A 55683-nucleotide genomic window follows, 5' to 3' on the forward strand; every position below is an offset into this window, starting at 1 on the left:
ACCAGCGGGATCACGGCGCGGACGGGGCCAAGGAAGCGGCCGATGAAGACGCTGATGCCGCCCCAACGGTGGAAGAAGTCGCGGCCGGTGCGCAGCATCTGCGGATGCCGGGTGAACGGCCAGATCCCCGTCGCCTCGGCGCAGTCCGGGCCCTGGGTCGCGGCGCGCGCATCGATCGTGTCGACGCGCTGGCGCTGCTCGGCGATGTCGTCGGCGACGGCCAGGGCGCCGGTGCGGGCGTCCAGCGGATCGGCCCCGGCCAGGTCGCGCAGGCGCCGGCCGACGCGGTCGAGGACGGCGGTGGTGTCGGCCTGCACAGATTGGGCGTCGTCGACCAGCGCCGGGCAGGCCTGCGGACCGCCGGGCAGGGCGCCGGTCGGGGTCGAGGCGATGCGGTCGGCCAGGCGGTTGGCCCGCCGCGCCTCGGCGTCCAGCCGGCGGGCCAGGCTGCCCAGCCGCTCGCTCTGCAGATCGGGCCGGCCGCACTGGCCGATGATGGTGCGGTAGGCCGCCTGGGCGCGCCGCAGCTTCGCCGACAGGCCCTGGGCCTGGGTCGCGGTCTGGGTCGCCTGGTCGATCGGGTCGCGGGCGGTGCCGGCGCCGGCATCGCGCTCGATCCGGTCGATCCGCGTCTTGACCCGGCCCAGGTCGCTCTCCGCCGTGGTCGCCAGCACATGCGCTTCGGCCTCGGTCTGGGCGCAGCTCTGCGACCGGCTCGGCCGGGCCGGCTCCTCGAACTGGCGGCGGATGCTGCTGAAGAAGTCGTCCAGCCCGTCCGCCCGCGCCGGCCCGGGCGCGGCGGCGAGGACCAGCGCGACGACAGCGGCCAGGCTAGGGACGGTCCGGACGATCCTCATGCGAACTCTTGCTCTTGCGCGTCAGCAGGCGGAAGGCCGCCGCGGCGCCGGCCAGCGTCGCGACGACGAGAAATATGATCAGCAGCGGCGCCGCATCTTCAATCCCGAAGATGCGGCTCAGCGTCTCGCCGGCGAACCAGCCGAGGCCCACCCAGACCGGTGCCCAGACGACCGCCGAGGCGACATTGGCGATCTGGAACGGGATGTGGCGCATCCCCATCATGCCGGCGACCAGCGGGATCACGGCGCGGACGGGGCCAAGGAAGCGGCCGATGAAGACGCTGATGCCGCCCCAACGGTGGAAGAAGTCGCGGCCGGTGCGCAGCATCTGCGGATGCCGGGTGAACGGCCAGATCCGCTCCACCCGGTGCTCCAGCCACACCCCGATCCAGTAGGAGACGGCGTCGCCCAGGACGGCGCCGGCGATCGCCCAGGGGATGACGTCCCACGGGCTCAGCGTGCCGGACTGGACCAGGGTGCCGGCGGCGACCAGCACGGCGGTGGCCGGCAGCAGCAGGCTCAGCACGGCGAAGGATTCGCCGAAGGCGAAGACCAGGATGATCGGCCCGGCCCAGCCGCCATGGGCGCCGATGAAGGCGATCGTCTGGTCGATGAAGCCCTGCACGCGCCCAATCTCTCCCGAAGCTCGCGGCCGCGCCCCGTATCGGCGGCAAAAGCGGCGATCAGAGGGCGAGGATGCGGTCCGGCGCGTCGGAAAAGACGCCGGCGACGCCCATGTCGAACAGCGCCTTGGCCCGCTCCGCGTCGTTCACTGTGTAGGCCAGCACCGGCCGGCCGGTGGCGCGGTATTCGGCAATGGTCTCCGCCGTCTCCTTCTCATGGCTGACATTGATCGTGGCGGCGCCGATCGCGTCGGCATTGGCGGCCCAGACCGCCGGCCGCTCCCAGATCAGGTAGCCGCGCGGCCAGTCGGGCGCGACCTCGCGGGCCTTCATCAGGCTCTCGATGGCGAAGCTGGAGACCAGCGGCTTCGGCCGGTCGGCGGGCCACAGCCGCTGCGCCGCGGCCAGCGCCACCTCGGCGGTCTCGACCTCGCGGCCCGGGCAGGGCTTGATCTCGATGTTGACCGCCAGGCCCAGCTCCAGCGCCAGGGTCAGCACCTCGTCCAGGGTCGGGACCCGCTCGCCGCGGAACTCGGGCGCGAACTTGCGGCCGGCATCCAGCATCCGCACCGCGGCGAAATCGGAATTGGCGACGGCGCCGCTGCCGTCGGTGGTGCGGTCCAGCGAGTCGTCATGGATCACCACCGGCACCCGGTTGCGGGTCAGCTTGACGTCGAACTCGACCATCTCGACGCCCAGGGCGGCGGCCTTGCGGAACGACGCCAGGGTGTTCTCCGGCGCATGGGCCGCGGCGCCGCGATGGCCGATGACTCGGGGCAGGGTCAGGGTCATGGGGCGGTCTCCGGGGGCGTCGAGGGCACTGCGGGAGGCGGGTTTTCGGCGTGGTCGGAAACGGTCCGGCTCACTCGCCCGGACGGAAAGGCCGGCAGCTCGTCAGGACAATCTCCCCTCCAGGTGCCATCCTCGCCGAGCCGGCGTCAAGTGCGGGACGGCCCGGCCGCGACTCCCCTTGGCCCGGCATCCGTGCTAGACGGGCGCCGATTCGAGAGATCCGGACGAGACCCATGGGATTCAATTGCGGCATCGTCGGCCTGCCCAATGTCGGCAAGTCGACGCTGTTCAACGCGCTGACCTCCACCCAGGCGGCGGAAGCGGCGAACTATCCGTTCTGCACGATCGAGCCGAACACCGGCCGGGTCGGCGTGCCCGACCCGCGGCTGGACAGGCTGGCGGCGATCGCGGGCTCGGCCAAGATCATCCCGACCCAGCTGGAATTCGTCGATATCGCCGGGCTGGTCCGCGGCGCGTCGAAGGGCGAGGGGCTGGGCAACCAGTTCCTGGCCAATATCCGCGAGACCGACGCGGTGCTGCACGTGCTGCGCTGCTTCGAGGGCGACGTCACCCATGTCGAGGGCTCGGTCGACCCGGTGCGCGACGCCGAGACGGTCGAGACCGAGCTGATGCTGGCCGACATGGACAGCCTGGAGCGGCGGGTGCAGTCCGCGGCGAAGCGGGCCAAGGGCGGCGACAAGGACGCCAAGACCGAGATCGAGCTGATGGAGCGGGCGCTGGCGGTGCTGCGCGAGGGCAAGCCGGCCCGCACCGTCGAGCTGTCGCCGGATGAGCGCGAGCCGTTCCGGCGCCTGGCGCTGCTGACCTCCAAGCCCGTGCTCTATGTCTGCAACGTGTCCGAGGACGAGGCCGCGACCGGCAACGCCCATTCGGCCCGGGTCGAGGCCATGGCCAAGGCCCAGGGCGCCGAGGCGGTGGTGATCTCGGCCGCGATCGAGGCCGAGCTGGCGCAGCTCTCGCCCGAGGAGAAGCAGGAGTTCCTGGCCTCGATCGGGCTCGAGGAGCCGGGGCTGAACAAGGTGATCCGGGCCGGCTACAGGCTGCTCGGCCTGCTCACCTTCTTCACCGTCGGGCCGAAGGAGGCGCGGGCCTGGACCGTCAATGTCGGCGCCACCGCGCCGGAGGCGGCGGGGGTGATCCACACCGACTTCCAGCGCGGCTTCATCAAGGCCGAGACCATCGACTACGACAGCTATGTCGCGCTCGGCGGCGAGCAGAGGGCGAAGGACGCCGGCAAGATGCGGCAGGAAGGCAAGGAGTATGTCGTCCGCGACGGCGACATCTTCCACTTCCGCTTCAACGTCTGAGAGGCCGGTCGCGGGTTTCGCGACCGCCCCGATCCTATCCCGCCGTGCACGTGGTCGGGCTGGCACCGGCGATGCGGCTGTAGGTCGCCTGGCCGCCCTTGTCCCAGAACTCGGCGCCGTAGGGGTTGGTGTAGCGCGCGCCGCTGCCGGAGATCGCACGCTGCAGCGTGATCGTGTTGCCGCCGTCGGCCAGCACCAGCGCGTCGCCGGTGAAGCCGGCGGACAGGCTGGTGCCGTCGGCGCAGCGATAGCCGACGGTCTTGCTGGCAATGGCCTCGGTCTTCGCGGTCGGGTTCGGGGTGTCGTCGCCGCAGGCGGCCAGCGCCGCGAGGGCGAGCGCGCAGGGAATCAGGGTCAGGCGGCGGGTCATCGCAGTCTCCATTCATGGCCCGGCACCGTGCCGGGCGGACAATCGCCCCTCAGCAACGTCGCAGCCCGCCATTTGTTTCGCCGCGGTTCGCCTTGCCGCCGACGGTTGTCGGACAAGTTTCCCATCGAGGCCTTCCCCGGCGGCGTCCGGCGCCCCACATCATCAACAAGGAGTGTGGAGGAGACGCCGATGCGACGGCCGCTCGCAGCCCTGCTCGCCATCCCGCTGATCGCCCTGCCGGCCGCGGCCCGGGACGTGGCGCCGGGGACGGCGTTCGAGGTCCGGCCCGATGCGCTGCCCAGGCCCTACGCCACCGACGCCGTGGCCAACAGCTCCGAGACCGTCGCCCGCGCCGAGGGGATGCGGCCGCAGGTGCCGAAGGGGATGACGGCGACGCTGTTCGCCGCCGGCCTCTCCGGCCCGCGCGAGATGCTGGTGCTGCCGGACCGGTCGATCCTGGTGTCGGAGCCGGGGGCCGGCCGCATCAGCCGGCTGGTCGCGCCCAACCCGCCGGCGCGGGCCCGGGCGATGCCGTTCCTGACCGGGCTGGACGAGCCCTACGGCATGGCGCTGCGCCGCGACGCGCTCATCATCGCCGATCTCGACGGACTGTGGCGCGTGCCCTATGCCCCGGGCGACGCCAAGGCGCAGGCGAAGCCGCAGCGGATCACGCCGGACGGCGCCTTCGACGGCGGCGGCGGCCATCGCAGCCGCAACGTGATCTGGGACCCGGCGTCGGACCGCTTCTTCGTCGCCATCGGCAGCCGCAGCAACATCGCCGAGGAGCCGGCGCCGCGCGCCACCATCCAGGTCTTCGCCGCCGACGGCTCGGGCGGCCGCACCTATGCCTCCGGCCTGCGCAACCCGATCGGGCTGGCGCTGCAGCCGGGCACCGGCCGGCTCTACACCGTGGTCAACGAGCGCGACGGTCTCGGCGACGGGCTGGTGCCGGACTATCTGACGGCGGTGCGGGAGGGCGGCTTCTACGGCTGGCCCTACTCCTATCTCGGCCGGAACCCGCAGCCGGACCTGGCCGACAAGCAGCCGGAGCTGGTGAAGCAGGCGATCGTGCCGGACCTGCTGTTCGAGTCGCATTCGGCGCCGCTCGACCTCGTCTTCTACGACGGCCCGATGTTCCCCGACTGGCGCGGCGATGCGCTGGTGACGCTGCACGGCTCGTGGAACCGCGCCGACCCGGTCGGCTACATGGTGGTCCGCGTGCCGTTCCGGGACGGCAGGCCCCAGGGCGGCTACGAGGCGCTGGCGACCGGCTTCCGGGTCGATCGCGGCGACGGCGCCGCCCGGGTCTGGGGCCGCCCGGCCGGGCTGGCGGTGCTGCCGGACGGGTCGATCCTGGTCTCCGACGACGAGGGCGGCACGATCTGGCGCATCGCCAAGGCCAGCGACTGAGGCCGGCGGGGCCGGTGGTCAGACGATGGTCACGAGGTCGCTGTAGCGCGCCAGCATCCCGTCATGCGTCAGCAGTCGCAGCGGTTCGATGGTCGCCTGGGCGATCAGCATCCGGTCGAACGGGTCCCGGTGGTGATGCGGCAGATCATGCACGGCCCGGGCGTGATCCCAGGTCACCGCCAATGGTTCGAACCCGGCCTCCGCCAGCCGCGTCATGAACCTGGTCATGTCGAGGCGCAACTTGCCGAGTGCGGCCTTGATGCTGATTTCCCAGATCGAGACCGAGCTGACGAACACGACCGTCGCCTGCTCGATCGTCCGGCGCGCCGCGGGCGACAGCATCGGATCGTCGTCCATCACCCAGAGCAGGATGTTGGTGTCGAGCAGCAGCCTCACGTCGAAGACCCGCCCTCGAAGGCGTCGAGGACGGCATCGGGGAGCGACGCATCGAAATCGGGCTCGATGTGAATTTCGCCCTTCATCAGGCCGAACCGGATCTTGGCCGGTCGGCCGTCATCCAACGGCACCAGCTTGGCCAGCGGCGTGCCGGACTTGGCGATGACGAAGCTCTCGCCCTTGCTCGCCCGATCGACGATCTGCGAGAGCTGGGTTTTGGCCTCGTAGATATTGATCTGCTTCATCGTACTTGACCAGAGTTGGTCAAACTAAGATGACGCTCCGTCCAACCCTGGTCAAGCGGCACCTGCGGCCGGAATCTCGAACACGAGGCAGGTGGTGCTGGCATGGGCCAGGACGCGGTCGCGGCCGTCGACCAGCGTCGCCTCGGCCACCGCGGTCTGCCGGCCGGCATGGATCACCCGGCCGATAGCCCGCACCGGGCCGGCGCCGGCGACCACCGCCCGCACATAGTTCACCTTTATCTCGAGCGTGGTGTAGCCCCGGCCGGCCGGCAGGGTGGAATGCACCGCGCAGCCCAGCACCGTGTCGAGCACGGTGGCGATCACGCCGCCATGCACCGACCCGATCGGGTTGTAGTGCGACTCGTCCGGGATCAGGCTCAGCACCACCCGGCCCTCGCCGATCTCGGTCAGGGTGAAGTCCACGAGATTGGCGATCGGCGGCGGCGGCAGCCGGCCGTCGGCGATCGCCTGCAGAAAGGCCCGCCCGCTCATGCCGCGCGCGACGGCGGCCAGGATCGTCGGATCCTCCCAGCGGACCACGCGCTCGCGGACCACGGCTTCGGTCGAGTCCATCGGTCCCTCCACCCGCAAACCATATTGCACCGATACAGACAGGTCTGTAGCGTCGTCAAGCCGGAACGGAGGTGCAGGAATGACGGCGGAGGCTGCGGGCGGGATGGGCGGTGTGCGCGAGACCATCCTCGCGACGGCCATGGAGCTGTTCTATCGCGACGGCATCCGCGCCGTGGGTGTCGACACCGTCGTCGCGGCTTCGGGCGTCGCCAAGACCAGCCTGTATCGCTGGTTCCCCTCGAAGGACCATCTGATCGCCGCGGTGGTGGCGGAGCAGGACCGCCTGTTCTGGGAATGGTGGGACCGGGTCGAGGCGCGCCATCCGGGCGCCCCGCGCGACCAGCTGCGGGCCCTGCTGGCCGGGGTGGTGAAGCGGCTGCGCCATCCCGCCTTCCGCGGCTGTCCCTTCCTCAACTTGGCGGCCGAGTTCCCCGATGCGGACCATCCCGGGCGCCGGATCTGCCGTGACAACAAGCGCGAGCTGCGCCGCCGGCTGACGGCGCTGGTCGAGTCCTTCGGCGCGCGCGAACCGCAGCGTCTGGCCGACCAGCTCGGCCTTCTGATCAACGGCGCCAACGCCGGCTGGCAGGTGCTGGGCGAGGAGGGCGGCCAGGACGAGCTGATCATCGCCGCCGAAGTGCTGGTCGAGGCGCAACTGCGGCAGCCCGGCTGAGCCGGACGGCGCGAGGGGCATTGACAGCGCCTGTCGGATGCGGAGTAATGGTTGTGCTTTTTTCGAAAGCACAATTTTTACCTGAATATGCCGGCCTCTCCACACCCCTCAGGTTCCGCCTAGATGGTCGCTCGCATCGCCACGGTTGCGTTCCAGGGGATCGAGACGGCGCCGGTCGACGTCCAGGTGCAGGTCTCGGGCGGCTTTTCCGGCATCACCCTGGTCGGCCTGCCGGACAAGGCGGTGGCGGAAAGCCGGGAGCGGGTGAAGGCAGCGCTGCACGCTCTCGGCCTGGCCCTGCCGCCCAGGCGCATCACCATCAATCTGGCGCCCGCCGACATGCTGAAGGAGGGCAGCCATTACGACCTGCCGATCGCGCTCGGCCTCCTCACCGCGCTCGACGTGCTGCCGGTGCAGGAGGTCGGGCAGTACATGGCGCTGGGCGAGCTGGCGCTGGACGGGGCGCTGACCCCGGTCGCCGGAGTGCTGCCGGCGGCGCTGGGCGCCGCGGAGCGCGGGCTCGGGCTGATCTGTCCGGCCGCCTCGGGGCCGGAGGCGGCCTGGGCGGCCGATGCCGACGGCCGGATCGACGTGCTGGCGGCGCCGACGCTGCTGGCCCTGGTCAATCACTTCAAGGGCACCCAGGTGCTGGCCCAGCCGCAGCCGCTGCTGGCCGCGGCGGACGGACCCGGCCTCGACCTGCGCGACGTCAAGGGGCAGGAGACGGCGAAACGGGCGCTGGAGATCGCCGCCGCTGGAAACCACAATCTGCTCATGATCGGCCCGCCCGGCTCCGGCAAATCGATGCTGGCGGCGCGGCTGCCCGGCCTGCTGCCGCCCCTGTCGCCGGCCGAGGCGCTCGAGGTGTCGATGATCCATTCGGTCGCCGGGCTCCTGGAAGGCGGGCGGCTGATGCGCCGCCGGCCCTTCCGCGACCCGCATCACTCCGCCTCGCTGCCGGCCCTGGTCGGCGGCGGGCTGCGGGTCCGGCCGGGCGAGATCTCGCTGGCCCATCGCGGCGTGCTGTTTCTGGACGAGCTGCCGGAATTCGCCCGCGCCACGCTCGAATCGCTGCGCCAGCCGATGGAAAGCGGCCGGGCGGTGATCGCCCGGGCCAACTCGCATGTCACCTATCCGGCCCGGGTGCTGCTGGCGGCGGCGATGAACCCCTGCCGCTGCGGCCATCTCGGCGACCCGGCGCTGGGCTGCGGCCGGGCGCCGCGTTGCGGCCAGGACTACCAGTCGCGCCTGTCCGGCCCGCTGCTCGACCGCATCGACCTGCATGTCGACGTGCCGGCGGTCTCCGCCGCCGACCTGGCTCTGCCGCCGCCGGCCGAGGGCACGGCCGAGGTGGCGGCCCGCGTCGCGGCGGCGCGCGAGATCCAGGCGGCGCGCTATGCCGGGGACGGCATCACGACCAATGCCGAAGCCGATGGCGCGGTGCTGGAACGGGTCGCGCTGCCCGATTCGGCCGGCGCCGCGCTCCTGACCCAGGCGGCGGAGCGGCTGCGCCTGTCGGCCCGCGGCTATCACCGGGTGCTGCGCGTGGCCCGCACCCTCGCCGATCTGGCCGGCGCCGAGGCCATCGGCCGTGCCCAGATCGCCGAGGCTCTGTCCTACCGCCGGCTGTCCGTCGCTGCATAGGCCAGTAATCGAAACGCCCGGGGCCTGATCTCCGGCAGTCGAATGCGGCAACTGCGCGTAAAATGATGATCAAATCGCCCGAAACCCGTCGCGACGCAGCATTGCGCCCAGTCGAAGCGGCTTGGCCTTCAGCCGAATTTTTGTGATCCTGGTCAAGATCGTTTCGGATCGAACGGTCGCCTTCACCCGGAACGACGGGAATCACCAATGCGATCGATTCTTGCGATTATTGCCGCACTTCTGGCCGGTGCCTGCGTGCCCCAGCAAGCCTCGAAAGACTTTGTCGTGGTGAAAACCGCGAATGAGCGCGGCGCCGCGGGGGCGCAGGCCGCCGCCGACCGGTATTGCGCCCAGGCCGGCCGCACGGCGCTGGCCTCGGACCGGCAGTGGAACTACATCGGTTTCCAATGCGTGGAGCCGGCCAACACGCTGCTGGCGCAGACGCCGATCCCGCCGCGATAGGGGCGAATCGAGGGCCCAGACAGTAGAGGAGCCGCACATCGGCGGCTCCTCGTGGTGCTCTCTGTCCGCAGGCTCACCCGACGATGCCGGGTTGCCATTCCGACGGAGGTCGCCGCAAAGGCGTTGCGGCTGGCCAATACGCGTTACCGGCTATGCCGACCACGTGGGGGTACGATGCGCCCCCGGAACGATCGGATCAAGGGGGTAGTCGTGCGGCGCAGCAAAGGTCAGAGAGGCTGCCGCGTCGGGCCTGCGGATCACGCGTCCTGGGTGGTCTGGGCGATCTGGGTCATGAACTTCCCGGCCGCCTTCTCGGCCAGCAGCGGCGCCGCCTCGGCGATCGCGTCCAGCAGCGGGTCGAGCCAGGCTTCGTCGGCCTTGGCGAAGTCGCCCAGCACCCAGCCATGCACCCGGTCCTTGTGGCCGGGATGGCCGATGCCGATGCGGACGCGCCAGAACTCCGGCCCGATATGGGCGTCGAGCGAGCGCAGCCCGTTGTGGCCGGCGGTGCCGCCGCCCTTCTTGACCCGGACCTTGCCGGGCGCGAGGTCGAGCTCGTCATGGAACACCACGACGTCGTCGGGCGTGAGCTTGTAGAAGCGCATCGCTTCGCCGACCGACCGGCCGCTCTCGTTCATGTAGGTGGCGGGCTCCAGCGCCAGCACGCGCTCGGGGCCGAGCCGGCCTTCCGCCAGCCGTCCCTGGAACTTCAGCTTCCAGGGCGAAAAGGAATGGCGCTCGACGATGTCGTCGAGCGCCATGAACCCGACATTGTGCCGGTGATACGCGTATTGCGAGCCGGGATTGCCGAGGCCGACGAACAGCAGCATCGCACTCTCCCACCCCGCCCGGCCTTGATCAGGCCTTCGGCTCCTCGGTCGCGGCCGGGGCGGCCTCGCCGGTCACCGCCGCGGCGGCAGCCTCGGCGGCCTCGGCACGGACGGCCGACGGTGCCGCGACGGTGGCGATCACGAAGTCGCGCTCGGTCACGGCCGGGCGGACGCCCTCCGGCAGCTTGACCGCGCTCATGCGCAGCGAATCGCCGATCTCGGTCCCGGTCAGGTCGACCGTGACGAATTCGGGGATCGACTCGGCGCGGCAGATCAACTCGACATCGTGGCGCACGACGTTCAGCACGCCGCCGCGCTTGATGCCGGGCGACGCGGCCTCGTTCTCGAAATGAACCGGCACGTCGGCGTGGACGGTGGTCTTGTCGCTGACGCGCAGGAAGTCCAGATGGATGGCGCGGTCGGTCACCGGGTCCAGGGCGATGTCGCGCGCCAGGACGTGGTGCTTCTCGTTGCCGATCTCGATGTCGTAGAGGTGCGTCAGCGCCGCGGGGTCGCGCAGGATCTTCAGCAGCGACTGGGCGTTGACGTTGAACAGCACCGGCGGCTTGTTGTCGCCGTAGATGACGCCCGGGATCATCCCGGCCCGACGCGCTGCCCGTGCTGCCCCCTTACCGGCCCGGTCCCGCGCCTCGGCCGTGATCTTGATGGTTTCGGCCATTGGCTCTCTCCCAAGTGAAGACGCCGGCCTCCAGGGGTGCCGGCGTCGGTACGGCGTGAGTGAATGCCCACGCAAGCGCGGTCGTCTAGCAGAATTGGTCCGGCAGCGCAACGGCCGGGGCCGCAGCCCCGGCCTGCGGCAATCTTACCACGCTGGCAGGATGGCGCCCTTGAACCGGGTCTCCAGGAACTGCGCCACCTCCGGCGACTGATAGGCCTCGACCAGAGTCTTCAGGTCGGCCCGGTCCTTGTCGGCGGCGCGGGCCGCGACGAAGTTGCCGTAGGGGTTGTTGGTCCGGCTCTCGGCGATCAGCGCGTCCTTGCGCGGGTCCAGCCCGGCCTCCAGCGCGTAGTTGGTGTTGATGATCGCGCCATCCAGGTCCGGCAGGGCGTGCGGCAGCTGCGCCGCGTCGAGCTCGGAGAACTGGAAGTTGTGCGGGTTGTCGGTGACGTCCAGCAGCGACGGGTTCAGGCCCTTGCCGTCGGCCAGCTTGATCAGGCCGTTGGCGGCCAGCAGGTTCAGCGCCCGGCCGCCGTTGCTGGGGTCGTTCGGGATGCCGATCTTGGCGCCGTCGGGCAGCTTGTCGATCTTGTCGAACTTCTTCGAGTAGAGGCCGATCGGCTCGACGATGGTGAAGCCGATCGGGACGATGTGATAGCCGCGGGCGGCGATCTGCGCGTCCAGATAGGGCTTGTGCTGGAAGGCGTTGGCGTCGAGCTCGCCATGCTCCAGCGCCTCGTTCGGGATGGCGTAGTCGGAGAAGGTGACCAGCTCGATCTCGAGGCCTTTCTTGGCCGCCACCTGCTTGGCGACCTCGGCGATCTCCTCCTCGCTGCCGCCCATGACACCGAGCTTGATGCTGGCGGCAAGGGCGCTGCCGGCGGTGGCGGCGCCGAGGGCGAGGCCGAGCGCCAGGCCGATCAGGCCGCGCGTCAGCGGGGAAAGGGACATGATGGGCTCCTGCACGTCTTGGGTCGGTATGGATATGGGGTGGCGCCGCGTCGCGGATCAGGCCGGGGCCTGCCCCGGCCGGTGCTGGCGGCGGGCGATCGTGGTCAGCGCGGCATGCGCCGCCCGCCCGGCCGCGCGGGTGGTCCGGAACAGGCGCCCCTCCAGCGGCGTGAAGGCCGCGTCGGAGGCGTAGAAGCGGAAGCCGCGCGGCTCGCGCGTGACGATGCCGGCGGTCAGGCCGCCGGCGACGATGATGAAGGCGTCAGCCATGGAAGGATCCTCTCGGGAGGCGCGCCGCTCGGGGCGCGCCGTGTCTGGTCGTGCGGTCGGGTGCGGCGGGCAGGGCCCGTGGTCAGCAACAGCGACAGGCGCGACACATGCGGCCGGCACCGGGTGCGGCGGCGGAGAGGACGGACAGGGACAGGGTCGAAACCATCGGTCGGCTCCTCAGCATCAACTGCCGGAACCACGAACTCACGTCGTGGCGCTTTAGCGTTTGGTGACGCGGCGCAAGCTGCTTCCGTCAAAATCCCGCGGATCCGAAGATCGGTGCCGACCCTCTAACATACGGTCGGGCGTGTCAATAACAAAAAAACCACAATCAGATTTCGCTAATGCTGCATTGCGAGGAGGTGAAGCCGACGAAGCACTCCAGGGCCGGTGTGAGCGGCCCTGGAGTGCTTCGCTGCGTTCGCAATGACGGCGAGGGCATTGCCCGTGCAGACGCAACGAAAAAGCCCGCCCGGCAGGGCCGGACGGGCTCTTCGGTTCCGCTATGGGGCCGGGGTCAGGCGCCGCGGCGCCACCAGCCGCGCTTCGGCGCCTCAGGCGGCTGATTGATCACCTGGTTGGCCTCGACCGCGAGGTTCTCGGCCGGGGCCGCGGGCGCGGGCTCCGTCGCGGCCGGCGCCGGTTCGGGCACGGCGCCGTTGAGCGCGGCCGCCTCGGGCTCCGGCACCGGCGCGGGGGGCTCGGCGGCCGGCTCGGCCGCAGCCTCGACGGCGACCTCGGCCTTCTTGCGGCGCGGGGCGCGGCGCTTCGGCTTCGGCGCCTCCTCGGCCGGCGCCGCGGCTTCCGCCGGGGCAGCTTCCGCCGGGGCGGGCTCGGGCGCGATCACGGCGTCGGCGGCTGCAACCGTCTCCGGCGCCGTGACGGCCTCGGGCTCGGCATGGCTGGCGGCGTCGGCGGCCTCGAGCACGAAGGGCTCGGCCTCGTCGGCCTTCTTGCGGCGACCGCCGCGACGGCCGCGGCGGCGGCCCTTGGCCTCGTCCTCGGCGGCTTCGGCGGCCGGAGCCTCGGTGACAGCCGGCTCGGCCGGAGCAGCCGGCTCGGCGACGGCCGGCGCGGCCTCCTCGACCGGTTCGGCATGGCTTGCGGCATCGGCGGCCTCGACGGTGAACGGCTCGGCCGCCTGGCCCTCCTCGGCCTCGTCGCGCGGGTCGTAGCCGAAGCTGCCGTCGGCGGCGACCGGCGCGGGCTGGTCCGGGCGATGCCCGTCCTCGCCGCCGCGCCGGCGGCCGCGGCGGCGCCGGCGGCGACGGCCGCGGCCCTCGCCATCGGCCTGCTGCTGGCCGTGATGCTGCGGCGGCTGACCCGGGCGCTGCTGCGGCTGGCGCGCCGGCTCGCGGGCCTCCGCGACCTCTTCTTCTTCCGCCTCGTCCTCGACCTCCTCCGCCTCGCGCTCCAGCGCGGCGTCGGTCTCGGCCATGATCCGGGCGGTGTTGTCGACCGGCGCGGCCGGGGCCGGCAGCTCGGCGCTGCGGGCGCGGGTGCGCTCGATCCGGTGCGCCGGCGGGATCAAGCTGTCATCGGCCTCGATCATCACCCGCACGCCGTAGCGCCGCTCGATGTCGGCCAGGGCGTCGCGCTTCTGGTTGAACAGGTACAGCGCCAGCGCGGTGGCGACGTGCACGGTGATCTCGGAGGCGCGCTTGCGGATGCCCTCCTCCTCGATCGCGCGCAGCACCGACAGGGCGGCCGAGCCGGTGGTCCGGGTCATGCCCAGGCCCCCGCAATGGGCGCAGGTCTCGAAATGCGTCTCCATCAGGCTCGGGCGCAGCCGCTGGCGCGACAGCTCGAGCAGGCCGAAGGCGCTGATCCGGCCGATCTGGATGCGGGCGCGGTCCTGCCGCATCGCCTCCTTCAGCCGGTGCTCGACCGCCTTGTTGTGGCGGTCGTCCTCCATGTCGATGAAGTCGATGACGATCAGCCCGGCCAGATCGCGCAGGCGCAGCTGGCGGGCGACCTCGTCGGCGGCTTCCAGGTTGGTCTTGTACGCCGTCTCCTCGATGTTCCGCTCGCGGGTCGAACGGCCGGAGTTGACGTCGATCGAGACCAGCGCCTCGGTCGGGTTGATGACGATGTAGCCGCCGGAGCGCAACTGCACCACCGGGCTGTGCATCGCGTCGATCTGGCCTTCCACGTTGAAGCGGTGGAAGAGCGGGACGTTCTCGTCCTGGTAGGGCTGGACCTTCTTGGCATGGCTCGGCATGAGCATGCGCATGAAGTCCTTGGCGGTGCGGTAGCCCTCCTCGCCGGAGACCAGGACCTCCTCGATGTCCTTCGAGTAGAGGTCGCGGATCGCCCGCTTGATCAGGTCCGCCTCCTCGTGGATGGCGCAGGGGGCGGTCGACTGCAGCGTCGTCTGCCGGATCGAATCCCACAGCCGCAGCAGGTAGTCGAGGTCGCGCCGGATCTCCAGCTTGGTGCGCTCCAGCCCCGCCGTCCGCAGGATGACCGCCATGCCCTCCGGCACCTCCAGGTCATCCATGATCGCCTTCATCTTCTTGCGATCCTTGGGATTGGCGATCTTCCGGCTGATGCCGCCGCCGCGCGGCGTGTTCGGCATCAGCACGCAGTAGCGGCCGGCCAGCGACAGATAGGTGGTCAGCGCGGCGCCCTTGTTGCCGCGCTCCTCCTTGGTCACCTGCACCAGCATGATCTGCCGGCGCTTGATGACCTCCTGGATCTTGTAGTTGCGATAGTTCGGCAGCTTCGAGCGGCGGTCGCGGGCCTCCTCGGCCTCGTCGCCGCCCAGCACCTCGACGCCGGGCTCCTGCTCGCCGTCATGGCCGTTGCCGTTGCCGCTGCCGTTCTCGCCTTCGGCCGGGGTCGGATCGTCGCCCTTCGGCGCCTCCGCGGGGGCCAGGAGGGCGACCGGGCCGCTGTCGCCCTCGGTCGACAGGGTCTCGCCGAAGCTCTCCTCGGCGCCGGCCTCGGTGGTGATCCCCTCGCCCGCCACCGCATCGCCGGCGGCGGCAACGACCTCGACCACCTCGCTCGGGCCGGCCTCGGCGGCTTCGGCGCGGGCCGGGCGGCGGTCACGGCCGCGGCGCCGGCGGGAGGTCGGCTCGGCCGGCTTCGCCTCGACAGCCTCCGCCTCCTCGGCCTCCTCGGCCGGGGGGGCCAGGAGCGCCTCGCGGTCGGCGATGGGGATCCGATAGTAGTCGGGATGGATTTGGGAGAAGGCGAGGAAGCCGTGGCGATTCCCGCCATACTCCACGAAGGCGGCCTGGAGCGAGGGTTCGACCCGCGTCACCTTGGCCAGGTAGATGTTGCCCTTCAGCTGCTTCTTGGCTTCGGTCTCGAAATCGAATTCCTCGAGCCGATTGCCGTCCAGCACCACCACCCGCGTTTCTTCCGCATGGGTGGCGTCCACCAGCATTCTTTTAGCCATGTACAAACCCTGGCGACGCTGCCGCCGGCCCCGCGCGACCGACGGGGCCGCGGCGCGTCATTGTCCTGCCGAAGCCGCCGGGGACGCGAACCGTGATCACCCGAGAACGGCGCTTCGCAGCAGGCCAGACGGGAGGGTTCGCGACCACCGGTCCGGCGCGGATGCGCCGGGGCACGGCCTCGAGTTGATCCTCGATGTCGCCCGACATCCGCGGCTGCGCATCGCGTGCCGGCCGTTCGACAAGGCGTTCCACGGCGGAAATCGATGCGCTGCCGCGCGGCCGGCCCGAAAACCCGGGGGACCCGGATCTCCGATCGACCGATCAGGCAGACTGTCGCGCCGCCACGATACCGAGGCACCGCACTCTCGACAATGGGAGATTTCGGCGGTAAGGGGCCCGCTTGCCAGCCGTGGCGCCACGGGGGCCTGACTCGCGATCGGCGCTATGGTAACAGAGGCCGCTCCGACCCTCGTGGTCATCAACGGAACACAATCGCGGCCTATTCGCTTCTGCGTCGAGGCCGGCCTCGCGGGGCCGCCCCGCCGCTCCGGGGCGGCCGCCGCCGCCCATCCATTGCCCCCAAGGTCCGATGCGCCTGATCGGCTGGCTCCTGTCCTCCCTCATCCTCCTCCTCGTCATCGCGGCGGTCGGGGTCTTCGCGGCCGCGAGCTATTTCGGCCGCGACCTGCCGGACACCGCGCAGCTGGCCGAATACGCGCCGCCGATCACCACCCGCCTGCACGCGGGCGACGGCCGGCTGATGGCGGAATACGCCAGCCAGAACCGGCTGTTCGTACCGTTCGGGGCGATTCCGCCCCTGGTGGCGCAGGCCTTCGTCTCGGCCGAGGACCAGCGCTTCTACGACCATCCGGGCGTCGACCTGCAGGGCATCGCCCGGGCCGGAATCTCGGCGATCCAGAACTACGCTTCCGGCCGGCGGGTCGAGGGCGCCTCGACCATCACCCAGCAGGTGGCGCGCAACTTCTTCCTGACGCCGGACCGGGCGATCAGCCGGAAAATCCGCGAGATGCTGCTGGCGTTCCGCATCGAGAGCGCCTTCACCAAGCAGCAGATCCTCGAGCTGTACCTGAACCAGATCTATCTCGGCCGCGGCGCCTATGGCGTGGCGGCGGCGGCGCTGGCCTATTTCAACAAGCCGCTGAAGGATCTGACGATCTCCGAGACCGCCTTCCTGGCCGGCCTGCCGAAGGCACCCAGCAGCTACGACCCGAAGACCCGGATGGATGCCGCGGTCGCCCGCCGCAACTACGTCCTCGGCCGGCTGCAGGAGGACGGGGCGATCACGCGGGAGCAGGCGGACGCGGCCCGGGCCGAGCCGCTGGTGACCAAGGACCGGCGGCAGATCGAGTTCGTCAGCGCCAACTACTTCGCCGAGGAGGTGCGGCGCGAGCTGCAGCGACTCTACGGCAACGACGCGCTCTACCAGGGCGGCCTGTCGGTGCGCACCTCGCTGGACCCGCATCTGCAGGACCTCGCCGACCAGGCGCTGCGCGACGGCCTGCGCAGCTATGACATGCGGCACGGCTGGCGCGGCCCGCTGAAGAAGATCGAGGGCTTCGACGACTGGGCCGGGCAGCTCGCCGCGATCCAGCGGCCCGCCGGCGCCGGCGACTGGCAGATGGCGGTGGTGCTGGACATCGACGCCAAGACGGCCAGCATCGGCTTCTCGGACAAGAGCCGCGGCACCATCCCCTTCGCCGAGATGAAATGGGCCCGGCCGTGGCGGGCGAACCAGACCGTCGGGGCCGAGCCGCGGAAGCCGTCCGACGTGCTGGCCAAGGGCGACGTGATCCTGGTCGAGCCGACCGGCCCGGTGCCGGAGGACAAGGCGGTGCCGCAGGAGTTCGGCCTGCGCCAGATCCCCGATGTGCAGGGCGCGCTGGTGGCGCTGGATCCGAACACCGGCCGGGTGATGGCGATCACCGGCGGCTACGATTATGCGATGAGCGAGTTCGACCGCGGCACCCAGGCGGTGCGGCAGCCGGGCTCGACCTTCAAGCCCTTCGTCTACCTGACCGCTCTCGAGGCCGGCTACACCCCGGCCACCATCATCGACGACGCCCCGATCACGATCGACACCGGCACCACCGACTGGGCGCCGGAGAACGACGACCACCGGTTCCTCGGCCCGATGCCGCTGCGCGTCGGCGTCGAGCGGTCGCGCAACCTGATGACGGTGCGGCTGATCCAGGCGGTCGGCCTGGACAAGGTGAAGGAGACGGCGGAGCGCTTCGGCGTCTACAAGGACATGCCGCTGCTCTATTCCATGGCGCTCGGCGCCGGCGCGACCACGCCGCTGCAGATGGCGACCGGCTTCGCCCAGATCGCCAATGGCGGCAAGAAGGTGACCCCGACCTTCATCGACCGTATCCAGGACCGCACCGGCCGCACCATCTACCGGCATGACGACCGGCCCTGCGAGGCTTGCGGCCAGCCCTGGGCCGACCAGGCGACGCCGGTGATCCCGGACACGCGCGAGCAGATCGCCGACCCGGTCTCGGCCTATCAGATGACCTCGATCCTGCAGGGCGTGGTGCAGCGCGGCACCGCCTCGGCGCTGAACAAGCTGGGCTTCACCCTGGCCGGCAAGACCGGCACCACCAACGACGCCAAGGACGCCTGGTTCGTCGGCTTCTCGCCCGACCTGGTGGTGGCGATCTATGTCGGCTTCGACGATCCGAAGACGCTGGGCGCCCGCGAATGGGGCTCGACCGCGGCGGTGCCGATCGCCCGCGACTTCATGTCGGCGGCGCTGCAGGGCAAGGACGTGCCGCCCTTCCGCATCCCGCCCGGGGTCAACCTAGTGAAGATCGACCGGCTGACCGGCCAGCCCGCTTATGGCAGCGGCGGCGACACGCTCTGGGAGGCGTTCCGCCCCGGCACCGAGCCCGGCACCGGCTATGCCCTCGACCGGCTCGACGGCAGCGGCGGCGGCGCCGGCGAGGGCGGCGACACCGGTTTCGGCGACAGCGTGCCCGACGCCACGACCGGGACCGGCGGGCTGTACTGAGCGCCGCCGCAGCCTAGATGAAGCGAAGCGGCCGGTCATCGGGCCGCAGGCAGGGAGGAACCCATGGCCCTTCGCAAGTTCATCATCGAGCGCGACATCCCCGACGTCGGCACGCTGGAGCGCGAGCAGTTGCGCGGCGCCGCGGCCAAGTCCAACGATGCGCTGCGGCAGATCGGGCCCGACATCCAGTGGGTCGAGAGCTATGTCGCCGACAACAAGACCTTCTGCGTCTACCTCGCCCGCGACGAGGAGGTGATCCGGAAGCACGCCGAGATCAGCGGCTTCCCGGCGACCCGGATCACCGAGATCCGCAAGATGATCGACCCGACGACGGAACGGGCCGACTGACGGATCGCCGGCGGCGGACGGAGCGGGGCGATGGGCCTCTCGGAGTTCATCCGGCTGCTCGAGGCCTATCGCGACACCCGCTACCTGTTCGCCGCCGACGGCGTCGAGCACGAGGTGCGGATCGACCGCCGGAACCCGGCGGCCGAGGCCTGGCTGGCCGGCCGCGGCGCCGCCGGCGCCGGCTTCGTCACGGCCGACAATCCGCGCAGTCTTCTGGCATCGCCGGCCGAGAACGCGGCGGCGCGGCAGCGCCTGGCGGAGGCGGTGCGCCGGCGCGGCGCCGACTCCGTGCCGCACACCGGCGCCGGGCTGGACGGCGCCTGGCCGCCGGAGCAGGGGCTGCTGGTCCTCGGCCTGCCAGTCGCGGAACTCACCGCCCTGGCGGAGGAATTCGGCCAGAACGCCATCGTCTGGTTCGCCCCCGGCCAGCCGGCCCGGCTGGTGCCCACCCGGCTGCTGCTCGAGGGTTTGAGGCCGGACGCCGGCGCGGACTGACCTCTCAAGCCGCCACCGGCTCGAACAGGGACCGTGGGGGGCGGTGGGATGTTGGGTTCGCACGAGGCGACCCAACCTACTTGCCGAGCCGAACTCGGATCATGCCGGTTCGAACAGCGGCACGATCTCCATCTCCGGCACCAGCACAAGCCCCTTGTCGGTGATCCGGATCTCCGGAATCACCGACAGCGGGATCAGGTTGAAGCCCATATAGGGGATGGCGCAGCCCGCCTTGTCCCATTCGGCCTTCAGCGCCTTCACCTCCTCCGCCACCTCGGTCACGCGCTTGTCGGACAAGAGGCCCGCGATCGGCAGCGGCACCATCGCCATCACCCGGCCGTCGCGCACGACGCAGACGCCGCCCTGGGCCGCCGCGATCGCCTGCAGCGCCACCTGCATGTCGGCCTCGTTCGTGCCGGCGATGATGATGTTGTGGCTGTCGTGCCCGACCGAGGAGGCGACGGCGCCCGCCTTCAGCGTGAAGCCGGACAGCAGGCCGTGCGCAACGTTGCCGGCCGATCTGCCGTGCCGCTCCACCACCGTGACAAAGCACAGGCCGTGCCGGTCGAAATGCGCCTGCCAGTCATCCGCCGGCTCGAGGTCCACCGTGACATGGCCCAGCGTGATGCCGGGCAGGACCGTCCGGATGGCATGGGCGGTGACGCGCCCGGCCGGCAGGTCGGGCGTCAGCTTGACGGCGGCCGGCAGCCGCACGGTGTGATACGCCGCCTCCGGATAGCGCCAGCGGGCGGACAGCGCCTCATCCAGGACCGGGGTGATCCGGCGATCCTCGACCACCAGCTCGCCACCATACCAGGTGCTGACCGGCTTGTGGCCGTCGTCCAGCAGCACCAGATCGGCCCGGCGGCCGCCGCCGAAGCCGCCGATCTCGCCGTCCTGGCCGAAGCGGGTGGCGCCGTGCAGCGACCCCATCGACCAGGCCTGCTCGGGCGACATCCCGGCGCGCATCGCCTCGCGCACCACCCAGTCCAAGCCGAAATGCAGCAGGTCGTCGGCGTCGCGGTCGTCGGTGCAGACGGCGACGCGCTTGTGCGAGGCGCCCAGCTCGGTGATCGTCCTGATCGCCTCGGGCAGGCTGTGCCAGGGCGTGGTCGGCGGGCCGCCGCGCAGGAACAGCCAGATGCCGGCCTCCAGCATGTCGTCGGCGATGTCGCGGTCGATCGCCTCATGCGTGTCGGTGACGCCGGCGGCGGCGTAGGCGGCGACGAACTCCCGGCCATAGACATGGCCCGAGACCGGCCGGCCGCGCTCCAGCGCCGCGGCCAGGATGGCGTGGCTGCGCTCGTCGCCCATTGTCACCGGGACGAAATCCATCTTCTCGCCCAGCGCCACCGCCTCGGGCCAGCGGTCGAACAGGCCGGCGATCTTCTCCGCCGTCAGGTCGCCGCCGGCCGTCTCCAGAAGCGGCGAGGTCGCCGGCACGGTGCTGGGCACGGTCAGGAAGATCGACAGCGGCGCCTGCCGCGCATCCTCCAGCATCGCCTCGACCCCGGCCACGTCCATGACATTGCCGATCTCGTGGCTGTCGCAGAAGATCGTGGTGGTGCCGTTCAGCAGCGCCGCCTCGGCATAGGCGCAGGCCGTCACCATGCTGGATTCGATATGGATATGCGGGTCGACCAGCCCGGGAGCGAGGATGGCGCCCTTGCCGTCATGGATGCGGGCCGATCCGTCGCGGCAAGATCCCGCCGGCTTTACCGCGGCGATGCGTCCGCCGGCCACCCAGACCTCGCGGCCCGGCAGGATGCGCTCGGAATAGGTCGACAGCACCCGAACGTCGCGGATCACCAGGTCCGGCGCGGCCGGAGGCGACATCCGCCAGCCGCCGGGTCATGCGCGACAGGGGAAGGACGGAGAAGCGTGTGAGCCCGGACATCTGGTCAGCCCCTCTGTTGCCGCGGGAACGGATGCCGGCAGCTTACCAGGAGCGGAGCCCGTTGCCGCGCCGGCCCAAAGAAAAAGGGCCCCGGAGGGCCCTTTCCCGTTCAGCAGTCCGGCTGGCCGGTCAGGCGTGGCCGGCCGGCGCGCCCCGGGTGACGGCGGTCAGCTTGGCGCGGGCCAGCTTCAGCGCCCGCTCGGCCACCGCCTTGTCGCCGGGGGTCTTGGCGTCGGCCACGTCCTCCTCGGCGTCGCGCAGCTCCTGCTCGACCTTGGCGCGGTCCAGCGAGGCCACCGGCACCACCTCCTCGGCCAGCACGGTACAGCGCTCCGGCGTCACCTCGGCGAAGCCGCCGGTCACGAACAGGCGGCTGGAGATGGCGCTGCGCTGCTCATAGACGTCGATCACGCCCGGCTGGATGGTCGACAGCATCGACATGTGCCCCTTCAGCACGCCGAAATGGCCGTCGCCGCCGGGGACGACCACCATCTCGACCTGCTGCGCCACGAGCAGCTTCTCGGGCGAGACCAGTTCGAAGGCGAATTTCTCGGCCATGGATGTCCCCGGCAGGCTTGGGCGTTAGATCAGGCGGCTTCGGCGAGCTTCTTCGCCTTGGCGATGGCGTCGTCGATGGTGCCGACCATGTAGAACGCCGCCTCCGGCAGGTGGTCGTAGTCGCCGTTGACGATGCCCTTGAACGCCCGCACCGTCTCCTCGACCGGGACGAACACGCCCGGCGTGCCGGTGAACACCTCGGCGACGTGGAAGGGCTGGCTGAAGAAGCGCTGGATCTTCCGGGCGCGGGCCACGGTCAGCTTCTGCTCCTCGGTCAGCTCGTCCATGCCCAGGATGGCGATGATGTCCTGCAGCGCCTTGTATTCCTGCAGCGTGCGCTGCACGGCGCGGGCCACCTCGTAATGCTCCTGGCCGACCACGCGCGGGTCGAGGATGCGCGAGGTCGAGTCGAGCGGATCGACGGCCGGGTAGATGCCCAGCTCGGAGATCGCGCGGCTCAGCACCGTCGTCGCGTCCAGGTGCGAGAACGAGGTCGCCGGGGCCGGGTCGGTCAGGTCGTCGGCGGGCACGTAGATGGCCTGCACCGAGGTGATCGAGCCCTTGGTGGTCGAGGTGATGCGCTCCTGCAGCGCGCCCATGTCGGTCGACAGGGTCGGCTGATAGCCCACGGCCGACGGGATGCGGCCCAGCAGCGCCGACACCTCGGCGCCCGCCTGGGTGAAGCGGAAGATGTTGTCGACGAAGAACAGCACGTCCTGGCCTTCGACGTCGCGGAAGTACTCGGCGACGGTCAGGCCCGACAGGCCGACGCGGGCGCGGGCGCCCGGCGGCTCGTTCATCTGGCCGTAGACGAGGGCCACCTTGGAGCCGTCCTCGCCCAGCTTGATGACGCCGGAGTCGATCATCTCGTGATACAGGTCGTTGCCCTCGCGGGTGCGCTCACCCACGCCGGCGAAGACCGACACGCCGCCATGCGCCTTGGCGATGTTGTTGATCAGCTCCTGGATGGTCACGGTCTTGCCGACGCCGGCGCCGCCGAACAGGCCGATCTTGCCGCCCTTGGCGTAGGGGCCGATCAGGTCGACGACCTTGATGCCGGTGACCAGCATCTCCGCCTCGGTCGCCTGGTCGACGAATTCCGGGGCCGGGCGGTGGATCGGGAAGTGCTGCTTGGCGTTGATCGGGCCGCGTTCGTCGATCGGCTCACCGATCACGTTCATGATGCGGCCCAGCGTCTCCGGGCCGACCGGCACCGAGATGGCGTTGCCGGTGTCGTGCACCTTGGCGCCGCGGACCAGGCCGTCGGTCGAGTCCATGGCGATGCAGCGCACCGTGTTCTCGCCGAGATGCTGCGCCGCCTCAAGCACCAGCTTGCGATCGCCGATGTCGGTGGTCAGGGCGTTCAGAATGGCGGGCAGCTCGCCATCGAACTGGACGTCCACCACGGCGCCCAGAACCTGGCTGATGCGGCCGATGACGTTGCTTCCGGTCTGGGTCTCGACCATGGTGTTCACGCTCCTCGAACTTTCTTCAGGCGATCGGTGGACCAGCGGGGCGCCTTAGACGGCTTCGGCGCCCGAGATGATCTCGATCAGCTCCTTGGTGATGTAGGCCTGGCGGGTCCGGTTGTAGACCAGCGTCAGCCGCTTGATCATGTCGCCGGCGTTGCGCGTCGCATTGTCCATCGCGGTCATGCGCGCGCCCTGCTCGGAGGCGGCGGATTCGAGCAGCGCCTTGTAGATCTGGATCGCCAGGTTGCGCGGCAGCAGCTCCGCCAGGATCTGCTCCTCGCTCGGCTCGAACTCGTAGACGATGTTCGACGCGGTGTCCTCGGCCACGGCCGGCAGCGCCACGGGCACCAGCTGCTGCACCGTGATGATCTGGGCGATCGCCGACTTGAACTTGTTGTAGACGACCGAGCAGACGTCGAACTCGCCCGCCTCGAACATCGCCAGGATCCGGTCGGCGATGCCATTGGCGTCGGCGAAGCCCAGCTTCGGCCGGCCGATGTCGACGATGCTGTCGACGATCAGGTTGGCGTGGTCGCGGCGCAGGTTGTCGCGGCCCTTGCGGCCGACGGTGAACAGCTTCACCGTCTTGCCCTTGCCCTGCAGCTCGCGGATCTGCTTGCGCGTCTCGCGCAGCACCGTGGCGTTGAACGCGCCGGCCAGGCCGCGGTCGGAGGTGATGACGAGCAGCAGGTGCACGTCGCTCTTGCCGGTGCCGGCGATCAGCTTCGGCCCCTGGCCCGCCGTCTTGGCGACGGCGGCCAGGCCGGTCAGCATCCGCTCCATCCGGTCGGCATAGGGCCGCCCGGCCTCGGCCTGCTCCTGGGCGCGGCGCAGCTTCGACGCCGCGACCATCTTCATGGCCGCAGTGATCTTCTGCGTCGACTTGACGCTGGTGATCCGGTTCCTGAGGTCCTTCAACGACGGCATGGCGCCCCGCCTTCAATCGATGTGGTGGGAACGACCGCCGCTCAGACGAAGGTCTTGGCGTAGTTGACGATGAAGCTGTTCAGCTTCTCCTCGTTCTCCGGCGAGATCTGCTTCTCGTTGCGGATCGCCTCGAGGATGGCCTTGCCCTCGTCGCGCAGCGCCTCCAGCAGGCCCTTCTCGAAATCCTGCACCCGGTTGGCCGGGACGCTGTCGAGATGGCCGCGGACGCCGGCGAAGATCGACGCCACCTGCTCCTCGACCGGGAGCGGGCTGAACTGCGGCTGCTTCAGGAGCTCGGTCAGGCGCGCGCCGCGGGCCAAGAGCTTCTGGGTCGAGGCGTCGAGGTCCGACGCGAACTGGGCGAAGGCCTCCATCTCGCGGTACTGCGCGAGCTCGAGCTTGATGCGGCCGGCGACCTGCTTCATCGCCTTGATCTGGGCGGCGGAGCCGACGCGGCTGACCGACAGGCCGACATTGATGGCCGGGCGGACGCCCTTATAGAACAGGCCGGTCTCGAGGAAGATCTGGCCGTCGGTGATCGAGATCACGTTGGTCGGGATGTAGGCCGACACGTCGCCGGCCTGGGTCTCGATGACCGGCAGGGCGGTCAGCGAGCCGTTGCCGTGCTCGTCGTTCATCTTGGCCGCGCGCTCCAGCAGGCGGCTGTGCAGGTAGAACACGTCGCCCGGATACGCCTCGCGGCCCGGCGGGCGGCGCAGCAGCAGCGACATCTGGCGGTAGGCCACGGCCTGCTTGGACAGATCGTCATAGATGATCAGCCCGTGCATGCCGTTGTCGCGGAAGAACTCGCCCATCGCGGCGCCGGTGTAGGGCGCCAGGAACTGCAGCGGCGCCGGCTCGGACGCCGTCGCGGCGACGACGATGGTGTATTCCAGCGCGCCGTATTCCTCGAGCGTCTTGACGATCTGGGCGACCGTCGAGCGCTTCTGGCCGACCGCGACGTAGATGCAGTAGAGCTTCTGGCTCTCGTCGCCGGACTTGTTGATCTCGCGCTGGTTCAGGATGGTGTCGATGGCGACGGCGGTCTTGCCGGTCTGGCGGTCGCCGATGATCAGCTCGCGCTGGCCGCGGCCGACCGGGGTCAGCGCGTCGATCGACTTCAGGCCGGTCTGCATCGGCTCATGCACCGACTTGCGCGGGATGATGCCGGGGGCTTTGACCTCGACGCGGCTCATCTTGGCGTCCTGGATCGGGCCCTTGCCGTCGATCGGGTTGCCCAGGGCGTCGACCACGCGGCCCAGCAGGCCGCGGCCGACCGGGACCTCGACGATGGCGCCGGTGCGCTTGACCGTGTCGCCTTCCTTGATGTCGCGGTCCTCGCCGAAGATCACGATACCGACATTATCGGTCTCGAGGTTCAGCGCCATGCCCTTGATGCCGCCCGGGAACTCGACCATCTCGCCCGCCTGGACGTTGTCCAGGCCGTAGACGCGGGCGACGCCGTCACCGACCGACAGCACCTGGCCGACCTCGGCGACGTCGGCCTCGGTCCCGAAATTGGCGATCTGATCCTTGATGATCGCAGAGATTTCGGCGGCACGGATGTCCATCAGACGGTCCCCTTCATCGCGAGCTGCAGCTTGGCCAGTTTCGTGCGCAGGGAGCTGTCGACCATGCGCGAGCCGACTTTGACGATCATCCCGCCGAGCAGCGCGGGATCGATTTTGACATTGACCTGGACCTTCGCGCCCATGGCCTTCTTGAGCTGATCGACCAGCGCCTCGGTCTGGCGGTCGGTCAGCGCCGCGGCGGCGGTGACCTCGGCGGTGACCTCGCCGCGGCGGCGGGCCAGCTCGGCCAGGAAGGCGTCGATCATGGCGTCGAGGGCGAACAGGCGGCGGTTGCGGGCCACCAAGCCGATGAAGCGGCGCACCAGGTCGGACACGTTCGCCCGCTCCAGCACCGCGGCCATCGCCCGGCCCTGCGTGTCGCGCGACAGCAGCGGGCTGCGGACCAGACGGCGCAGATCCTCGCTCTCGGCCAGAGCGATCTTCAGGCCGCGCAGATCGTCCGCGGTCTGGTCGAGCGCCTTGCCTTCATCGGCGAGTGCGTAGAGCGCCGTCGCGTAGCTGGATGCGAGGCCGGAAAGTCCTGACCCTGTGGCTGCCACCGATCGTCCCTCGATCGTTTGTTTCGATCGTGGCAGGAGGCCACGACCACCGAATGTTCGGGGGGCTCTATCGCACAACAGAAAGCTGTCCGAGGCCCACCCCTTACGCTCGGCGCGCCGTCATCTAACATAGCGGTATGGGGTGTGCAACCGGCATTCCGGGCGGGTTTTTCACGGCGGAGTGCCAGATGTAGACTGGCGCGAGCGATTCGCATCCTCCGGAGGCCGGAATGCCGCACGACCATTTGCCCGGGTCCGGCCACGATCATGCGGCGCATGATCACGGGCCGGGCCATGCCCATCACCACGGCCTGCCGCAAGGGGCGGATGGCGAGCGGCGCCTGCTGATCGCGCTGGCCGTCACCGCCGGCTTCATGCTGGTCGAGGCGGCGGGCGGCTGGATCGCCAACTCCCTGGCGCTCCTGGCCGATGCCGGGCACATGCTGACCGATGCGGCGGCGCTGGCGTTGGCCTGGCTGGCGGCGCGGATGGCGCGGCGGCCGCGCGACGCCCGGCGCAGCTACGGCTACGGCCGGGTGCAGGTTCTGGCCGCCTTCGCCAACGGCATCGTGCTGCTGGCGGTGGTGGTCGCCATCGTGGTCGAGGCCGCGGGCCGTCTGGCCGAGCCGGCGCCGGTGGAGGGCGGGCTGATGATCGGCATCGCCGCCGCCGGCCTCGCGGCCAATCTCGTCGCCTTCCGGGTGCTGCAAGGCGGCGACCGCGGCAACCTGAACCTGCGCGGCGCCGCCCTGCATGTAATGGGCGACCTGCTCGGCTCGGTCGGCGCGCTGGCCGCCGGGGCCGTGATCCTCCTGACCGGCTGGACGCCGATTGACCCCATCCTGTCGGTCCTGGTGTCGCTGCTGGTGCTGCGCAGCGCCTGGGCGATCCTGCGCGAATCCGGCCATGTGCTGGTGGAGGGGACGCCCGGCGGGATCGACGAGGCGGTGCTGGCCGAGGCGATCCTGGCCGGGGTGCCGGCGGTGATCGACGTGCACCACGTCCATGCCTGGACCCTGACGCCCGACCGGCCGCTGGTGACCCTGCATGCCCGGCTGCGCGAGGGTGCCGATTCCGACCAGGCGATCGGCGCGGTGACCCGGTTGCTGCGCGACCGCTTCGGCGTCGATCACGCCACGGTGCAGGCCGAATTCGAGATCTGCGCCGACGCCGCTCACGCGCCGCGACACTAGGCGTCCCCTCGTCGCGGCCACGGCCGCGACACTAAGCGCGCCAATGTCGCGGCTGTGCCGCGACACTAAGCGCAACGCGTCGGAACGCAAAAACGCAATCACCGGTTCACCTTTTTGCGCGGAAGCGGTAATTATTCGACATACTCCTGTGTATTTGATGTCGCCCATGGCCCGGCTGTCCGGGGCTGCGGGCCCGGAAAGGTGACGATGGGCCATAATGGAGCTCTAGCCCGCGACGCGGATCCGATGTCGATCTGCCGCAACGTGACGGTCGCGGGACGGCGCACCAGCGTCCGCATGGAAGTCGTGTTCTGGGACGGGCTGATGGAGATCTGCGCGCGCGAGCAGATCGGCCTGAACGAGATCTGCACCCGGATCGACGCCGCCCGGAAGGGCAGCGGCCTGACCGGGGCGCTCAGGGTCTTCGTCCTGTGCTATTTCCGCGAGCTGACGCGCCGGCCGGCGCCGGTGCAGCCGCCGGCCCATGCCTCGGTCCAGACCCCGCCGGCGCTGCTGGTGGCGGCGCTGGAGGGCGTGGTCGGGGCGCGCGCTTAAGGGGTTGGTCGGGCGCGGCCGATCCCTAGGCGAGGCCGTCCCAGTTCAGCCTTTCGACGGCGGCCACCGGCCGCAGCCGGTGCCGCTCGGCGGCGGCGGCCAGCTTGTGCGCGTCCGGCCGGCCGGATGCGGCGTCGCGCAGCTCGGCGCCATGGATGCCGCCGATCACGAACAGCCCGTCGATCCCGGCCGCCGCCGCGCCGGCCATGTCGGTGTGGAAGCTGTCGCCGACCGCCAGCACCCGCGCCGGGTCGGGCCGGCCCAGCAGCTCGAAGCAGCGGCGGTAGACCGGCGGATGCGGCTTGCCGTGGTAGAACACCTCGCCGCCCAGCGACTCGTAGTGCTGGGCCAGGGCGCCGGCGCAGATCTGCATCCGGCCGCCGACGATGACGACGATGTCCGGGTTGGCGCAGATCATCGGCAGCTTGCGGGCGGCCGCGGCCTCCAGCAGCGGCGCATGGTCCTCGACCCGCTCCTCAGGGTCGTCGATCCCGGTGTTCAGCACGAAATCGGCATCGGCCAGGTCGTCCACCCGGACGACGTCGTCGACCCCCTCATAGACATCGGCGTCGCGGTCGGGGCCGAGATGCAGGAAGCGCTCGCCCAGCCCCTGGTGGAAGTCGTCGTCGCGCGCCGCCAGCGCCAGATGCGCGGCCTCGCCCGAGGACAGGATCGCGTCCCAGCACTCCTCCGGCACGCCGATCTGGGCCAGGCGCTGGGTCACCGACCCGACCCGCCGCGGCGCGTTCGACAGCAGGCACACCTGCTTGCCTTCGCCGCGCAGCCGCTGCAGGCACTCGATCACGCCGGGATAGGGCGTGACCCCGTCATGCACCACGCCCCACAGGTCGACGATGAAGGCGTCGTAGCGGTCGCGGATCGCGGCGATTCCGCCCAAAATCGGGATCGGGGGGATCGGAATGTTCTCGGTCATTGGTACTGGCCTGTTCGTCCCATTCCGGTCTTGTGCCATGGCCTCCGGGGCGGCGCTACCCACGCCGTCCCGTCCTGGAGGCCGTTTGGAAATGCGCTGGCGTGAGTCGCCTGGCGGTGGTTTCGAGAACCGGCGCGCAGCGGACGTTAAAGTCCGTGAGCACCGGAAGCGAAGAAACCGCCGTCAGACGGCCGCGCCAGTAGCATTTCCGGACGGCCTCACGCCGTCTGCAGGTCCTCGCCCTGTCCCTTCAGCTTCGCGGCGAGCGAGGCCTCCAGGAACTGGTCGATGTCGCCGTCCAGCACCGCGCCGGAGGCGCTGGTCTCCACGCCGGTGCGCAGGTCCTTCACCATCTGGTAGGGTTGCAGCACATAGCTGCGGATCTGGTGGCCCCAGCCGATGTCGGTCTTCTCGGCGTTCAGCGCGTCGGCCTGGGCCTCGCGGATCTTCAGCTCGCGCTCGTAGAGTCGGGCGCGCAGCATGTCCATCGCCATGGCCCGGTTGCGATGCTGCGACCGGTCGTTCTGGCAGGCGACGACGACGCCGGTCGGGATATGGGTGATGCGGATCGCCGAATCCGTCTTGTTGACGTGCTGGCCGCCGGCGCCGGAGGCCCGATAGGTGTCGACCTTCAGATCCTTGTCCAGGATCGTGATCTCGATCGAATCGTCGATCACCGGCGACACCGCGACGGAGGAGAAGCTGGTGTGCCGCCGCGCCGCGCTGTCGAACGGGCTGATCCGCACCAGCCGGTGCACACCCGATTCGGTCTTCAGCCAGCCATAGGCGTTGTGGCCCTTGATCAGCACCGTGGCCGACTTGATCCCGGCCTCTTCGCCCGGGCTCTCCTCCAGCCACTCCACCTTGAAGCCGTGCTTCTCGGCCCAACGCACATACATGCGCAGCAGCATCTGGCCCCAGTCCTGGGCCTCGGTGCCGCCCGCGCCGGCATTGACCTCGAGATAGCAGTCGTTGCCGTCGGCCTCGCCGGACAGCAGGCTCTCCAGCTGCTTCTTCGCCACCCGCTCGGCCAGCTGCCCCAGCTGGGCCTCGGCATCGGCCAGCACTTCGGCGTCGCCCTCGGCCTCGGCCAGCTCGATCATGCCGACGGCATCGTCGAACTCGGCCGCCAGGGCCTTGTAGCCGCCGATGGCGTCATCCAGATGGGTGCGCTCGCGCAGCAGGGTCTGCGCCTTCTCCGGGCTGTCCCAGAGCTTCGGGTCCTCGGCGAGGGCGTTCAGCTCGTCCAGTCGTCTTAAAGCGTTGTCCCAGTCAAAGAGACCTCCTCAGCAGCGCGAGCGACTGCTTGATCTCTTGGGCCTTGGCTTCGGTCTCGGCGCGCATGCCGTGCGCTCCTCTCGAATTCCGTTCGTCCACAGGATCGCGGGCCGCGCGGCGGCCGGCGATGCGAACCGGGGATGTAGGACGGATCGGCGGTCAGGTAAAGGCCGCGGGCGGGGAAAACTCGCCCGCGGCCGCGGGACCTCAGGCCTTGCGAGGCCGCAGCTGGCTGACGTCGCGCACGGCGCCGCGGGCGGCGCTGGTGGTCAGCGCAGCATAGGCCTGCAGCGCCGCCGAGACTTTTCGCGCGCGCGGCGCCGCCGGCTGCCAGCCGCCGTCCGCCCGGGCGTTCATCGCCGCCCGGCGGTGCGCCAGCTCCTCGTCCGACACGGCGAGGTGGATCCTGCGGGCCGGGATGTCGATCTCGATGGTGTCGCCCTCCTCGACCAGGGCGATGGCGCCGCCCTCCGCCGCCTCGGGCGAGACATGGCCGATCGACAGGCCGGAGGAGCCGCCGGAGAAGCGTCCGTCGGTGACCAGGGCGCAGACCTTGCCCAGGCTCTTCGACTTCAGGTAGCTGGTCGGGTACAGCATCTCCTGCATGCCGGGGCCGCCCTTCGGGCCCTCGTAGCGGATCAGCACCACGTCGCCGGGCTTGATCCTGTCGCCCAGGATGCCCTCGACCGCCGCGTCCTGGCTCTCGAAGATCCGGGCGGGGCCGGAGAAGGTCAGGATGCTGGCGTCGACGCCCGCGGTCTTCACCACGCAGCCGTCCTCGGCGATGTTGCCGTACAGCACCGCCAAGCCGCCATCGGGGCTGAAGGCGTGCTCCAGGTCGCGGATGGTGCCGCGCTTGCGGTCGGCGTCGACGCCGGGGTAGCGGGCGTCCTGGCTGAAGGCGACCTGGGTCGGGACGCCGCCCGGCGCCGCGCTGTAGAAGCGGTGCACGGCTTCGCTGTCGGTGCGCTTGATGTCCCACTGGTCCAGCGCGGCCGACAGGCTCTCGGCATGGACCGTGCGGGTGTCGCGGTGCAGCAGACCGGCGCGGTCCAGCTCGCCCAGGATGGCCATGATGCCGCCGGCGCGGTGGACGTCCTCCATATGCACGTTCGGCACCGCCGGCGCGACCTTGCACAGCACCGGCACGCGGCGCGACAGCCGGTCGATATCGGCCATGGTGAAGTCGACCCCGCCCTCCTGCGCCGCCGCCAGCAGGTGCAGCACGGTGTTGGTCGACCCGCCCATGGCGATGTCGAGCGTCATGGCGTTCTCGAAGGCGGCGAAGGTGGCGATGCTGCGCGGCAGCACCGATTCGTCGTCCTGCTCGTAGTAACGCTTCACCAGGTCGACGATCAGGTGGCCCGCTTCGACGAACAGGCGCTTGCGGTCGGCATGGGTGGCGAGGGTCGAGCCGTTACCCGGCAGCGCCAGGCCCAGAGCCTCGGTCAGGCAGTTCATCGAGTTCGCAGTGAACATGCCGGAGCAGGAGCCGCAGGTCGGGCAGGCCGACCGCTCGATCACCTTCACGTCCTCGTCGCTGACCCGGCTGTCGGCGGCCGCGACCATGGCATCGACCAGGTCCAGCGCCTTGGCCTCACCCTGCAGCTTGACCTTGCCGGCCTCCATCGGCCCGCCGGACACGAACACCACCGGGATGTTCAGCCGCATCGCCGCCATCAGCATGCCGGGCGTGATCTTGTCGCAGTTCGAGATGCAGACCATGCCGTCGGCGCAATGCGCGTTGACCATGTACTCGACGCTGTCGGCGATGATCTCGCGCGACGGCAGGCTGTACAGCATGCCGTCATGGCCCATGGCGATGCCGTCGTCGACGGCGATGGTGTTGAACTCCTTGGCGACCCCGCCCGCGGCCTCGATCTCCCGCGCCACCAGCTGGCCGAGGTCCTTGAGGTGGACATGGCCGGGCACGAACTGGGTGAAGGAGTTGACGACGGCGATGATCGGCTTGCCGAAATCCGCATCCGTCATGCCGGTCGCGCGCCAGAGCCCGCGGGCTCCGGCCATGTTGCGGCCGTGGGTTGTGGTGCGGGAACGATAGGCTGGCATGGGTCGGTCCGCTGCTCGGGTCACTTTCTATCGGGCGGCTGGCTTCGGCGCTCAGAAAAGAACCGCCGCCCCCGCCGGAAACGTCCGATCCAGAAAGAACGCCATTCCCGCCCGCGGCGCAAGGGCGGCGGACGCAACGCTCCCGCGCGTCGGGCTATGAGTGGGGCGTCACTCCGGCAGATCGTCCTGCAGTTGCTTTACCAGTTCCGACGTTACTGGCTTCGCATCGTCGGTGATCGGCAGCAACGGCACGCCATTGCACCCTTCCGTGCAGGATCTGGGAGCTGAGCGCTTTACGCGCGAGGTTGGAGATGATCTTTCCAACAGTCTTCTGCTGCTGTGCTGCCAAGTCCTTCGCGGCAGCCAGGACATCGTTGTCGATGGTCAATGTCGTCCGCATCAAGCTTCTCCGCCGGCACCACGCATCTTGTGCCGGACGAAACCCGTGTCAATCGGGACTATCGCGTCGATTGTGCCCCTTCCGGGCCGGGCGCCGGGTCGTCGGCGGCGTAGGCCGGGGTCGCCAGGCGCAGGCAGCTGACCAGCGTAGCGGCGGTCGCCAGCCCGGCCGCGGTCAGCAGCGCCGCCTTGGCGCCGTGGTCGGGGACATGGGCGAACAGCAACGCCACCAGGGCCGCGCCGGTGGCCTGGCCCACGAGGCGGGCGGTGCCCAGCATGCCGCTGGCGGCGCCGCTGCGGCTGCGCGGGGCCGACCCGATCATCACCCGGTTGTTGGGCGACTGGAACAGGCCGAAGCCGGCGCCGCACAGCGCCATCCGCCAGACGATGCCGAAGGGGGAGGGATCCGCCGGCAAAGTGGCCATCAGCACCAGCCCGATGGCGAGAAGGGCGAGGCCGATGCCGCCCAGCAGGCCGGGCGGGTGCCGGTCGGCTAGGCGGCCGGCGAAGGGCGCGGTGACCGCCACCGCCAGCGGCCAGGGGATCATCAGCAGGCCGACCTGGGCCGGGGAGAAGCCGTACCCGGTCTGCAGCAGGAAGGGCAGCGCCACGAACGCCGCCATCTGCGCCATGAAGGAGCTGACCGAGGTGGCGACCGACAGCCCGACCACCGGGATGCGCAGCAGGTCCAGCGGCAGCAGCGGCATCGCCTGGGCCAGCTGCCGCCGCACCAGCCAGACGGCGGCGGCGAGCCCGATGCCGAGCTGCAGCGCGATCAGCCCCCAGTCCAGCCCGTGGGCGACGCTGTCGATGCCGGTGATCAGCAGGCCGAAGGTGGCGGCCGACAGCACCGCGCTCAGCAGGTCGAAGCGCCGGTCGGCCAGGTCGCTCTCCGGCAGGTTGCGGCTGCCGATGAGGATCGCGGCGACGCCGAGCGGCAGGTTGATCGCGAACAGCCAGGGCCAGGCGGCGACCGACAGCACGGCGCCGGCGAAGCTGGGGCCGATGGTCGAGGCGCCGGCCGCGATCATGGCGTTGATGCCCAGCACATGGCCCAGCCGGGCGCGCGGGAAGATGTAGCGGATCAGCGCGGTGTTGACGCTCATGATCCCGGCGGCGCCGAAGCCCTGGGCGACGCGGGACAGGGTCAGCGCCAGCAGCGAGTCCGACAGGGCGCAGGCCAGCGAGGCCACGGTGAACAGGGCCAGGCCGCCGACATAGATTCGGCGGTAGCCGACGATCTCGCCCAAGCCCGCCAGCGGCAGCAGCGAGACCACCACCGCCAGCTGGTAGGCGTTGACGATCCAGATCGACATCGACGGGCTGGCCCGGAACTCGGCCGCGATCGTCGGCAGCGCCACATTGGCGACGGAGCCGTCGAGCACGGCGAGCATGATGCCGAGCACCACGGTGGCGAAGGCCCATCTGCGGCGGGGCAGGGGCAGGCCGTCGGGCAGGGGGGACACGGCTTTGACCTCGTTCTTCGCGGCGGGCACCCTTGGCGCCGCCGTCCATGGCATCATCCTGGAACCGGCCGTCCCGAATGGCTATGGCGTTTTAGCTATAACAGAATAGCAAAATGATCGACCCGGACCAGATCTCCCCGACCGAGCGCGAGCAGCTCGGCGCCTTCCGGCTGCAGCTGATGGCGCTGCTGCGGCGGCTGCGGCGCGAATCCGACGGCGGCGACATCCCGCTGTCGCAGCTGATGCTGCTGGCGGCGCTGCTGCGGCTGGGCGGCACGGCCAGCCCGACCGAGCTCGCCATGGTCGAGGGGCTGCGATCGTCCAATGTCGCGGCGCTGCTGCGCGGGCTGGAGAAGGACGGGATGGTCCGACGCGAGGCGGATGCCGGCGACCGCCGCCGGCTGCATGTGGTGATCACCGATGCCGGCACGCAGGCGGTGCTGGCCAACCGCAGCCGGCGCGAGGCCTGGATGGCCGAGGCGGCGGCCGCCTGCCTGTCGGCGGAGGAGCGGGCGCAGCTGATCGCCGCCGGCGCCCTGCTGCAGCGGTTGGCGGAGTATCAACCGGACGTGTGATTGGTCTCATTTGACAGCACCAGCCCCATCGTTGCAGAAGCGGGATATCGCTCTGGGGGGAGTGTCGCGAATGCGGTGGATCGATTGGGGCCTCGCCGCCCTGTTGCTCTCGGGCTGCGTATCGTCCGGTGAGCCGGGGGGCGGAGCGGCCGCCGCGCCGCAGGACCCCGCGACCAGGGCCTATCTGGATCGCGTGGCCGAGACGTTCGGGCCGGAGGAGCCGGTGGAACCGGCCAAGCCCGGCCGGAGGGTGCAGCGCTTCAAGGTGACGCTGCTGATCGAGGCGGATGGCGAGATCAGCTCGGTGAAGGTCCGCCCGCGCCCGGACCTGCCGTTCGAGATGCACATCATCCAGGCGTTCAGGTCCCGGTCGCCGCTGCCGCCGCCTCCGCCTGGGGTTCAGACCCCGGTGACGGCGACGGTGGGGCTGACCTACGGGGACAGGCTCTGCCGCTCGAACCGGTTCATCACACTATCGTCCGCGGACATGGATTGCTGAGGCCGTCCTACTCCGCCGCCTCGACCAGCGGGGCGGGGGTGTAGTTCAGGATCGGCCCGAGCCAGCGCTCGACCTCGGGGATCGGCATGCCCTTGCGGCGTGCATAGTCCTTGACCTGGTCGCGCTCCACCTTGGCGACGCCGAAGTAATACGAATCCGGATGCGCCAGGTAGAGGCCGGAGACCGATGAGCCCGGCCACATGGCGTAGCTCTCGGTCAGGCGCACGCCGATCCGGCGCTCGGCGTCCAGCAGCCGGAACAGCGTCACCTTCTCGGTGTGGTCCGGCTGGGCCGGATAGCCCGGGGCCGGGCGGATACCGCGATAGGGCTCGCCGATCAGCTCCTCCGGCGTGAACGTCTCGTCCGGGGCATAGCCCCAGAACTCGCGGCGCACGCGCTGGTGCATGGCCTCGGCGAAGGCCTCGGCGATGCGGTCGGCCAACGCCTTCACCAGGATCGAGGAATAGTCGTCATTGGCCCGGGCGAAGCGGTTGGCGATCGCCTCCTCCTCGATCCCGGCGGTGACGACGAAGCCGCCGAGATAGTCGGCCTTGCCGCTGTCCACCGGCGCGACGAAGTCGGACAGCGCCACCCGCGGCCGGCCGTCGCGCTTGCTGAGCTGCTGCCGCAGGGTGAAGAAGGTCGCCAGCTCCTGCTTCCGGTCCTCGCCGGTGAACAGGCGGATGTCGTCGCCCACCGCGCCGGCCGGCCAGAAGCCGATCACCGCCTTGGGCCTGAACCAGCGCTCCTCGACGATGCGGGCCAGCATCGCCTGGGCGTCCTGGAACAGCTGCCGGGCGGCCGCGCCCTGCTTCTCGTCCTGCAGGATCGCCGGGTAGCGGCCCTTCAGCTCCCAGGTCTGGAAGAACGGCGTCCAGTCGATGTAGCGCGCCAGCTCCGCCAGGTCCCAGTCCTCGAACACGCGGGTGCCCAGGAAGGACGGCTTCGGCGGCTGATAGCCGGACCAGTCGATGGCGAAGGGCGTGGCGCGGGCGGCAGCCAGCGGCAGGCGCTGCTTCTCCGCCTCCGCCCTCGCATGGCCCTCGGCGACCTTGCGGTATTCGTCGCGCACGCCCTCGACATAGCCGTGCCTCGCCTCGGGCGACAGCAGGCTCGAGACCACGCCGACGGCGCGGCTGGCGTCGTTGACATAGACGGTCTGGCCGCGGGCGTAGCGCGGGTGGATCTTCACCGCGGTGTGCACCCGGCTGGTGGTGGCGCCGCCGATCAGGAGCGGGATGTCGAAGCCCTCGCGCTCCATCTCCACCGCCACATGCACCATCTCGTCCAGCGACGGGGTGATCAGGCCGGACAGGCCGATGATGTCGACCTTCTCGGCCTTCGCCGTCTCCAGGATCTTCGTCGCTGGCACCATGACGCCGAGATCGATGATCTCGTAATTGTTGCAGGCCAGCACGACGCCGACGATGTTCTTGCCGATGTCGTGCACGTCGCCCTTGACGGTCGCCATCAGGATCTTGCCGGCGCTCTGCCGCTCGCCGCCGCCATTGGCCGCCTTCTCGGCCTCCATATAGGGCAGCAGATGGGCCACGGCCTGCTTCATGACGCGGGCCGACTTCACCACCTGCGGCAGGAACATCTTGCCGGCACCGAACAGGTCGCCGACCACGTTCATGCCGGCCATCAGCGGGCCTTCGATGACGTGCAGCGGCCGCTCGGCCTGCTGCCGCGCCTCCTCGACATCGGCGTCGATGAACTCGGTGATGCCGTTCACCAGCGCATGCTCCAGCCGCTTGGCGACCGGCTGCTGGCGCCACGACAGGTCCTTCTCCTTGGCCTCGCGGCCGCCGCCCTTGAAGCGCTCGGCCAGGGCCAGCAGGCGCTCGGTGGCGTCGTCGCGGCGGTTCAGGACCACGTCCTCGCAGGCCTCGCGCAGCTCCGGCTCGATCGATTCATAGACCGCGAGCTGCCCGGCATTGACGATGCCCATGTCCATGCCGGCCTGGATGGCGTGGTACAGGAACACCGCGTGCATCGCCTCGCGCACCGGCTCGTTGCCGCGGAACGAGAAGGACAGGTTGGAGACGCCGCCCGAGATATGGGCGTGCGGCAGGGTCCGGCGGATCTGCCGCGTCGCCTCGATGAAGGCGACGCCGTAGCCGTTGTGCTCCTCGATGCCGGTCGCCACCGCGAAGATGTTCGGGTCGAAGACGATATCCTCGGGCGGGAAGCCGGCCTCCTCGGTCAGCAGCCTGTAGGCCCGGGCGCAGATCTCGACCTTGCGCTCCAGCGTGTCGGCCTGGCCGGCCTCGTCGAAGGCCATCACCACCACGGCGGCGCCGTAGGACCGAACCAGCCGGGCATGGTGCAGGAAGGCCTCCTCGCCCTCCTTCATCGAAATCGAGTTGACCAGCGCCTTGCCCTGGACGCATTTCAGCCCGGCCTCGATCACCGAGAATTTGGAGCTGTCGATCATCACCGGCACGCGGGCGATGTCGGGCTCGGCCGCGATCAGGTTCAGGAACTCGACCATGGCCTTCTCGGAATCGATCAGGCCTTCGTCCATGTTGATGTCGATGACCTGGGCGCCGTTGGCCACCTGGTCGCGCGCCACCTCCAGCGCCGCGGCATAGTCGCCGGCGGTGATCAGCTTGCGGAAGCGGGCCGAGCCGGTGACGTTGGTGCGCTCGCCGACATTGACGAAGGGGATGTCGGCGGACAGCGTGAACGGCTCCAGCCCCGACAGCCGCATCAGCGGCGCGACCGTCGGCACCTGGCGCGGCGGCAGGTCCGCCACCGCGTCCGCGATGGCGCGGATGTGGTCGGGGGTCGACCCGCAGCAGCCGCCGACGATGTTGACTAGGCCTTCCTCGGCGAAGCCGCGGATCTGCGCGGCCATCGCCTCCGGCGACTCGTCATACTGGCCGAACTCGTTCGGCAGGCCGGCGTTCGGATAGGCGCAGACGAAGGTGTCGGCGGCCTCGGCGATCTCGGCCAGATGCGCCCGCATGGCGTTGGCGCCCAGCGCGCAGTTCAGGCCGATGGTGAAGGGCCTGGCGTGCCGCACCGAATGCCAGAAGGCGGTCGGGGTCTGCCCCGACAGGGTGCGGCCCGACAGGTCGGTGATGGTGCCGGAGATCATGACCGGCAGCTTGATGCCCTTCTCGGCGAAGACCAGCTCGGTGCCGAAGATCGCCGCCTTGGCGTTCAGCGTGTCGAAGATGGTCTCGATCAGGATGATCTCGGCGCCGCCGTCGACCAGGCCGCGCACCTGCTCGGCATAGGCGTCGCGCAGTTGGTCGAAGGTGACCGCGCGGTAGCCGGGGTTGTTCACGTCCGGCGAGATCGAGGCGGTGCGGTTGGTCGGCCCCAGCGCGCCGGCGACGAAGCGGCGGCGGCCGTCCATCGCCCGGGCCTTGGCCGCGGCCCGGCGGGCCAGCCGCGCGCCCTCGCGGTTCAGGTCGTAGACCACCTTCTCCATGCCGTAATCGGCCTGGGCGATCGAGGTGGAGGAAAAGGTGTTGGTCTCGAGGATGTCGGCGCCGGCGACGGCATAGCCGAAATGGATCGCCTCGATCGCGTCCGGCTGGGTCAGGGTCAGCAGGTCGTTGTTGCCCTGCAGGTGGCAGTCGCAGCCGGCGAAATGGGTGCCGCGGAAATGCTCCTCGCCGAAGCCGAGGCCCTGGATCTGCGTGCCCATGGCGCCGTCCAGGATCAGCACGCGCTCGCGCGCCGCCGCGGTCAGCGCGGCCAGGACCTCATTTCCATCGACTGGGGCGCCGTCGACCGGCTCCAGGGGGAAATCCAGGGTATCGACGTGCGTGGTCATGGCGAACGGCCGGTGGTTCCGGGTCGGGCCGTACGTAATGACATAAAGATATCTTTATATCAACATCCGATGTCGCGAAGAGAGCGACAAAGGTCGCCGGGAGAGCGGCCGTCCCTCCTGGCGCGGCCCGTCCTACTGGCCCGTCGCGGTCGGCTCCAGCCCGGTGGCGGCGATGACCGGGGCGGCGGCGGGGGAGGCCAGGAAATCCAGCAGCTTCTTCGCCGCCGCCGGGTCGTGCGAGCCGGCGACGATGCCGGCGGAATACAGCGTCACCTGCTGCAGCTCGGGCGGCAGCGGCCCGACCAGGTCGATGCCCTCGACCGCCTTCAGCTCGGCGATCTGCTGGAAGCCCAGCTCGGCCTCGCCCTTGGCGACGATCTCGCCGACCGGCGTGGCCGGGATCTTGCGGGCCTTGCCCTCCATCTGCTCGGCGATACCCAGGCGCTGGAACATCCGGGTCGAGATGTAAACGCCGCTGGCGCTGTCGGAATAGGCGATCGACTTGGCGGCCAGCAGGGCCCGCTTCACCGCCTCGGCCGAGCCGATATCCGGCTTCGGCGCGCCGGCCTTGACCGCGACGCCGATGCTGGAGCGGGCGAGGACGACCTTGCTGTCGGGCAGCACCTTGCCCTGCTTGATCAGGTCGTCGAGGGCATAGCCGACCATGATCACGACATCGAGCTTCTCGCCGCGGGCCAACCGGGCGGGCACGGCGTTCGGCGTGTCGCCCATCGACGGGCCCCAGTGGATCGAAAGCCGGTCGCCGCTGGCGCGCTCGTAGTCCGGCGCCAGGGCGCGATAGGCGGCGGCAAAACCGCCGGAGCTGACGACCTGCAGCTCGGCCGCGGCCACGGGCTGGACCAGCAGCATCAGGCCGGCGACAGCCAGGGCGGCGGCGCGGGAGACGATCGACGGCAGCGTCATGGGGGGCTCCTCGGCTGAATCGGATCAAGGTCCTATGGTCGCCGAAAACGCCGCGGCCCGCAGCTTGCCGGTCCGGCAGCCCAGCCATGCCCGGACACCGTGCCGCAGCCGGCTTGTCTCGTTCGGCCTCATGTCCGAGGTAGCTCCCATGCGCGCTGCCGTCGCGGCGCGTCCGGAGTTCCCCGATGAGCCTCGCCCACGATCCCGATTTCCTGCGCCTCCTGGCCGGCAGCCATGCCCGGCTGGTCGGTACGCCGCTGCTGCCGGAAGAGGCCGGCACCGATGCCGCCGGGCAGGCGCGCTGGCTGTACGAGGCGGCGCCGTTCTGCGTGCTGGCGCACAACACCGACGCCGATCCGCGCTTCATCTACGCCAACAAGGCGGCCCAGGCCCGCTTCGAATATGGCTGGGACGAGTTCACGACGCTGCCCTCCCGCCTTTCCGCCGAGGCGCCCGACCGGGCCGAGCGCCAGCGCCTGCTCGACGCCGTCGCCCGCGACGGCTTCATCGGCGACTATCGCGGCCTGCGCATCGCCAAATCCGGCCGCCGCTTCTGGATCGAGCGCGCCATCGTCTGGCAGCTGATCGACGAGGCCGGCGTGCTGCGCGGCCAGGCTGCAGCGTTCGGGGAATGGCGGGAGGTGTAGGGCGGCTGTCGCCATTTTGGCGAAAACAGCCCTGACTTCGCGAAGCCTTAAATGCTAATCCCGACTTTGCTAGCGATCAGTTTGGCGAGCTGCTCGAAATCATCATAGGCATCACCTACCGCCTGCTGATGTCCGCCGATCGCGCCGTCCGCCGGACGGAGTTTGAAGATTGGCTTACGAACTTCCTGCGCCATCGGCATCAGCGAGCGATAGTCCTTGAGCCAAGCGAGCTTGGCTGGATCGTTCTCGACGGTGAGAGCAGTACCGTTCGACTGCCGGAGAATGTCTCGATGAAACAATGTCGGGACACGGTCGATCCATCGCCGGAAATATCTAGCATGTTCTCCGGCATATGTCGAAAAGCGAGAGATGACGTATCCCAGTGGCTCAAGCTTGCCGTTTGGCCACGGAGTCTCGGGTGTTGGGTAGTCGTCTATCCGCTTCTTCCAACCATCCCGCCATTCCTGGATGCCTCGCCCGACATTGGTCAACCCCTTCAGTGAGAAGAGATCGGGCGCCACCGGCACGACGACGTAGTCCGCCCCGATCAGTGCCGAACGGTTGATTGCTCCGAGATTCGGGCCGATATCGATCAGCGCGATAACGGCCTGAAACTCACGACCGGCGGTCTCGACAGCCCGAGCCAGGAATGTCGTATCTTGAAAAGCGCGTCTTTTGGTCAGATTACTGCCGCCAAGGCTTTCGCCCCATGCTGATGAGAGCGAGTCCTCAACACCCGACAGGTCCAGGTCGCCGGCGATCAGACCAAAGTTGTCGTCGATCTCCAGAATCTTCGGAGGCACATTTTTTCCCTCCGCGATGAGAGGTGATGCGACGTCATAGATAGTATCGATCTCGTCGTTCTCGATAGCGGCCAACCGATCCTCGTCGAGGCACATTGCCGTCAGATTCGCCTGCGGGTCATAATCCGCCGCGATCACCCTGACGCCAAGATCAGAGAACATTGATGCCAAATGATAGACGAGCGTCGTTTTGCCAACGCCACCCTTATTGTTAAAGAAGGCGATCGACTTCATTGAGCCGGCTCCACCTTGAAGAGCACGAAGTTTTCCAAGAACTGATATCCGAGTGGGGGATTCCCATTCTCCGCGAGCACCTGTCGGGCCCGAACCAGACCGAATCCGAAGCGCTCAACAATGCCGAGCGTCTTCAAACCTTCCGCGAGAGACGGATTGCGGTAGGCTGTCACATTCAGCCAAATCGTCTCGGGCGTGACTCCACCATAGAGTCCGCCCGGGCTCATAATCTCAATCCGATCAGAGTACCAGTAGACTTTTACCGGCATGGTGCTCGCATCATAGGTGCGATGTAGTATTGCGTTACGCACAACTTGTTCCAGGGCCTCGATCGGATAGTCGCTGCGTTCCTGCCGCTGTGTGCCGCCAATCGTAGTTGCTGTGCGGATGTTAAGTTTTAGAAGCTCCTCAATCTGTCGGGCCTGATCTGGAATTGTTCCGCTAATTTCTTTTTGATCGATGATCGGATCGGTCAACGCAGGCCCGTCGAGTCGCAAGAATTGGATGTAAGCGCCAGAGAAGTACGAGCGCGGATCCTTGCCAAAAAGCAGGATAGCTGCGTTGGTGGGTTTGCCGTCCCTCGAAAGGAGCCGAAGGGCGCGCAATTTTTCTTCAGTACTCCGACCGTTCTGGCGCCGGATTTCGGGAGAGGTCGCCGAAGGGACATACTCCGCCTCGAAGCGGATGAGATCCAGATCGTCCAAAGTAGCATCGGCGCAGGGCCGTGCATCGAAGGCGAGATTCTGCCATGTCTGCTTTTCGGCAAGCCGACGTTCCTCCTCCGGAGTTGCCGTTGCACGGCGAGGGCCGACGCGAATCCAGCTACGACCATTCACCCGGACTGGCGGCTGGGTCGACGGGGCGACGATCACTGCAGCGACAGTGCATCCGTCAATGACGTGACGGCCGACCGACATGACCGGAAATGGTAAGATGGCGCCGTCGCTTCGCAGGCCTCCAAGAGTTTTTAGAGTCCGTTTGGAAACGGAGTTTAGTGAGCGATGCGTCGGAGGAGGAGGCTTCCCATGGCGACATGGATCATGGCCTCGGAGACGTCGATGCGGGCTTCGTAGTCGCGGACCAGGCGCCGCCATCGGGTCATCCATCCGAAGGTGCGCTCGACGACCCAGCGGCGCGGCAGGACCTTGAAGCCGGCGTCGATGCGGCGGACAACCTCGATCACGAAGTCGAGGTAGGCGGCCTTGTCCATGAGCTTGCCACGGTCATAGGCGCTGTCGGCGAACAGATGCTTGATCCAGGGCCAGCGCTTGCGGATCGCGGACAGGATCGTCTGGGCGCCGGCGCTGTCGGAGATGCCGGCCGGGGTGAGGTTCACCATCAAGAGGCGCCCATCGGTGTCGACGGCGACGTGCCGCTTGCGGCCCACCACCTTCTTGGCGCCATCGAAGCTGCGAACAGCACCAGGCGCCGGTGCCTTGATCGTCTGGCTGTCGAGGATGCCGCCGGAGGGGCTGGCACCGCGCCCGGCCTGCTCCCGGTCGATCATCAGCGCGATGTCATGGATCGTTCGGAACAGGAACAGCCGGACGAAGCGCCGGAACCACCAGTACACCGTCTGCCAGGGCGGAAAGTTCACCGGAAGCATCCGCCAGCCACAGCCGGTCCGGGCCAGATACCGGATCGCATTCAGCACCTCGCGAAGCGCGATCTCTCGCCGACGCCCTGTCCTGGCCGGCTTCGGCAGCAGCGGCTCGACTTGCGACCATTCCTCATCCGTCAGGTCGGTCGGATAGCGACGCGTCTTCTTCTCGATCTCGGCCATCCGGCCACGGCTCGTTGCTGTCCACATCCACAGCTTGAATCACGAGCTCGCTTAAAACACCAGCCCTGTTTCCAAACAGGCTCTTAGAAGTTCGTCATCGATAGTGATACCGGCACAGGTTCCGTCGTCATCCTGCCCAATGAAAATAATCCCCGGCAGCCGATGGTTGGGCAGATCGTTGGCAAAGGCACAAATGGCTTGCCGGACCGCATCTCGATTCGATGGGTAATCGCGCTTGCGCTCGACCCGATCAGATTCGATGTCCCTGAAAAGTTCCGCGATCTCAGCGTCTGTAAGCATCAGCCTCTCTCCGCGTCTGCACCCTACCGCGGCGCCTCTCCGGAGACCAGCGACCTCATGGAGTGTCTAACCAGTGTCTCTGATATGGCCTTGCAGCCGCAGCTCGCCGATGCTCGGCGGGTGCCGACCGAGCGTGACGGAGCGCTGGAACGCCGCGCCGATGGCCCGATTCTGGCGTTGGCTGCTGCGCATGGTCGCGGAGGAAACCTCGGCCACCGTCACGAGCCCTGCCGCGTCCCGACCTGCTGCCAGTGCCCGGGGTTGAGCACCAGCCGGCCGGCATCCTCGAAGCGCAGGGTCAGCGGGTAGCGCCCCGGCACCATGAAGTCGGTGGCCGAGACCGGCTTCAGCTCGGTCCGCTCTTCCTTGCCGATGGCGAAGGCGGCGCGGGCGCCGGTGGCCTGGGCGAACAAGCGGTCGCCCTCGGCCGTCACCCTCACCGTGACGAACGGGCTGAAGACGTAGTCGCCGGCCAGGGCCTTCGCCTGGTCGGCCGACACCACCGGCTTGCTGGCGGGCGTCGCCGGCTGCGGCTGGTCCGGCACCGAGGTCAGGATCGCGTCCCACATCGCCTCGCCGCCGATCACCCCGAGGTCGACCGTTGGCAGCATCGCCGCCTCGTCCTCCAGCTCGCCGGTCGAGACGGCGTACAGCACGTCGCCGTCGAACTCGGTGGCGAAAGGCTGCAGCGCCCGGCCCATCGAGCTGTGCACCTGGATCGCCAGGCGCTGCAGCTCCGCCGGCTTCAGCTTCTGGTTGGTGACGACCAGGCTGACCGTGGTGTTGCGCGCAGGGGCGTCGGCGTTCGGCGCGCCGGTCCAGCCCGGCTTGCGGCTGGCCGGATAGCCCGCCAGCAGCGCCGCGGCGGTCAGGTCCTTCGGCCAGCCTTCATCGCCATAGCAGGCCGCCACGGTGCCGTCCCGCCTCGTCACCACGCCCAGGGCATTGACCACGACGAAGGCGGCGACCTTGACCTGCCCGACCTGGCGGAAGGCGCCGCCCTGGCCGGAATGGGCGTTGCAGCCGAACAGCGATCCCGTCATGGCCAGACGCCCGGCGCCCTGGGCGCCCAGCGGGAACACGCCGGGCTTGGCGGCGCGGAAGGCGGCCTGGGCCAGCCGCTTGTCGGGCACGATCTCGTTCAGCCGGCGGCCGCCGAGGTCATAGATGATGGCGCCGACCGAGAGGGCGATGTTGTCCCAATGGCCGCCGCGGATGCCGTCCTCCTTCAGTGCCGAGGCGACGGCGGTGGTGGCCTCGAGCCCGTACCAGGAGCCACCGGAGAACACCACGGCGTCCAGCTCCGGCGCGTCGTAGCCCAGGCGCAGATAGTCGGTGTTGACCGTGCCGGGCCCGCCGCCGCGGACATCCACGGCCGCCAGCGACCGCCGGTCGAAATGGAACACGGTGACGCCGGTCGGCCCCTCCTCGTACTCGCCGGGGCCGCCCCGCACCGCCGGCCAGTCGAACTTCAGCCCCTTGTCGCCGGCGTTCAGCCCCGGGGCCGGCGCCTCCTGGGCCGCGGCCGACGCCGCCAGCAGCGCGACGAGCAGGCCGGTGGCGAGCGCCCCGCCGATCGATCCGGCCCTGTTCCCTCGATTCCGCATCCCATCCCCCTGTCGATGACCCGCCGGCTGCCCCGGCATGAAACGGGAATGCTGTCCCAACCACGCCGCGGGCGGAAGGGATAAAGGCGCCACGGTTGGCGATCATGCGCACCGGCCATGGCGCTGCGGCTGCCCAGCCCCATCTTCATGGGGGCGACAGCGCAGACGGAGGCAGGCGATGCCGCGTTCCCCGATCCTCTCCCGCCGCACCCTGCTGGGGGCCATGGCCGCCGCCGGCGCGGCCCCGATGCTGCCGGACGCGGCGGCGCAGGCGTCCCCGCTTACCCGGCCGATCCCGTCGACCGGCGAGGCGATGCCCGTGGTCGGGCTCGGCAGCTGGATCACCTTCAATGTCGGCGACGATCTGGAGGCGCGAGACGAGTGCGCCGAGGTGATGCGTGCCTTCTTCGCCGAGGGCGGAAGAATGATCGATTCCTCGCCGATGTACGGCTCGTCCCAGCCGGTGATCGGCTACGGCCTGGCCAGGCTCGGCCATCCGCCCGGCCTGTTCGCGGCCGACAAGGTCTGGACCTCGGGCGACGGGCCGGGGCAGATCGAGCAGTCGCGCCGGCTCTGGGGCGTGCCGCAGTTCGACCTGCTGCAGGTCCACAACCTGCTGGCCTGGGAGACGCATCTCGACACGCTCCTCGCCATGAAGGCGGAGGGCCGGCTCCGTTATGTCGGCATCACCACCTCGGAGGGGCGGCGGCACGGCGAGATCGAGCAGGTGATGCGCAGCCGGCCGATCGACTTCGTCCAGATCACCTACAACATCCTCGACCGCGAGGTGGAGGAGCGCATCCTGCCGTTGGCGCAGGACCGCGGCATCGCCGTCATCGTCAACCGGCCGTTCCGCCAGGGCGAGCTGATCGACGATTTCGGCGGCGAGGCGCTGCCCGGCTGGGCCGGCGAGATCGGCTGCGGCAGCTGGGCCCAGCTCCTGCTGAAATTCGTGGTCTCGCACCCGGCCGTCACCTGCGCCATCCCGGCCACCACCCGCGCCGACCATGTTCGCGAGAATCTCGGCGCCGCCCGTGGCCCGATGCCGGATGCGGCGATGCGCCGGCGCATGGCCGCCGATATCGAGGCGCTGTGATGTCGGAGTGGTGGAGCTACCGGCTCTCCGACTTCCTGCTGTTCTCGCCCCGCACCTATCACCGGCTGTTCGGGCTGTACAACGCCGCGATCTGGCCGGCGCAGGCGGCGGCCGTGCTGCTCGGCCTGCTGATGCTGGTCCTGCTGCGGCGCGGCGGGCCGGTCGCCGGGCCCGCCGTCGCCGCCATCCTGGCCGCCTGCTGGGCCTGGGTGGCGATCGCCTTCCATCTCGACCGCTACGCCACCATCAACTGGGCCGCGCCCTGGGCCGCGACGGCCTTCCTGGCGCAGGCGGCGCTGCTGGTCTGGGCCGGGGCGGTCGGCGGTCGGCTGTCCGCCCCGCCGCGGCTCGATATCGCCGGCCGGGCGGGGATCGGGATCTTCCTGTTCGCGCTGCTGGCCCAGCCGGCGATCGGCCTGCTGCTCGGCCGCTCCTGGCGTCAGGCCGAGATCTTCGGCGTCGCGCCCGACCCGACCGCGATCGGCACGCTCGGCCTGCTGCTGGCCCTGGCCGGTCCGGCGCGCTGGGTGCTGATGGTCCTGCCCGCGCTGTGGTGCGCCGCCACCGGGGCGACGCTGTGGGCGATGTCGGCGCCGGAGGCCTGGGTGGTCCCGGCCGCGGCCCTGCTGGCTCTCGTCCTGGCGACCTGGCAGGGGCTGCGCCGGACGGGCTGATCGCGCCGGTTGGCAGAATCAGACGGCATCCTGTCATTGCTGCCATCGGGTGATCCGGCCACACTCGCGGCATGTCCGACCCGACCTCCCCGCGCCGCATCGCCGTGCTGGCCTTTCCCGGCGTCGGGCTGCTCGACGTCGTCGGCCCGCTCGAGGCCTTCGCCGCCGCCTCCGCGCTGCTGGGCGACGGCGGGGCGCCGCCGGCCTATGCGGTCGAGATCCTGGCGGCGCGGGCCGGCCCGGTTCGCGCCGACTCCGGCCTGGCGGTGCTGGCCGGTCGCGGCCTGGAGGACGCCGGGGAAGGGATCGACACGCTGCTGGTTGCGGGCGGCGCCGGGATCGAGGATGCCGTCGCCGACCCGGCCCTGGTCTCCTGGCTGCGGGCCGCGGCGCCGCGGGTGCGGCGGCTCGGCTCGGTCTGCACCGGGGCGCTGCTGCTGGCCGAGGCCGGGCTGCTCGACGGCCGCCGCGCGGCCACCCATTGGAACTGGTGCGAGCGGCTGGGCCGGCGCTACCCGGCGGTGCGGGTCGAGCCCGACCCGATCTTCGTCCGGGACGGCCCGGTCTGGACCTCGGCCGGCGTCACCGCCGGCATGGACCTGGCGCTGGCGCTGATCGAGGACGACCACGGCCGCGACCTGGCGCTGGCCACGGCCCGAGACATGGTGATGTTCCTGAAGCGGCCGGGCGGCCAGTCGCAGTTCAGCGCCGCGCTGGCCGGCCAGACGGCGGAGCGCCGGCCGCTGCAGGCACTGCAGGACTGGATGCTGGCGCATCCGGAGGCCGAGCTGTCGGTGCCGGCCCTGGCCGAGCGGGCGGCGATGAGCCCGCGCAACTTCGCCCGCGCCTTCCGGCGCGAGGTCGGCACCACCCCCGCCGCCTATGTCGAGCGGCTGCGGGTCGAGGCAGCGCGCCGCCGGCTGGAGGAGACCGACCTGCCGGGCGAGACCGTCGCCCGGGCCTGCGGCTTCGGCAACGGCGACGGCATGCGCCGCGCCTTCCTGCGCCGGCTCGGCGTGGCCCCGCGCGAATACCGCGAGCGGTTCCGGCCGAAGCCATGATCCTCACCTGAAGGGGCCTGAGATGAACGAGACACCCGACCTCGGCCGGGCGGCGCTGCTGCCGGTCGACCTGCAGCGCGGCTTCGACCTGCCGTCCTGGGGCCGGCGGAACAATCCGGAGCTCGACGCCAACGGCCGGCGCCTGCTGGCGGCCTGGCGGCGGGCCGGGCTGCCGCTGCTGCACATCCGGCACGATTCGGTCGAGCCCGGCTCGACCCTGGCGCCAAGCCATCCGGGCCATGCCTTCCGCCCGGGCTTCGAGCCACGGGAGGGCGAACCGGTGGTGGCGAAGTCGGTGAACTGCGCCTTCATCGGCACCGACCTGGACCTGCGGCTGCGGCGGCTCGGCGTCGGCACGGTGGTGCTGTTCGGCTTCAGCACCGACATGTGCGTCTCGACCACCGCCCGCGTGGCGGCGAATCTGGGCTACCGGACGGTCGTGGTCGGCGACGCCTGCGCCTGCTTCGACCTGCCGGACGGCGCCGGCGGCACGGTCGCGGCGGAGGACCTGCACCGCGCCCATCTGGCGACGCTGGCGGCGGAGTTCGCCACGGTCGCGACCACGGGTGCGGTGGTGGAGGAGATCGGCCCGTAGGTCGGGTTCGCGTCAGCGAACCCGCCAACTCGATATCTCCAATCTGTCATTGCCGGGCTTGACCCGGCAATCCAGTGGGTCTCGACGCTCTCTGGATGCCCGGGTCAAGCCCGGGCATGACAAAAGTGGGATTGCGGGAGACGAACGATGCCTGACTTCAGGCCTTGCGGTTCCGCAGGGCCTCGGCCTGGGCGTAGAACTTCTTCTCCCACTCCTTGTGCGCGTCCTGCCCCTCGCGGATGAAGGGGGTGAAGACGGCGAGGTTGAGGAGCAGCCAGTTCACCAGCCGCGCCGGGAAGCGCAGCGGCTTGACGAAGTCGATGAACAGCACGACCCGGGTCTTGTCGGTGTGGTTCCAGGCCTCGTGCTCATAGGCGTCGTCGAACACCAGGGCCTTGCCTTCTTCCCAATGGCAGATCTGCTTGTCGACGCGGATCGCCAGCTTCTCGCGCGGCTCCGGCACCAGGAGCGGCAGGTGCAGCCGCAGCACGCCGTTATAGGGGCCGCGATGGGCCGCCAGGTGCTTGCCCGGCTCGAAGATCGAGAACATCGCCGTCTTCAGGCCCGGGATCTTCTGGACGATGCGCCAGGTCTCCGGGCACTGGGCGATGTTCCTCTCCGAGCTGACGCCGTAGCCGGCCAGGAAGAACGTCTTCCAGTGGTTGTCCTTGGTGATGGTCTTCACGTCGGACGAGATGTCCTGGAAGCTCGGCAGCTCGTCCTGTCGCAGCAGGACGCGGTCCAGCTCGGCCCGGATCAGCGGCCATTCGCGCTCGATCTCGGCGACCCAGGGGAAGGTGGCGGTGTCGTAGACCGGCGGGTTGCCGACCTTGCTGTACTTCAAGTTCAGCCGCTCGGCCCAGGCCACGACGCGCATGAAGAAGCGGGTCACTGTGCTCGGCCGGTCCAGGGTCGGATCGATGCCTGCGGTGGCGAAGGTCTGCTTCGGGGTCATCGCGCCCGGATGCGTCGCGGTGCCTTGGTTTCCGACGCTTGCGTTCACGGTCTCACACTCCGACTGTGCTCTCGCTTCCGACCAGGGGCAGCGACTGTGCCCGCCGCTGCGACCTAGGATTATATCGCAGAAACGGGCGGTTGGGATCTTGGCCCGCCACGGGATTGCTTCCCCTACACCAATGGTGGGGCGGTTGCCATCGCTCCATCTGCGAATCATTCCTAGACGGATTTGTGACAACGTCAAGACAGTGCGGGGAGCGCTACGGTGCCGCGGATCGCGGCGGGACCATCCGCAGCGTTAAGTCGCCTCGCCGGAGAAGAGCGCCGCGACCCGTTCGTTCTCGGCATCGAACGCCTCGAGTGTCATCGGCGGATACTGCCCAGCCAGCAACCCGAGGCGACGGCCTGCATCGGGAGCGGCGGTTATTGGGACAAGGCGGGCCGCGGGGCGGCCGTTGCGAGTGATGACGACCTCGGTCTCGCGGCCTGTCTCGATCGCGGCAATCAGACGAGAAAGGCTGGATCTGGCCTTGGAAATGTTGACGGTGCTCATGGCGACTGGGCCTCGCTAGGCCCGACCAGCATAGGGCGACGGTGATCGCTTTCAAATCGATGGTCCGCTTTCTGCAGGCCTGACGCCCGCATGCAGCCACGCTATGCTGGCCCGCAACCCGCCGGAGGCTCGCCCATGCCGTCGCTCGCGCATCTGCTGCCGTTCTTCGTCGCGACCGTGCTGATCGCGATCATCCCGGGGCCGGCGATCCTCTACACCGTGGCCCAGACCCTGGCGCGCGGGCGGGCGGCGGGGTTCCGCGCCGCCACCGGCATCGCGGTCGGCGACCTGGTCCATGTCGCGGCCGCCGCGGCCGGGCTGTCGGCGGTGTTCCGCTGGTCGCCGCCCCTGTTCCTGGCGGTGAAGATCCTCGGCGCCGCCTATCTCGTCTGGCTCGGCATCCGCATGGTGCGCAGCCGCCGGTCCGGCGACGCCCTGCCGCAGTTGGCGGAGAAGACGGCGCGCCGCGCCTTCGCCGAGAGCGTGACGGTCGAGCTGCTGAACCCGAAGACGGCGCTGTTCTTCATCGCCTTCCTGCCGCAATTCGTCGATCCGTCCGCCAGCCTGCCGGTCTGGGCCCAGTTCCTGGTGCTGGGGATGATCGTCAACGCCGTGTTCTTCGCGGCGGACGTGGTCACCCTCCTCTGCATCGACCGGGCGATGTCCCGGCTGCGCCGCAGCGAGCGGGTGGCGCGCTGGCTGCGCCTGGCCAGCGGCTCGGCCCTGGTCGGGCTGGGCGCGCATATGGCGCTCAGCCGGAACTGAGAGCCTGCCCCGATATTCGCCCCGGCGGCCATCTGACGCGGTTTTCTGCGCTTCCGGTGCTCACGGACCTCATGTCCGCTGAGCTCCGGTTCTCGAAAACCACGCCAGCCGACTCACCGGGCCGAACCTCCGGGCAGGCTCTGAGCGCATCGCGAAAGAATCATGCGCGCCGCGTGACCGCGACCACGGCCGCTCCTATACTCCCTCCGTGACAGGAGGAATGCCGCCATGACCGCCTTCGACAAGCGGAGTCTCGCCGATTGGGAAGCGCTGGCCCGGAAGGAGCTGCGCGACCGTCCGCTGGAGAGCCTCACGGTCGAGACGCCGGAGGGCGTGACGGTCAGGCCGCTCTACACCGCGGCCGACGTGCCGGAGGGTACGGCCGGCGAGCTGCCGGGCTTCGCGCCCTTCACCCGCGGCGTGCGGGCGACGATGTATGCCGGCCGGCCCTGGACCGTCCGGCAATATGCCGGCTTCTCCACGGCGGAGGAGTCCAACGCCTTCTACCGCGCCAACCTCGCGGCCGGGCAGCAGGGCGTCTCGGTCGCCTTCGACCTGGCCACCCATCGCGGCTACGACAGCGACCACCCGCGCGTGGTCGGCGATGTCGGCAAGGCGGGCGTCGCCATCGATTCCGTCGAGGACATGAAGATCCTGTTCGACGGCATCCCGCTCGACCGCATGTCGGTCTCCATGACCATGAACGGCGCCGTGCTGCCGGTGCTGGCCGGCTACATCGTGGCGGCGGAGGAGCAGGGGGTGCCGGAGGCCAGGCTGTCCGGCACCATCCAGAACGACATCCTCAAGGAGTTCATGGTCCGGAACACCTACATCTACCCGCCCGGGCCCTCGATGCGGATCGTCGCCGACATCATCGCCTACACCGCGGAGCGGATGCCGAAGTTCAACTCGATCTCGATCTCCGGTTACCACATGCAGGAGGCCGGGGCGACGGCGGTGCAGGAGCTGGCCTACACCCTGGCCGACGGCCTGGAATATGTCCGCGCCGCGATCTCGCGCGGGCTCGACGTCGACGCCTTCGCCGGCCGCCTGTCCTTCTTCTTCGCCATCGGCATGGACTTCTTCACCGAGGTGGCGAAGCTGCGCGCCGCCCGCCGGCTCTGGGCCGAGCTGATGCAGGAGAAGTTCGCGCCGAAGAAGGCCGAGAGCCTGATGCTGCGCACCCACTGCCAGACCTCCGGCGTGTCGCTGACCGAGCAGGACCCCTACAACAACGTGGTCCGCACCACGATCGAGGCACTGGCCGCGGTGCTGGGCGGGACGCAGAGCCTGCACACCAACAGCTTCGACGAGGCGCTGGGCCTGCCCACGCCGTTCTCCGCCCGCATCGCCCGCAACACCCAGCTGATCATCGCCGAGGAGACGGGGGTGACCCGCACCGTCGACCCGCTCGGCGGCAGCTACTATGTCGAGGCGCTGACGGCGGAGCTCGCGGCCAAGGCCCGGGCGCTGATCGACGAGGTCGAGGCCATGGGCGGCATGACCAAGGCGGTCGAGGCCGGGCTGCCGAAGCTCAGGATCGAGGAGAGCGCCACCCGCCGCCAGGCCCGGATCGACCGCGGCGAGCAGACCATCGTCGGCGTCAACAAATACGTCCCGGAGAAGCCGGACCATGTCGAGGTGCTGGCGATCGACAACTCGGCGGTGCGCGAGGCCCAGGTGGCGCGGCTGAAGCAGATCCGCGCCGGGCGCGACGAGGCCGCCTGCCGCGCGGCGCTGGCGGCGCTGACCGCGGCGGCGAAGAGCGGCGAGGGCAACCTGCTGGACCTGGCGGTCAAGGCGACGCGGGCGCGGGCCACGGTCGGCGAGATCTCGGACGCGCTGGAGCAGGTGTTCACCCGCCACCGCGCCGTGATCCGCTCCGTCTCCGGCGTCTATGGCGGCGCCTTCGCCGGCGACGAGGGCTATGCCCGGATCCAGCAGGAGGTGGCGCGCTTCGCCGAGGCCGAGGGCCGGCGGCCGCGCATGCTGGTGGTGAAGATGGGCCAGGACGGGCACGACCGCGGCGCCAAGGTGATCGCCACCGCCTTCGCCGATATCGGCTTCGACGTCGACATCGGCCCCCTGTTCCAGACGCCGGAGGAGGCGGCGCGCCAGGCGATCGAGAACGACGTCCATGTCGTCGGTGTTTCGTCCCAGGCGGCCGGGCACCTGACGCTGGTGCCGCAACTGCTGCAGGCGCTGAAGGCCGAAGGCGCCGGCGACATCCTGGTGGTGTGCGGCGGCGTCATCCCGCCGCAGGATTACGAGACGCTGCTGGCCGCTGGCGTCAGCGCCGTCTACGGCCCCGGCACCAACATCCCCCAGGCGGCCGGCGAGATCCTGGCCCTGATCGGCAAGGCGCGCGCCGCGGCGGCGTAGTCCCCCTCACCCTCCCGCCGCCAACGCGGCGGGCCCCTCCCTCTCCCCGAGGAGAGGGGATCGGAGCCGCGGCTCTTTACCTCTCCTTGGGGAGAGGTCGAAATCGCGATAGCGATTTCGGGTGAGGGGGCGACTCCGGCGCATCCGCCCGCGCTGCCTGGGGAGACGTTGACCGTGCGGCTGTTCCATTTCAGCGACGACCCGGCGATCGCCCGCTTCGAGCCGCGGCCGGTCCGCGTGCCGTCGGCCCGTCCCGCCGGGCAGGAATGGCTCAACGGCCGCTGGTCTGGGCGATCGATGACGCTCACCAGATGCTCTACCTGTTCCCGCGGGATTGCCCGCGGATCCTTGCCTGGGCGACGCCGCGGACCTTGCCGGCGGACCGCGCGCGATGGCTGGGGCCCGGCGATCCCCGCGCCGTCGCCTTCGTCGAAGCCGGCTGGATCGACCGGCTGCGCGCCGCCGTGATCCATCGCTACGAGCTGCCGCCGGCAACCTTCCGCGGCCTCGAGGATGCCGGGATGTGGGTGTCCGAGGCGCCGGTCGTCCCGCTCGGCCGCGTCGCTCTGGCGAAGCTGGACGGCGAGCTGGTCCGGTGCGGCGTCGACCTCCGCGTCGTCGACTCCCTGGCCCCGCTCACCGCGCTGTGGGACAGCAGCCTGCATGTCAGCGGGATCCGGCTACGCAATGCGGCCACCTGGCCGCTGGCGCCCTCGCCGGGTCCGCGCTAGGATCGTTCCGTCTTTGTTCCGGAGGAGTCGTGGCGAAACGGGCCGGCAGCGCCGATCTGCCCCTGCATCACGGCCGGGTGCCCGCCTGGCTGGGCCGGCGCATGGCCCGGCTGGGCGCGGTGATCGCCGAGGCGATCATCCACCATTACGGTCGCGACGAGTTCCTGCGCCGCCTGGCCCATCCCTTCTGGTTCCAGTCCTTCGGCGCCGTGATGGGCATGGACTGGCACTCCTCCGGCATCACCACCAGCGTGATCGGCGCGCTGAAGCGCGGCCTGCAGCCGATGGCGGGGGAGCTCGGCCTGCATGTCTGCGGCGGCCGCGGAGCGCATTCGCGGCAGACGCCGGCTGAGCTGGTCGACATCGGCCAGCGCGTCGGCTTCGACGGCGAGGCCCTGGCCCGGGCCAGCCGGCTGGTCGCCAAGGTCGACAGCGCCGCGGTGCAGGACGGCTTCGACCTGTACCTGCACGGCTTCATCGTCGCCGATGACGGGCGCTGGGTGGTGGTGCAGCAGGGCATGAACGGCGACAGCCGCCTGGCCCGCCGCTACCACTGGTGCTCCGAGGATCTGAAGAGCTTCGTCGAGGCGCCGCACACGGCCATCGAGGGACCGGGGCAGGGCGTGATCGTCAACCTGACCGACCGGCGGGCCGCGGCCTCGCGCCACCGCCAGATCGACCTGCTGCGCGATCTCGGGCCCGACCGGCTGGTCGGCGAGGTCGCGGCGATCGAAGGCCGGGTGCCGCCGCTGGAGCAACCGCCGCCGGACCAGCCGTCGCTGCCGCATCTGGTCATGCCGGCGCATCACGACGTCCGGCCCAAGGACGTGATCCTGCGCCGGCTGCACGGGGCCCTGGCCGCGGCGGCGGACCGGGCGCCGGAGGATTTCGCCGAGCTGCTGCTGGTGCCGGGCGTCGGCGCCCGCACCGTGCACTCCCTGGCCATGGTGGCGGAGGTCGTGCACGGCGCGCCCTGCCGCTTCGCCGATCCGGGGCGCTTCTCCCTGGCCCATGGCGGCAAGGACCGGCACCCCTATCCGGTGCCGACCCTGGTCTACGACCGGACCATCGCGGTGCTGAAATCCGCGCTTGCCCAGGCGAAGCTGGGCCATGACGAGCGGCTGGACGCGATCCGCCGCCTCGACGACCAGGCGCGGCGGGTCGAGCGCCACGCCACCGGCCCGACCCTGCCGCAGCACATCGCGGCCGAGCGCCGGCGGGCGCACGAATATGGCGGCCGCAGCGTCTTCGGCTGGGAGCCCCCACCGGCCGAGATCTCGGCCGATGTTCCGGGCAATGTCACGAAAATGCCTTGATTGCGGCCGGATCGAAGCTCTCGGCCGTGCGTTATGTCGGTCGTGCGTTGGTGGGTCAGGCCCGACGGGCCGCCCGGCAGCAGAAGGACAGGACCGTATGATCTCGACTCGCCGCATTCTGGCCGGT

At 69.9% G+C, this 55683-nt stretch carries 54 protein-coding genes (1 of these 54 only partly in view); 22 read left to right on the forward strand and 32 right to left on the reverse strand.

The genetic code is table 11. The features are described from left to right. The 3 genes from LG391_RS34290 to ugpQ form a co-directional block, all read right to left on the reverse strand. Positions 1-857: DedA family protein (locus tag LG391_RS34290; RefSeq protein WP_374200838.1), on the reverse strand; the 857-nt coding region annotated here is incomplete at its 3' end. Continuing rightward, a complete protein-coding gene (locus tag LG391_RS34295) occupies positions 832-1482 on the reverse strand; it encodes a DedA family protein (RefSeq protein ID WP_225773627.1) in 651 nt (216 codons plus the stop codon). The genes LG391_RS34290 and LG391_RS34295, both read right to left, overlap by 26 nt. Before the next feature lie 58 nt (positions 1483-1540). Next, on the reverse strand, positions 1541-2272 hold the full coding sequence (gene ugpQ / locus LG391_RS34300; RefSeq protein ID WP_225773629.1) for a glycerophosphodiester phosphodiesterase: 732 nt from the start codon (positions 2270-2272) through the stop codon (positions 1541-1543). 233 nt (positions 2273-2505) lie between these two features. Here ugpQ and ychF point away from each other — a divergent pair, with 233 nt between their 5' ends. Continuing rightward, the gene (gene ychF, locus LG391_RS34305) at positions 2506-3600 is read left to right on the forward strand and encodes a redox-regulated ATPase YchF (RefSeq protein ID WP_225773631.1); all 1095 of its coding nucleotides are present in this window, start codon (positions 2506-2508) and stop codon (positions 3598-3600) included. A 34-nt stretch (positions 3601-3634) separates the two neighbouring features. Here the strand turns inward: ychF and LG391_RS34310 are convergent, their stop codons facing one another. Next, entirely contained in the window at positions 3635-3970 is a 336-nt protein-coding gene (locus LG391_RS34310; RefSeq protein ID WP_225773634.1) for an MliC family protein, read from the reverse strand. A 189-nt stretch (positions 3971-4159) separates the two neighbouring features. Here LG391_RS34310 and LG391_RS34315 point away from each other — a divergent pair, with 189 nt between their 5' ends. Continuing rightward, the gene (locus tag LG391_RS34315; protein ID WP_225773636.1) at positions 4160-5380 is read left to right on the forward strand and encodes a sorbosone dehydrogenase family protein; all 1221 of its coding nucleotides are present in this window, start codon (positions 4160-4162) and stop codon (positions 5378-5380) included. Positions 5381-5398: 18 nt separating this feature from the next. Here LG391_RS34315 and LG391_RS34320 read toward each other — a convergent pair whose 3' ends face one another. From LG391_RS34320 to LG391_RS34330, 3 genes are read right to left on the reverse strand one after another with little or no spacing between them, the layout of a single operon-like run. After that, the gene (locus LG391_RS34320; protein ID WP_225773638.1) at positions 5399-5776 is read right to left on the reverse strand and encodes a type II toxin-antitoxin system VapC family toxin; all 378 of its coding nucleotides are present in this window, start codon (positions 5774-5776) and stop codon (positions 5399-5401) included. Further along, positions 5773-6021 (reverse strand): type II toxin-antitoxin system Phd/YefM family antitoxin, encoded by a 249-nt coding sequence (locus tag LG391_RS34325; RefSeq protein ID WP_225773640.1) that lies wholly within the window; start codon positions 6019-6021, stop codon positions 5773-5775. Before LG391_RS34325 ends, LG391_RS34320 begins: the two co-directional genes overlap by 4 nt. A 51-nt stretch (positions 6022-6072) precedes the next feature. Continuing rightward, on the reverse strand, positions 6073-6594 hold the full coding sequence (locus LG391_RS34330) for a PaaI family thioesterase (RefSeq protein ID WP_225773642.1): 522 nt from the start codon (positions 6592-6594) through the stop codon (positions 6073-6075). 79 nt (positions 6595-6673) lie between these two features. On the opposite strand from LG391_RS34330, the gene LG391_RS34335 reads away from it, so the two are divergent. The 3 genes from LG391_RS34335 (at position 6674) to LG391_RS34345 (ending at position 9373) form a co-directional block, all read left to right on the forward strand. Next, positions 6674-7267 carry a TetR/AcrR family transcriptional regulator gene (locus LG391_RS34335; RefSeq protein ID WP_225773643.1) on the forward strand — a complete coding sequence of 198 codons (594 nt, stop codon included), beginning with the start codon at positions 6674-6676 and terminating at the stop codon, positions 7265-7267. Between the two features lie 123 nt (positions 7268-7390). Next, complete coding sequence (locus LG391_RS34340) at positions 7391-8911, forward strand: YifB family Mg chelatase-like AAA ATPase (protein WP_225773645.1); 1521 nt, start codon at positions 7391-7393, stop codon at positions 8909-8911. A gap of 207 nt (positions 8912-9118) precedes the next feature. Next, complete coding sequence (locus LG391_RS34345) at positions 9119-9373, forward strand: hypothetical protein (RefSeq protein WP_225773647.1); 255 nt, start codon at positions 9119-9121, stop codon at positions 9371-9373. Between the two features lie 257 nt (positions 9374-9630). Here the strand turns inward: LG391_RS34345 and pth are convergent, their stop codons facing one another. The 5 genes from pth to LG391_RS34370 all read right to left on the reverse strand — a co-directional run bounded on the left by pth (position 9631) and on the right by LG391_RS34370 (position 15497). Then, positions 9631-10203 carry an aminoacyl-tRNA hydrolase gene (gene pth / locus LG391_RS34350; RefSeq protein ID WP_225773649.1) on the reverse strand — a complete coding sequence of 191 codons (573 nt, stop codon included), beginning with the start codon at positions 10201-10203 and terminating at the stop codon, positions 9631-9633. 28 nt (positions 10204-10231) lie between these two features. Next, a complete protein-coding gene (locus tag LG391_RS34355) occupies positions 10232-10882 on the reverse strand; it encodes a 50S ribosomal protein L25/general stress protein Ctc (protein WP_225773650.1) in 651 nt (216 codons plus the stop codon). A gap of 144 nt (positions 10883-11026) precedes the next feature. After that, positions 11027-11833, reverse strand: coding sequence for a MetQ/NlpA family ABC transporter substrate-binding protein (locus LG391_RS34360; protein WP_225773652.1), 807 nt, complete (start codon positions 11831-11833; stop codon positions 11027-11029). Between the two features lie 57 nt (positions 11834-11890). Then, positions 11891-12103 (reverse strand): hypothetical protein, encoded by a 213-nt coding sequence (locus LG391_RS34365; RefSeq protein ID WP_225773654.1) that lies wholly within the window; start codon positions 12101-12103, stop codon positions 11891-11893. A gap of 517 nt (positions 12104-12620) precedes the next feature. Beyond that, positions 12621-15497, reverse strand: coding sequence for a ribonuclease E/G (locus tag LG391_RS34370; protein ID WP_374200839.1), 2877 nt, complete (start codon positions 15495-15497; stop codon positions 12621-12623). A 602-nt stretch (positions 15498-16099) separates the two neighbouring features. On the opposite strand from LG391_RS34370, the gene LG391_RS34375 reads away from it, so the two are divergent. The 3 genes from LG391_RS34375 to LG391_RS34385 all read left to right on the forward strand — a co-directional run bounded on the left by LG391_RS34375 (position 16100) and on the right by LG391_RS34385 (position 19384). Then, on the forward strand, positions 16100-18541 hold the full coding sequence (locus LG391_RS34375; RefSeq protein WP_225773658.1) for a penicillin-binding protein 1A: 2442 nt from the start codon (positions 16100-16102) through the stop codon (positions 18539-18541). 63 nt (positions 18542-18604) lie between these two features. Next, the gene (locus LG391_RS34380; RefSeq protein ID WP_225773660.1) at positions 18605-18889 is read left to right on the forward strand and encodes a DUF4242 domain-containing protein; all 285 of its coding nucleotides are present in this window, start codon (positions 18605-18607) and stop codon (positions 18887-18889) included. Between the two features lie 30 nt (positions 18890-18919). Next, positions 18920-19384 (forward strand): DUF3293 domain-containing protein, encoded by a 465-nt coding sequence (locus tag LG391_RS34385; RefSeq protein ID WP_225773662.1) that lies wholly within the window; start codon positions 18920-18922, stop codon positions 19382-19384. A 99-nt stretch (positions 19385-19483) separates the two neighbouring features. Here the strand turns inward: LG391_RS34385 and LG391_RS34390 are convergent, their stop codons facing one another. The 6 genes from LG391_RS34390 to LG391_RS34415 form a co-directional block, all read right to left on the reverse strand. Continuing rightward, positions 19484-21220, reverse strand: a complete 1737-nt coding sequence (locus LG391_RS34390) for an adenine deaminase (RefSeq protein ID WP_225773664.1) — start codon at positions 21218-21220, stop codon at positions 19484-19486. A 190-nt stretch (positions 21221-21410) separates the two neighbouring features. Beyond that, entirely contained in the window at positions 21411-21839 is a 429-nt protein-coding gene (locus LG391_RS34395; protein WP_225773666.1) for a F0F1 ATP synthase subunit epsilon, read from the reverse strand. A 29-nt stretch (positions 21840-21868) separates the two neighbouring features. Further along, positions 21869-23305, reverse strand: coding sequence for a F0F1 ATP synthase subunit beta (gene atpD / locus LG391_RS34400; protein WP_225773668.1), 1437 nt, complete (start codon positions 23303-23305; stop codon positions 21869-21871). A gap of 54 nt (positions 23306-23359) precedes the next feature. Next, positions 23360-24238, reverse strand: coding sequence for a F0F1 ATP synthase subunit gamma (locus LG391_RS34405; protein ID WP_225773669.1), 879 nt, complete (start codon positions 24236-24238; stop codon positions 23360-23362). A gap of 41 nt (positions 24239-24279) precedes the next feature. Continuing rightward, positions 24280-25809 carry a F0F1 ATP synthase subunit alpha gene (atpA, locus tag LG391_RS34410; protein WP_225773670.1) on the reverse strand — a complete coding sequence of 510 codons (1530 nt, stop codon included), beginning with the start codon at positions 25807-25809 and terminating at the stop codon, positions 24280-24282. Then, positions 25809-26369 (reverse strand): F0F1 ATP synthase subunit delta, encoded by a 561-nt coding sequence (locus LG391_RS34415; RefSeq protein WP_225773672.1) that lies wholly within the window; start codon positions 26367-26369, stop codon positions 25809-25811. Before LG391_RS34415 ends, atpA begins: the two co-directional genes overlap by 1 nt. Before the next feature lie 230 nt (positions 26370-26599). Between LG391_RS34415 and LG391_RS34420 the strand changes: the two genes are divergently transcribed. Beyond that, a complete protein-coding gene (locus LG391_RS34420; protein WP_225773674.1) occupies positions 26600-27562 on the forward strand; it encodes a cation diffusion facilitator family transporter in 963 nt (320 codons plus the stop codon). A 246-nt stretch (positions 27563-27808) separates the two neighbouring features. Beyond that, positions 27809-28117 (forward strand): ribbon-helix-helix domain-containing protein, encoded by a 309-nt coding sequence (locus LG391_RS34425; protein ID WP_225773675.1) that lies wholly within the window; start codon positions 27809-27811, stop codon positions 28115-28117. A gap of 25 nt (positions 28118-28142) precedes the next feature. Here LG391_RS34425 and LG391_RS34430 read toward each other — a convergent pair whose 3' ends face one another. The 5 genes from LG391_RS34430 to LG391_RS34450 form a co-directional block, all read right to left on the reverse strand. After that, positions 28143-29051, reverse strand: coding sequence for a TIGR01459 family HAD-type hydrolase (locus tag LG391_RS34430; protein ID WP_225773677.1), 909 nt, complete (start codon positions 29049-29051; stop codon positions 28143-28145). A gap of 218 nt (positions 29052-29269) precedes the next feature. Further along, positions 29270-30395 (reverse strand): peptide chain release factor 2 gene (prfB, locus tag LG391_RS34435; RefSeq protein WP_225773679.1). Its coding sequence is split into 2 segments (ribosomal slippage): positions 29270-30325 and positions 30327-30395, totalling 1125 coding nucleotides; the frame shifts between segments, so codons are not numbered across the junction. A gap of 141 nt (positions 30396-30536) precedes the next feature. Further along, positions 30537-32399 carry a dihydroxy-acid dehydratase gene (gene ilvD, locus LG391_RS34440; protein ID WP_225773681.1) on the reverse strand — a complete coding sequence of 621 codons (1863 nt, stop codon included), beginning with the start codon at positions 32397-32399 and terminating at the stop codon, positions 30537-30539. Positions 32400-32553: 154 nt separating this feature from the next. Then, a complete protein-coding gene (locus LG391_RS34445; RefSeq protein WP_225773683.1) occupies positions 32554-32799 on the reverse strand; it encodes a hypothetical protein in 246 nt (81 codons plus the stop codon). Between the two features lie 58 nt (positions 32800-32857). Continuing rightward, a complete protein-coding gene (locus LG391_RS34450; RefSeq protein ID WP_225773685.1) occupies positions 32858-34264 on the reverse strand; it encodes an MFS transporter in 1407 nt (468 codons plus the stop codon). A 113-nt stretch (positions 34265-34377) separates the two neighbouring features. Here LG391_RS34450 and LG391_RS34455 point away from each other — a divergent pair, with 113 nt between their 5' ends. After that, positions 34378-34839, forward strand: coding sequence for a MarR family transcriptional regulator (locus tag LG391_RS34455; protein WP_225773687.1), 462 nt, complete (start codon positions 34378-34380; stop codon positions 34837-34839). Positions 34840-34909: 70 nt separating this feature from the next. Then, complete coding sequence (locus LG391_RS34460; RefSeq protein ID WP_225773689.1) at positions 34910-35338, forward strand: hypothetical protein; 429 nt, start codon at positions 34910-34912, stop codon at positions 35336-35338. 7 nt (positions 35339-35345) lie between these two features. Here LG391_RS34460 and metH read toward each other — a convergent pair whose 3' ends face one another. Together metH and LG391_RS34470 are read right to left on the reverse strand one after the other, a co-directional pair. Further along, on the reverse strand, positions 35346-39128 hold the full coding sequence (gene metH, locus LG391_RS34465) for a methionine synthase (protein WP_225773691.1): 3783 nt from the start codon (positions 39126-39128) through the stop codon (positions 35346-35348). Positions 39129-39260: 132 nt separating this feature from the next. Then, positions 39261-40052 carry a substrate-binding domain-containing protein gene (locus LG391_RS34470; protein WP_225773693.1) on the reverse strand — a complete coding sequence of 264 codons (792 nt, stop codon included), beginning with the start codon at positions 40050-40052 and terminating at the stop codon, positions 39261-39263. 185 nt (positions 40053-40237) lie between these two features. On the opposite strand from LG391_RS34470, the gene LG391_RS34475 reads away from it, so the two are divergent. Next, a complete protein-coding gene (locus LG391_RS34475; protein WP_225773695.1) occupies positions 40238-40699 on the forward strand; it encodes an MEKHLA domain-containing protein in 462 nt (153 codons plus the stop codon). 47 nt (positions 40700-40746) lie between these two features. On the opposite strand, the gene LG391_RS34480 is transcribed toward LG391_RS34475, so the two are convergent. The 5 genes from LG391_RS34480 to LG391_RS34500 all read right to left on the reverse strand — a co-directional run bounded on the left by LG391_RS34480 (position 40747) and on the right by LG391_RS34500 (position 45426). Beyond that, positions 40747-41736, reverse strand: a complete 990-nt coding sequence (locus LG391_RS34480) for a ParA family protein (protein WP_225773697.1) — start codon at positions 41734-41736, stop codon at positions 40747-40749. Beyond that, complete coding sequence (locus LG391_RS34485; RefSeq protein WP_225773699.1) at positions 41733-42653, reverse strand: ATP-binding protein; 921 nt, start codon at positions 42651-42653, stop codon at positions 41733-41735. Before LG391_RS34485 ends, LG391_RS34480 begins: the two co-directional genes overlap by 4 nt. A 74-nt stretch (positions 42654-42727) precedes the next feature. Beyond that, a complete protein-coding gene (locus LG391_RS34490) occupies positions 42728-43546 on the reverse strand; it encodes an IS5 family transposase (protein ID WP_225764519.1) in 819 nt (272 codons plus the stop codon). A gap of 24 nt (positions 43547-43570) precedes the next feature. After that, positions 43571-43819 (reverse strand): helix-turn-helix domain-containing protein, encoded by a 249-nt coding sequence (locus LG391_RS34495; RefSeq protein WP_225773701.1) that lies wholly within the window; start codon positions 43817-43819, stop codon positions 43571-43573. Between the two features lie 218 nt (positions 43820-44037). Then, positions 44038-45426: a P1 family peptidase gene (locus LG391_RS34500; protein WP_225773703.1), complete on the reverse strand. Its 1389-nt coding sequence runs from the start codon at positions 45424-45426 to the stop codon at positions 44038-44040. A 178-nt stretch (positions 45427-45604) separates the two neighbouring features. On the opposite strand from LG391_RS34500, the gene LG391_RS34505 reads away from it, so the two are divergent. From LG391_RS34505 to LG391_RS34520, 4 genes are all read left to right on the forward strand, one after another. After that, positions 45605-46522, forward strand: a complete 918-nt coding sequence (locus LG391_RS34505) for an aldo/keto reductase (RefSeq protein ID WP_225773705.1) — start codon at positions 45605-45607, stop codon at positions 46520-46522. After that, positions 46522-47196: a DUF6064 family protein gene (locus LG391_RS34510; RefSeq protein WP_225773707.1), complete on the forward strand. Its 675-nt coding sequence runs from the start codon at positions 46522-46524 to the stop codon at positions 47194-47196. The genes LG391_RS34505 and LG391_RS34510 overlap by 1 nt, the downstream gene beginning before the upstream one ends. 71 nt (positions 47197-47267) lie before the next feature. After that, the gene (locus LG391_RS34515; protein ID WP_225773709.1) at positions 47268-48257 is read left to right on the forward strand and encodes a GlxA family transcriptional regulator; all 990 of its coding nucleotides are present in this window, start codon (positions 47268-47270) and stop codon (positions 48255-48257) included. A gap of 22 nt (positions 48258-48279) precedes the next feature. Beyond that, positions 48280-48852, forward strand: coding sequence for a cysteine hydrolase family protein (locus LG391_RS34520; RefSeq protein ID WP_225773711.1), 573 nt, complete (start codon positions 48280-48282; stop codon positions 48850-48852). 157 nt (positions 48853-49009) lie between these two features. On the opposite strand, the gene LG391_RS34525 is transcribed toward LG391_RS34520, so the two are convergent. Both LG391_RS34525 and LG391_RS34530 read right to left on the reverse strand, forming a co-directional pair. Beyond that, entirely contained in the window at positions 49010-49855 is an 846-nt protein-coding gene (locus LG391_RS34525; protein WP_225773713.1) for an aspartyl/asparaginyl beta-hydroxylase domain-containing protein, read from the reverse strand. 252 nt (positions 49856-50107) lie between these two features. Continuing rightward, positions 50108-50362: a type II toxin-antitoxin system Phd/YefM family antitoxin gene (locus LG391_RS34530; RefSeq protein ID WP_225773714.1), complete on the reverse strand. Its 255-nt coding sequence runs from the start codon at positions 50360-50362 to the stop codon at positions 50108-50110. Positions 50363-50497: 135 nt separating this feature from the next. On the opposite strand from LG391_RS34530, the gene LG391_RS34535 reads away from it, so the two are divergent. The 5 genes from LG391_RS34535 to LG391_RS34555 all read left to right on the forward strand — a co-directional run. Then, entirely contained in the window at positions 50498-51127 is a 630-nt protein-coding gene (locus LG391_RS34535) for a LysE family translocator (protein WP_225773716.1), read from the forward strand. Positions 51128-51355: 228 nt separating this feature from the next. Next, the gene (scpA, locus tag LG391_RS34540; protein WP_225773717.1) at positions 51356-53509 is read left to right on the forward strand and encodes a methylmalonyl-CoA mutase; all 2154 of its coding nucleotides are present in this window, start codon (positions 51356-51358) and stop codon (positions 53507-53509) included. 266 nt (positions 53510-53775) lie between these two features. Continuing rightward, positions 53776-54240, forward strand: a complete 465-nt coding sequence (locus LG391_RS34545; protein ID WP_225773719.1) for a DUF6886 family protein — start codon at positions 53776-53778, stop codon at positions 54238-54240. A gap of 29 nt (positions 54241-54269) precedes the next feature. Continuing rightward, complete coding sequence (locus LG391_RS34550; protein ID WP_225773721.1) at positions 54270-55556, forward strand: DUF763 domain-containing protein; 1287 nt, start codon at positions 54270-54272, stop codon at positions 55554-55556. A gap of 97 nt (positions 55557-55653) precedes the next feature. Further along, positions 55654-55683 carry the beginning of a hypothetical protein gene (locus tag LG391_RS34555; protein ID WP_225773723.1) on the forward strand. Its footprint extends 297 nt past the window's final position, so only the first 30 of its 327 coding nucleotides appear in the window; it begins with the start codon at positions 55654-55656; its stop codon lies beyond the right edge, outside the window.

This window comes from Inquilinus sp. Marseille-Q2685 (assembly GCF_916619195.1).
GTDB lineage: Bacteria > Pseudomonadota > Alphaproteobacteria > DSM-16000 > Inquilinaceae > Inquilinus.

Bases quoted from the DNA above. Each gene is read 5' to 3' on its own strand.
- LG391_RS34460 (WP_225773689.1), top strand. From the start codon at position 34,910: ATGCGGTGGATCGATTGGGGCCTCGCCGCCCTGTTGCTCTCGGGCTGC.
- LG391_RS34375 (WP_225773658.1), top strand. From the start codon at position 16,100: ATGCGCCTGATCGGCTGGCTCCTGTCCTCCCTCATCCTCCTCCTCGTC.
- LG391_RS34425 (WP_225773675.1), top strand. From the start codon at position 27,809: ATGTCGATCTGCCGCAACGTGACGGTCGCGGGACGGCGCACCAGCGTC.
- LG391_RS34385 (WP_225773662.1), top strand. From the start codon at position 18,920: ATGGGCCTCTCGGAGTTCATCCGGCTGCTCGAGGCCTATCGCGACACC.
- LG391_RS34310 (WP_225773634.1), bottom strand. From the start codon at position 3,970: ATGACCCGCCGCCTGACCCTGATTCCCTGCGCGCTCGCCCTCGCGGCG.
- LG391_RS34445 (WP_225773683.1), bottom strand. From the start codon at position 32,799: ATGCGGACGACATTGACCATCGACAACGATGTCCTGGCTGCCGCGAAG.
- pth (WP_225773649.1), bottom strand. From the start codon at position 10,203: ATGCTGCTGTTCGTCGGCCTCGGCAATCCCGGCTCGCAATACGCGTAT.
- atpD (WP_225773668.1), bottom strand. From the start codon at position 23,305: ATGGTCGAGACCCAGACCGGAAGCAACGTCATCGGCCGCATCAGCCAG.
- LG391_RS34365 (WP_225773654.1), bottom strand. From the start codon at position 12,103: ATGGCTGACGCCTTCATCATCGTCGCCGGCGGCCTGACCGCCGGCATC.
- LG391_RS34355 (WP_225773650.1), bottom strand. From the start codon at position 10,882: ATGGCCGAAACCATCAAGATCACGGCCGAGGCGCGGGACCGGGCCGGT.
- metH (WP_225773691.1), bottom strand. From the start codon at position 39,128: ATGACCACGCACGTCGATACCCTGGATTTCCCCCTGGAGCCGGTCGAC.
- LG391_RS34520 (WP_225773711.1), top strand. From the start codon at position 48,280: ATGAACGAGACACCCGACCTCGGCCGGGCGGCGCTGCTGCCGGTCGAC.
- ychF (WP_225773631.1), top strand. From the start codon at position 2,506: ATGGGATTCAATTGCGGCATCGTCGGCCTGCCCAATGTCGGCAAGTCG.
- LG391_RS34510 (WP_225773707.1), top strand. From the start codon at position 46,522: ATGTCGGAGTGGTGGAGCTACCGGCTCTCCGACTTCCTGCTGTTCTCG.
- LG391_RS34405 (WP_225773669.1), bottom strand. From the start codon at position 24,238: ATGCCGTCGTTGAAGGACCTCAGGAACCGGATCACCAGCGTCAAGTCG.
- LG391_RS34535 (WP_225773716.1), top strand. From the start codon at position 50,498: ATGCCGTCGCTCGCGCATCTGCTGCCGTTCTTCGTCGCGACCGTGCTG.
- LG391_RS34390 (WP_225773664.1), bottom strand. From the start codon at position 21,220: ATGTCGCCTCCGGCCGCGCCGGACCTGGTGATCCGCGACGTTCGGGTG.
- LG391_RS34325 (WP_225773640.1), bottom strand. From the start codon at position 6,021: ATGAAGCAGATCAATATCTACGAGGCCAAAACCCAGCTCTCGCAGATC.
- ilvD (WP_225773681.1), bottom strand. From the start codon at position 32,399: ATGCCAGCCTATCGTTCCCGCACCACAACCCACGGCCGCAACATGGCC.
- ugpQ (WP_225773629.1), bottom strand. From the start codon at position 2,272: ATGACCCTGACCCTGCCCCGAGTCATCGGCCATCGCGGCGCCGCGGCC.
- LG391_RS34395 (WP_225773666.1), bottom strand. From the start codon at position 21,839: ATGGCCGAGAAATTCGCCTTCGAACTGGTCTCGCCCGAGAAGCTGCTC.
- LG391_RS34380 (WP_225773660.1), top strand. From the start codon at position 18,605: ATGGCCCTTCGCAAGTTCATCATCGAGCGCGACATCCCCGACGTCGGC.
- LG391_RS34490 (WP_225764519.1), bottom strand. From the start codon at position 43,546: ATGTGGACAGCAACGAGCCGTGGCCGGATGGCCGAGATCGAGAAGAAG.
- LG391_RS34500 (WP_225773703.1), bottom strand. From the start codon at position 45,426: ATGCGGAATCGAGGGAACAGGGCCGGATCGATCGGCGGGGCGCTCGCC.
- LG391_RS34470 (WP_225773693.1), bottom strand. From the start codon at position 40,052: ATGACGCTGCCGTCGATCGTCTCCCGCGCCGCCGCCCTGGCTGTCGCC.
- LG391_RS34495 (WP_225773701.1), bottom strand. From the start codon at position 43,819: ATGCTTACAGACGCTGAGATCGCGGAACTTTTCAGGGACATCGAATCT.
- LG391_RS34335 (WP_225773643.1), top strand. From the start codon at position 6,674: ATGACGGCGGAGGCTGCGGGCGGGATGGGCGGTGTGCGCGAGACCATC.
- LG391_RS34345 (WP_225773647.1), top strand. From the start codon at position 9,119: ATGCGATCGATTCTTGCGATTATTGCCGCACTTCTGGCCGGTGCCTGC.
- LG391_RS34455 (WP_225773687.1), top strand. From the start codon at position 34,378: ATGATCGACCCGGACCAGATCTCCCCGACCGAGCGCGAGCAGCTCGGC.
- LG391_RS34475 (WP_225773695.1), top strand. From the start codon at position 40,238: ATGAGCCTCGCCCACGATCCCGATTTCCTGCGCCTCCTGGCCGGCAGC.
- LG391_RS34420 (WP_225773674.1), top strand. From the start codon at position 26,600: ATGCCGCACGACCATTTGCCCGGGTCCGGCCACGATCATGCGGCGCAT.
- atpA (WP_225773670.1), bottom strand. From the start codon at position 25,809: ATGGACATCCGTGCCGCCGAAATCTCTGCGATCATCAAGGATCAGATC.
- LG391_RS34545 (WP_225773719.1), top strand. From the start codon at position 53,776: ATGGCTCAACGGCCGCTGGTCTGGGCGATCGATGACGCTCACCAGATG.
- LG391_RS34515 (WP_225773709.1), top strand. From the start codon at position 47,268: ATGTCCGACCCGACCTCCCCGCGCCGCATCGCCGTGCTGGCCTTTCCC.
- LG391_RS34330 (WP_225773642.1), bottom strand. From the start codon at position 6,594: ATGGACTCGACCGAAGCCGTGGTCCGCGAGCGCGTGGTCCGCTGGGAG.
- LG391_RS34485 (WP_225773699.1), bottom strand. From the start codon at position 42,653: ATGTCGGTCGGCCGTCACGTCATTGACGGATGCACTGTCGCTGCAGTG.
- LG391_RS34370 (WP_374200839.1), bottom strand. From the start codon at position 15,497: ATGCTGGTGGACGCCACCCATGCGGAAGAAACGCGGGTGGTGGTGCTG.
- LG391_RS34340 (WP_225773645.1), top strand. From the start codon at position 7,391: ATGGTCGCTCGCATCGCCACGGTTGCGTTCCAGGGGATCGAGACGGCG.
- LG391_RS34530 (WP_225773714.1), bottom strand. From the start codon at position 50,362: ATGAGCACCGTCAACATTTCCAAGGCCAGATCCAGCCTTTCTCGTCTG.
- scpA (WP_225773717.1), top strand. From the start codon at position 51,356: ATGACCGCCTTCGACAAGCGGAGTCTCGCCGATTGGGAAGCGCTGGCC.
- LG391_RS34315 (WP_225773636.1), top strand. From the start codon at position 4,160: ATGCGACGGCCGCTCGCAGCCCTGCTCGCCATCCCGCTGATCGCCCTG.
- LG391_RS34505 (WP_225773705.1), top strand. From the start codon at position 45,605: ATGCCGCGTTCCCCGATCCTCTCCCGCCGCACCCTGCTGGGGGCCATG.
- LG391_RS34480 (WP_225773697.1), bottom strand. From the start codon at position 41,736: ATGAAGTCGATCGCCTTCTTTAACAATAAGGGTGGCGTTGGCAAAACG.
- LG391_RS34360 (WP_225773652.1), bottom strand. From the start codon at position 11,833: ATGTCCCTTTCCCCGCTGACGCGCGGCCTGATCGGCCTGGCGCTCGGC.
- LG391_RS34430 (WP_225773677.1), bottom strand. From the start codon at position 29,051: ATGACCGAGAACATTCCGATCCCCCCGATCCCGATTTTGGGCGGAATC.